This is a genomic window from Streptomyces sp. NPDC058401 (genome assembly GCF_042722885.1).
In the GTDB taxonomy this organism is placed as follows: domain Bacteria; phylum Actinomycetota; class Actinomycetes; order Streptomycetales; family Streptomycetaceae; genus Streptomyces.
Map to the genome: position 1 here is coordinate 1 of NZ_JBHXKA010000051.1, position 54,172 is coordinate 54,172.

Annotated in this window: 55 protein-coding genes and 1 tRNA gene; 36 read left to right on the plus strand and 20 right to left on the minus strand. The window is 69.9% G+C overall.

The genetic code is table 11. From position 1 onward, the window contains the following. Both ACFWNV_RS20045 and ACFWNV_RS20050 read left to right on the plus strand, forming a co-directional pair. A partial coding sequence (locus ACFWNV_RS20045) for an RDD family protein (protein ID WP_383948549.1) occupies nucleotides 1–576 on the plus strand: 576 nt, incomplete at its 5' end. A gap of 88 nt (nucleotides 577–664) precedes the next feature. Continuing rightward, nucleotides 665–1,438 (plus strand): RDD family protein, encoded by a 774-nt coding sequence (locus ACFWNV_RS20050; RefSeq protein ID WP_383948551.1) that lies wholly within the window; start codon nucleotides 665–667, stop codon nucleotides 1,436–1,438. A gap of 118 nt (nucleotides 1,439–1,556) precedes the next feature. Here the strand turns inward: ACFWNV_RS20050 and ACFWNV_RS20055 are convergent, their stop codons facing one another. Next, nucleotides 1,557–1,862: a hypothetical protein gene (locus ACFWNV_RS20055; RefSeq protein ID WP_383948554.1), complete on the minus strand. Its 306-nt coding sequence runs from the start codon at nucleotides 1,860–1,862 to the stop codon at nucleotides 1,557–1,559. A gap of 416 nt (nucleotides 1,863–2,278) precedes the next feature. Here ACFWNV_RS20055 and ACFWNV_RS20060 point away from each other — a divergent pair, with 416 nt between their 5' ends. After that, nucleotides 2,279–4,684 (plus strand): immune inhibitor A domain-containing protein, encoded by a 2,406-nt coding sequence (locus tag ACFWNV_RS20060; RefSeq protein WP_383948557.1) that lies wholly within the window; start codon nucleotides 2,279–2,281, stop codon nucleotides 4,682–4,684. A 111-nt stretch (nucleotides 4,685–4,795) separates the two neighbouring features. Beyond that, complete coding sequence (locus ACFWNV_RS20065) at nucleotides 4,796–5,143, plus strand: hypothetical protein (protein ID WP_383948560.1); 348 nt, start codon at nucleotides 4,796–4,798, stop codon at nucleotides 5,141–5,143. Here ACFWNV_RS20065 and ACFWNV_RS20070 read toward each other — a convergent pair. Both ACFWNV_RS20070 and ACFWNV_RS20075 read right to left on the minus strand, forming a co-directional pair. Further along, the gene (locus ACFWNV_RS20070) at nucleotides 5,124–5,732 is read right to left on the minus strand and encodes an isochorismatase family protein (protein ID WP_383948563.1); all 609 of its coding nucleotides are present in this window, start codon (nucleotides 5,730–5,732) and stop codon (nucleotides 5,124–5,126) included. The two genes, ACFWNV_RS20065 and ACFWNV_RS20070, sit on opposite strands and share 20 nt — an antisense overlap. A gap of 187 nt (nucleotides 5,733–5,919) precedes the next feature. After that, entirely contained in the window at nucleotides 5,920–7,248 is a 1,329-nt protein-coding gene (locus ACFWNV_RS20075) for a nicotinate phosphoribosyltransferase (protein WP_383948566.1), read from the minus strand. A gap of 81 nt (nucleotides 7,249–7,329) precedes the next feature. Here ACFWNV_RS20075 and clpS point away from each other — a divergent pair, with 81 nt between their 5' ends. From clpS to ACFWNV_RS20110, 7 genes are all read left to right on the plus strand, one after another. Then, on the plus strand, nucleotides 7,330–7,644 hold the full coding sequence (gene clpS / locus ACFWNV_RS20080) for an ATP-dependent Clp protease adapter ClpS (protein WP_243337276.1): 315 nt from the start codon (nucleotides 7,330–7,332) through the stop codon (nucleotides 7,642–7,644). Continuing rightward, on the plus strand, nucleotides 7,644–8,288 hold the full coding sequence (locus tag ACFWNV_RS20085; RefSeq protein ID WP_383948569.1) for a DUF2017 domain-containing protein: 645 nt from the start codon (nucleotides 7,644–7,646) through the stop codon (nucleotides 8,286–8,288). The genes clpS and ACFWNV_RS20085 overlap by 1 nt, the downstream gene beginning before the upstream one ends. A 330-nt stretch (nucleotides 8,289–8,618) precedes the next feature. Then, entirely contained in the window at nucleotides 8,619–10,040 is a 1,422-nt protein-coding gene (locus tag ACFWNV_RS20090) for an amino acid permease (protein ID WP_383948572.1), read from the plus strand. Between the two features lie 85 nt (nucleotides 10,041–10,125). After that, nucleotides 10,126–10,548, plus strand: coding sequence for a Mov34/MPN/PAD-1 family protein (locus tag ACFWNV_RS20095; protein ID WP_383948574.1), 423 nt, complete (start codon nucleotides 10,126–10,128; stop codon nucleotides 10,546–10,548). Between the two features lie 98 nt (nucleotides 10,549–10,646). Further along, nucleotides 10,647–10,754, plus strand: coding sequence for a putative leader peptide (locus ACFWNV_RS20100; protein WP_323182362.1), 108 nt, complete (start codon nucleotides 10,647–10,649; stop codon nucleotides 10,752–10,754). A gap of 86 nt (nucleotides 10,755–10,840) precedes the next feature. Continuing rightward, a complete protein-coding gene (locus tag ACFWNV_RS20105) occupies nucleotides 10,841–11,128 on the plus strand; it encodes a MoaD/ThiS family protein (protein ID WP_254383264.1) in 288 nt (95 codons plus the stop codon). Continuing rightward, on the plus strand, nucleotides 11,128–12,078 hold the full coding sequence (locus tag ACFWNV_RS20110; RefSeq protein ID WP_383948577.1) for a PLP-dependent cysteine synthase family protein: 951 nt from the start codon (nucleotides 11,128–11,130) through the stop codon (nucleotides 12,076–12,078). The genes ACFWNV_RS20105 and ACFWNV_RS20110 overlap by 1 nt, the downstream gene beginning before the upstream one ends. Before the next feature lie 506 nt (nucleotides 12,079–12,584). Here the strand turns inward: ACFWNV_RS20110 and ACFWNV_RS20115 are convergent. Together ACFWNV_RS20115 and ACFWNV_RS20120 are read right to left on the minus strand one after the other, a co-directional pair. Further along, entirely contained in the window at nucleotides 12,585–12,980 is a 396-nt protein-coding gene (locus ACFWNV_RS20115) for a DUF488 domain-containing protein (protein ID WP_383948580.1), read from the minus strand. Next, a complete protein-coding gene (locus tag ACFWNV_RS20120) occupies nucleotides 12,917–13,354 on the minus strand; it encodes a hypothetical protein (protein WP_383948582.1) in 438 nt (145 codons plus the stop codon). Before ACFWNV_RS20120 ends, ACFWNV_RS20115 begins: the two co-directional genes overlap by 64 nt. A 195-nt stretch (nucleotides 13,355–13,549) precedes the next feature. Here ACFWNV_RS20120 and ACFWNV_RS20125 point away from each other — a divergent pair, with 195 nt between their 5' ends. Beyond that, a complete protein-coding gene (locus ACFWNV_RS20125; RefSeq protein ID WP_383948585.1) occupies nucleotides 13,550–14,302 on the plus strand; it encodes an MBL fold metallo-hydrolase in 753 nt (250 codons plus the stop codon). 95 nt (nucleotides 14,303–14,397) lie between these two features. Here the strand turns inward: ACFWNV_RS20125 and ACFWNV_RS20130 are convergent, their stop codons facing one another. Next, nucleotides 14,398–15,663: a PTS transporter subunit EIIC gene (locus ACFWNV_RS20130; protein WP_383948588.1), complete on the minus strand. Its 1,266-nt coding sequence runs from the start codon at nucleotides 15,661–15,663 to the stop codon at nucleotides 14,398–14,400. Nucleotides 15,664–16,069: 406 nt separating this feature from the next. Next, nucleotides 16,070–17,371: a PTS transporter subunit EIIC gene (locus tag ACFWNV_RS20135; protein WP_383948591.1), complete on the minus strand. Its 1,302-nt coding sequence runs from the start codon at nucleotides 17,369–17,371 to the stop codon at nucleotides 16,070–16,072. Between the two features lie 218 nt (nucleotides 17,372–17,589). On the opposite strand from ACFWNV_RS20135, the gene ACFWNV_RS20140 reads away from it, so the two are divergent. The 4 genes from ACFWNV_RS20140 (at nucleotide 17,590) to rdgB (ending at nucleotide 19,923) form a co-directional block, all read left to right on the plus strand. After that, on the plus strand, nucleotides 17,590–17,886 hold the full coding sequence (locus ACFWNV_RS20140; RefSeq protein ID WP_383948594.1) for a glucose PTS transporter subunit EIIB: 297 nt from the start codon (nucleotides 17,590–17,592) through the stop codon (nucleotides 17,884–17,886). Nucleotides 17,887–18,016: 130 nt separating this feature from the next. Further along, nucleotides 18,017–18,748 carry a ribonuclease PH gene (gene rph, locus ACFWNV_RS20145; RefSeq protein WP_383948597.1) on the plus strand — a complete coding sequence of 244 codons (732 nt, stop codon included), beginning with the start codon at nucleotides 18,017–18,019 and terminating at the stop codon, nucleotides 18,746–18,748. 120 nt (nucleotides 18,749–18,868) lie between these two features. Beyond that, complete coding sequence (locus ACFWNV_RS20150) at nucleotides 18,869–19,255, plus strand: hypothetical protein (protein WP_250741142.1); 387 nt, start codon at nucleotides 18,869–18,871, stop codon at nucleotides 19,253–19,255. 41 nt (nucleotides 19,256–19,296) lie between these two features. Beyond that, complete coding sequence (gene rdgB / locus ACFWNV_RS20155) at nucleotides 19,297–19,923, plus strand: RdgB/HAM1 family non-canonical purine NTP pyrophosphatase (protein ID WP_383948600.1); 627 nt, start codon at nucleotides 19,297–19,299, stop codon at nucleotides 19,921–19,923. Between the two features lie 59 nt (nucleotides 19,924–19,982). On the opposite strand, the gene ACFWNV_RS20160 is transcribed toward rdgB, so the two are convergent. The 3 genes from ACFWNV_RS20160 to bcp form a co-directional block, all read right to left on the minus strand. After that, nucleotides 19,983–20,066: transfer RNA gene (locus ACFWNV_RS20160), tRNA-Leu, on the minus strand. 42 nt (nucleotides 20,067–20,108) lie between these two features. Then, nucleotides 20,109–21,140 (minus strand): HNH endonuclease, encoded by a 1,032-nt coding sequence (locus ACFWNV_RS20165; protein ID WP_383948602.1) that lies wholly within the window; start codon nucleotides 21,138–21,140, stop codon nucleotides 20,109–20,111. Between the two features lie 144 nt (nucleotides 21,141–21,284). Then, nucleotides 21,285–21,752, minus strand: a complete 468-nt coding sequence (bcp, locus tag ACFWNV_RS20170) for a thioredoxin-dependent thiol peroxidase (protein WP_250741149.1) — start codon at nucleotides 21,750–21,752, stop codon at nucleotides 21,285–21,287. A 115-nt stretch (nucleotides 21,753–21,867) separates the two neighbouring features. On the opposite strand from bcp, the gene ACFWNV_RS20175 reads away from it, so the two are divergent. The 3 genes from ACFWNV_RS20175 to ACFWNV_RS20185 all read left to right on the plus strand — a co-directional run bounded on the left by ACFWNV_RS20175 (nucleotide 21,868) and on the right by ACFWNV_RS20185 (nucleotide 23,079). Beyond that, nucleotides 21,868–22,185: a DUF3618 domain-containing protein gene (locus ACFWNV_RS20175; protein WP_383948605.1), complete on the plus strand. Its 318-nt coding sequence runs from the start codon at nucleotides 21,868–21,870 to the stop codon at nucleotides 22,183–22,185. Between the two features lie 46 nt (nucleotides 22,186–22,231). Beyond that, nucleotides 22,232–22,576, plus strand: coding sequence for a co-chaperone GroES (locus tag ACFWNV_RS20180; RefSeq protein ID WP_243337241.1), 345 nt, complete (start codon nucleotides 22,232–22,234; stop codon nucleotides 22,574–22,576). Between the two features lie 182 nt (nucleotides 22,577–22,758). After that, entirely contained in the window at nucleotides 22,759–23,079 is a 321-nt protein-coding gene (locus ACFWNV_RS20185; protein WP_354382544.1) for a multidrug efflux SMR transporter, read from the plus strand. 25 nt (nucleotides 23,080–23,104) lie between these two features. Here the strand turns inward: ACFWNV_RS20185 and ACFWNV_RS20190 are convergent, their stop codons facing one another. Continuing rightward, nucleotides 23,105–25,597 carry a transglycosylase domain-containing protein gene (locus ACFWNV_RS20190; protein WP_383948608.1) on the minus strand — a complete coding sequence of 831 codons (2,493 nt, stop codon included), beginning with the start codon at nucleotides 25,595–25,597 and terminating at the stop codon, nucleotides 23,105–23,107. Between the two features lie 201 nt (nucleotides 25,598–25,798). Between ACFWNV_RS20190 and ACFWNV_RS20195 the strand changes: the two genes are divergently transcribed. The 5 genes from ACFWNV_RS20195 (at nucleotide 25,799) to ACFWNV_RS20215 (ending at nucleotide 30,989) form a co-directional block, all read left to right on the plus strand. Continuing rightward, nucleotides 25,799–26,611, plus strand: a complete 813-nt coding sequence (locus ACFWNV_RS20195) for an ABC transporter permease (protein ID WP_383948667.1) — start codon at nucleotides 25,799–25,801, stop codon at nucleotides 26,609–26,611. Further along, nucleotides 26,604–27,497: an ABC transporter permease gene (locus ACFWNV_RS20200; protein WP_383948611.1), complete on the plus strand. Its 894-nt coding sequence runs from the start codon at nucleotides 26,604–26,606 to the stop codon at nucleotides 27,495–27,497. Before ACFWNV_RS20195 ends, ACFWNV_RS20200 begins: the two co-directional genes overlap by 8 nt. Before the next feature lie 6 nt (nucleotides 27,498–27,503). Next, complete coding sequence (locus ACFWNV_RS20205) at nucleotides 27,504–28,481, plus strand: ATP-binding cassette domain-containing protein (protein WP_383948614.1); 978 nt, start codon at nucleotides 27,504–27,506, stop codon at nucleotides 28,479–28,481. 129 nt (nucleotides 28,482–28,610) lie between these two features. Next, on the plus strand, nucleotides 28,611–29,444 hold the full coding sequence (locus tag ACFWNV_RS20210; protein ID WP_383948617.1) for a DUF1707 domain-containing protein: 834 nt from the start codon (nucleotides 28,611–28,613) through the stop codon (nucleotides 29,442–29,444). Between the two features lie 288 nt (nucleotides 29,445–29,732). Further along, nucleotides 29,733–30,989, plus strand: coding sequence for a DUF445 domain-containing protein (locus tag ACFWNV_RS20215; protein ID WP_383948670.1), 1,257 nt, complete (start codon nucleotides 29,733–29,735; stop codon nucleotides 30,987–30,989). Between the two features lie 71 nt (nucleotides 30,990–31,060). Here the strand turns inward: ACFWNV_RS20215 and ACFWNV_RS20220 are convergent, their stop codons facing one another. The 3 genes from ACFWNV_RS20220 to ACFWNV_RS20230 form a co-directional block, all read right to left on the minus strand. After that, complete coding sequence (locus ACFWNV_RS20220; RefSeq protein ID WP_383948619.1) at nucleotides 31,061–31,843, minus strand: class I SAM-dependent methyltransferase; 783 nt, start codon at nucleotides 31,841–31,843, stop codon at nucleotides 31,061–31,063. Between the two features lie 119 nt (nucleotides 31,844–31,962). Further along, entirely contained in the window at nucleotides 31,963–32,262 is a 300-nt protein-coding gene (locus ACFWNV_RS20225; RefSeq protein ID WP_375949072.1) for a hypothetical protein, read from the minus strand. Between the two features lie 110 nt (nucleotides 32,263–32,372). Next, the gene (locus ACFWNV_RS20230; RefSeq protein ID WP_383948622.1) at nucleotides 32,373–32,549 is read right to left on the minus strand and encodes a hypothetical protein; all 177 of its coding nucleotides are present in this window, start codon (nucleotides 32,547–32,549) and stop codon (nucleotides 32,373–32,375) included. A gap of 193 nt (nucleotides 32,550–32,742) precedes the next feature. On the opposite strand from ACFWNV_RS20230, the gene ACFWNV_RS20235 reads away from it, so the two are divergent. The 6 genes from ACFWNV_RS20235 (at nucleotide 32,743) to ACFWNV_RS20260 (ending at nucleotide 40,126) form a co-directional block, all read left to right on the plus strand. Continuing rightward, a complete protein-coding gene (locus tag ACFWNV_RS20235; protein ID WP_383948625.1) occupies nucleotides 32,743–33,285 on the plus strand; it encodes a GNAT family N-acetyltransferase in 543 nt (180 codons plus the stop codon). A 1,094-nt stretch (nucleotides 33,286–34,379) separates the two neighbouring features. After that, on the plus strand, nucleotides 34,380–35,537 hold the full coding sequence (locus ACFWNV_RS20240) for a hypothetical protein (protein ID WP_383948628.1): 1,158 nt from the start codon (nucleotides 34,380–34,382) through the stop codon (nucleotides 35,535–35,537). Nucleotides 35,538–35,541: 4 nt separating this feature from the next. Beyond that, a complete protein-coding gene (locus ACFWNV_RS20245; protein WP_383948630.1) occupies nucleotides 35,542–36,027 on the plus strand; it encodes a very short patch repair endonuclease in 486 nt (161 codons plus the stop codon). An 81-nt stretch (nucleotides 36,028–36,108) separates the two neighbouring features. Further along, a complete protein-coding gene (locus tag ACFWNV_RS20250; protein WP_383948633.1) occupies nucleotides 36,109–38,202 on the plus strand; it encodes a helix-turn-helix domain-containing protein in 2,094 nt (697 codons plus the stop codon). Then, entirely contained in the window at nucleotides 38,199–39,182 is a 984-nt protein-coding gene (locus tag ACFWNV_RS20255; RefSeq protein WP_383948635.1) for a hypothetical protein, read from the plus strand. The genes ACFWNV_RS20250 and ACFWNV_RS20255 overlap by 4 nt, the downstream gene beginning before the upstream one ends. Before the next feature lie 5 nt (nucleotides 39,183–39,187). Further along, entirely contained in the window at nucleotides 39,188–40,126 is a 939-nt protein-coding gene (locus tag ACFWNV_RS20260; protein ID WP_383948638.1) for a DUF6339 family protein, read from the plus strand. A 20-nt stretch (nucleotides 40,127–40,146) separates the two neighbouring features. Here the strand turns inward: ACFWNV_RS20260 and ACFWNV_RS20265 are convergent, their stop codons facing one another. The 6 genes from ACFWNV_RS20265 to ACFWNV_RS20290 all read right to left on the minus strand — a co-directional run bounded on the left by ACFWNV_RS20265 (nucleotide 40,147) and on the right by ACFWNV_RS20290 (nucleotide 49,055). After that, entirely contained in the window at nucleotides 40,147–41,418 is a 1,272-nt protein-coding gene (locus ACFWNV_RS20265; protein ID WP_383948641.1) for a DNA cytosine methyltransferase, read from the minus strand. Nucleotides 41,419–41,471: 53 nt separating this feature from the next. After that, the gene (locus tag ACFWNV_RS20270) at nucleotides 41,472–42,452 is read right to left on the minus strand and encodes a DNA cytosine methyltransferase (RefSeq protein ID WP_383948644.1); all 981 of its coding nucleotides are present in this window, start codon (nucleotides 42,450–42,452) and stop codon (nucleotides 41,472–41,474) included. A gap of 24 nt (nucleotides 42,453–42,476) precedes the next feature. Next, complete coding sequence (locus ACFWNV_RS20275; RefSeq protein ID WP_383948647.1) at nucleotides 42,477–45,434, minus strand: Z1 domain-containing protein; 2,958 nt, start codon at nucleotides 45,432–45,434, stop codon at nucleotides 42,477–42,479. Between the two features lie 16 nt (nucleotides 45,435–45,450). Continuing rightward, the gene (locus ACFWNV_RS20280) at nucleotides 45,451–46,431 is read right to left on the minus strand and encodes a PD-(D/E)XK motif protein (RefSeq protein ID WP_383948649.1); all 981 of its coding nucleotides are present in this window, start codon (nucleotides 46,429–46,431) and stop codon (nucleotides 45,451–45,453) included. After that, on the minus strand, nucleotides 46,424–47,956 hold the full coding sequence (locus tag ACFWNV_RS20285; RefSeq protein WP_383948652.1) for an ATP-binding protein: 1,533 nt from the start codon (nucleotides 47,954–47,956) through the stop codon (nucleotides 46,424–46,426). Before ACFWNV_RS20285 ends, ACFWNV_RS20280 begins: the two co-directional genes overlap by 8 nt. Before the next feature lie 97 nt (nucleotides 47,957–48,053). Beyond that, the gene (locus tag ACFWNV_RS20290; protein ID WP_383948654.1) at nucleotides 48,054–49,055 is read right to left on the minus strand and encodes an SEC-C metal-binding domain-containing protein; all 1,002 of its coding nucleotides are present in this window, start codon (nucleotides 49,053–49,055) and stop codon (nucleotides 48,054–48,056) included. 56 nt (nucleotides 49,056–49,111) lie between these two features. Between ACFWNV_RS20290 and ACFWNV_RS20295 the strand changes: the two genes are divergently transcribed. From ACFWNV_RS20295 to ACFWNV_RS20320, 6 genes are all read left to right on the plus strand, one after another. Next, complete coding sequence (locus ACFWNV_RS20295; protein WP_383948657.1) at nucleotides 49,112–49,930, plus strand: class E sortase; 819 nt, start codon at nucleotides 49,112–49,114, stop codon at nucleotides 49,928–49,930. 84 nt (nucleotides 49,931–50,014) lie between these two features. After that, nucleotides 50,015–50,179 carry a DUF3311 domain-containing protein gene (locus ACFWNV_RS20300; RefSeq protein ID WP_383948673.1) on the plus strand — a complete coding sequence of 55 codons (165 nt, stop codon included), beginning with the start codon at nucleotides 50,015–50,017 and terminating at the stop codon, nucleotides 50,177–50,179. Nucleotides 50,180–50,217: 38 nt separating this feature from the next. Further along, nucleotides 50,218–51,741: a sodium:solute symporter gene (locus ACFWNV_RS20305; protein WP_383948676.1), complete on the plus strand. Its 1,524-nt coding sequence runs from the start codon at nucleotides 50,218–50,220 to the stop codon at nucleotides 51,739–51,741. Between the two features lie 123 nt (nucleotides 51,742–51,864). Beyond that, nucleotides 51,865–52,179 carry a DUF6412 domain-containing protein gene (locus ACFWNV_RS20310; RefSeq protein ID WP_383948659.1) on the plus strand — a complete coding sequence of 105 codons (315 nt, stop codon included), beginning with the start codon at nucleotides 51,865–51,867 and terminating at the stop codon, nucleotides 52,177–52,179. 118 nt (nucleotides 52,180–52,297) lie between these two features. After that, nucleotides 52,298–53,131 (plus strand): hypothetical protein, encoded by an 834-nt coding sequence (locus ACFWNV_RS20315; protein ID WP_383948661.1) that lies wholly within the window; start codon nucleotides 52,298–52,300, stop codon nucleotides 53,129–53,131. 122 nt (nucleotides 53,132–53,253) lie between these two features. Further along, on the plus strand, nucleotides 53,254–54,111 hold the full coding sequence (locus ACFWNV_RS20320) for a fumarylacetoacetate hydrolase family protein (protein WP_383948664.1): 858 nt from the start codon (nucleotides 53,254–53,256) through the stop codon (nucleotides 54,109–54,111). Nucleotides 54,112–54,172: the final 61 nt, after the last annotated feature.

Genomic DNA, 54,172 nt, shown 5'->3' on the forward strand with positions numbered 1-54,172 from the left:
GCCCCCGTAGCGGCGGCCGACCGTGCGGAGCGGGCCGGGGCCGCCGTGCCCGCGGCCCCACGTCCCGAGCGGACCGGCCGCGCGGTGTTCGAGCGGATGGCGGAGCGGGCCGTGCGCCCCGCCGGGCTCGTGCGCCGCGCGACGGCCCGGCTGCTGGACTCCCTCGTGTACGCCGCCGTCGCGACCGGGGTGGCGCTGCCCCTCCTGCCCGGGGCGACCGCGCACCTCCAGGCCAAGGTGGACGCCGCCCGCGCGGGCGGCCGGACCACCACCGTGTGGCTGCTCGACGGGACCATCGCGGGCTCGCTGGGCCTCGTCCTGGGCGCCGTCCTCCTCTTCGGCGTCTTCTACGAAGCCCTGCCCACGGCCCGTTGGGGACGCACCCCGGGCAAGAAGCTGCTCGGCGTACGGGTCCTGGCCACCGCCACGCTGCGCCCGCCCGGCTTCGGCGCGGCACTGCGCCGCTGGCTCGTGTACGCCCTCCTGGGCCTCCCGGGGGCCCTGTGGGCCCTCGCGGACCGTTCGCGCCGCCGGACCCTCCACGACCGCGCCGCACGCACGTACGTGGCCCGGTAGCGCCCCTGAGGGCCCTCCGTGACGCCCGCGTCCCCCGAATGGACGCGTCCCCGTTGCGGGCCGCTCCGGGGCGGGTTCGACTCGGGCCATGAGCACCGACCAGCCGCCGCCGGGCCCGCCGCCCGAGGACGACCCGTTCCTCAAGAAGCCCCAGGAACCGACGCCTCCGCCGTCGGGTGGTTCGCCGTACGGCTCACCGCCCGCAGGCGCCGGCGGAGGCTTCCCGCCGCCCCCGCCCGGCGGCGGAGGGGGTTACCCGCCGCCTCCCCCGCCCGGGGGAGGGGGCTACCCGCCTCCGCCGCCCCCGTACAACGGAGGCCCGGGCGGCGGCGACCCGTACGGCGGTGGTGGCGGCTACGGCATGCCCGACCCGCTCGCCGGGATGCCGCCGCTCGCCGATTTCGGCAAGCGGCTCGCCGCCCGCGTCATCGACCTGCTGATCATCGCCGTCCCGCTGTTCGTCATCCAGCTCCTCGCCGGTGACCGCAACCGCTACACGGTGAAGACGAACGAGGGCGAGGACGTCACCGAGGTCATCACCAAGTCCTACAGCGGCAGCGGTCTGGTCATGACCCTGATCTCGATCGTCGCGTACGTGGGCTACGACTGGTGGTTCGTCAAGAAGAACGGCCAGACCCTCGGCAAGAAGTGGTTGGGCCTGCGCGTCGCGATGCTCAACGACGGCAGCGTTCCGCAGTCCAACGCCGCCCTCTCCCGTGCCGCCGTGCTCTGGCTGCCGACGCTGATCTGCTGCTTCTGCCTGTGGCCGATCGCGCTCGTCATCTCGATGCTGGTCGACAAGCCCTACAAGCAGGGTCTGCACGACAAGGTGGCCAAGACCGTGGTGGTCCAGGCGACCTAGCGGTAGCGGTACCCGGTCCGGCGCGCGGGCGGTCTCCCCACGGGGGAGGCCGCCCGCGCCGCGCTGTGCGCGGCGGCAGCGGTGGTGGCGGTGGTGGCGTCGGCGGTGCCCGGCGGCGTCAGTGGTGCACTGGGTGTTCGACCGGGGCCTGGGCCGGGGCGGCGGCCGGGGCGCCCGCCGGCACGTCCTGCGGGACGGTGTCGGGCACGGGGGAGGCGGTCCTCGTACGGGACGCCGCGTGCCGCCCGCGCCGGCGGGGCAGCGGGACGGTGACCGCGACGAGGAGCCCGAGGGCGAGGGCGGCGGCGGAGATGACCGCGACGCCGAGTCCCGTGCTCGTCTGCGAGAGCAGCAGCATGGCGATCGTCGACACGATGACGGTGGCGGACCCGTAGGCGAGCTGTGCGGCAGTCGGACGCGGCATGGCGATATCCGTCCTCGAAGCGGGAGGGGGAGTCGGCTCGACCAGGTCTGGCGACGAGTGACTCTACGACGGTGGATGCCCGAGCGGAACTGTCGGTAAGCGCGACCTCACTCATGCGGGGGGAGGCAGCGGAGCACAGGGGGCGCACGGGGAGCACCCCTGGGGTCCGGGAGGGGTGGGAGGAGGGTGCGGCCGGTGGGGCGGGAAGTCCCCTTCATCCCCTATGGCCGCGGAACGTCCGTATAGCGGAACTCGGTGACCGCATAGTGCAGTTGTAAGGAACAAGTCAAGGTCTGTCTTTTCTCGCGACTCTCCGGTCAAATGTCGTCACTTGAGACGCGCGCCGCACGGAACCCCCCACTCCTACGGAGAAGTTCCGCACCACCTTCGCGGCCGCGGGAGGGGAACGACATCAAGTGACCAGCAACTCGGCCAGAAGACGAGCGCTGCGCGCCGCCGCAATCGGCGTGACCCTGGCAGCGACGGCGGCCACCGGCGCCGCTTTCACGATGGCCACGGCAGACCCGGGTGCGAGGGTGTCTGCCGCGGACCGCCAGGACCCGACCGCTCCTTCCAAGGAGCAGGTCAAGCACAACCTCGAGGGCCCGTACAGCAAGCAGCAGGAGCAGGCCCGCAAGGCTGCCCTGGAGCAGGTGCTGAGCGGCAAGAAGGACGTCGAGCAGCGGGGCGCCTCGAAGGTCGTCAAGCTCGACGACAAGAAGTACGTCGAGCTCGGCCGCGAGAAGACCGACAAGATCTTCACGATCCTCGTCGACTTCGGCGACCAGGTGGACAACACCACCACGTTCGACCCGGACGGCCCCGGCCCCAAGCCGCCGGTGCCCAAGTACGGCGGCACCCCGGGCCCGCTGCACAACCAGATCGCCCAGCCCGACCGCGCGACGAACAACAGCACGGCCTGGCGCAAGGACTTCAACCGCGCGTACTTCCAGGACCTGTACTTCGGTACCGGCACCGGCAAGAACTCGCTGAAGACCTACTACGAGAAGACCTCCTCCGGCCGTTACTCGGTCGAGGGCGAGGTGGCCGACTGGGTCAAGATCCCGTACAACGAGGCCCGTTACGGCTCGAACTACTGCGGTCAGACCAACTGCGCCAACGTCTGGGACACGGTCAAGGACGGCGTGACCGCCTGGGCCGCGGCCCAGAAGAAGGCCGGGAAGACCGACGCCCAGATCAAGGCGCAGCTGGCCCAGTACGACCAGTGGGACCGCTACGACTTCGACGGCGACGGCAACTTCAACGAGCCCGACGGCTACATCGACCACTTCCAGATCGTCCACGCGGGCGAGGACGAGTCGGCCGGCGGCGGCGTGCAGGGCACCAACGCCCTGTGGGCCCACCGCTGGTACGCCTACGGCACCGAGGCCGGCAAGAGCGGCCCGGCCAACAACAAGGCCGGCGGCACCCAGATCGGCAACACCGGCATCTGGGTCGGCGACTACACGATGCAGCCCGAGAACGGCGGCCTCGGCGTCTTCGCGCACGAGTACGGCCACGACCTGGGCCTGCCGGACCTCTACGACACCTCCGGTGGCGGCGAGAACTCGGTCGGTTTCTGGTCCCTGATGTCGGCCGGCTCCTGGCTCGGCAACGGCAAGGACTCCATAGGCGACCTCCCGGGCGACATGACCGCCTGGGACAAGTTCCAGCTGGGCTGGCTGAACTACGACAAGGCCAAGGCCGCGACGAAGTCCACCCACAAGCTGGGCGTCTCGGAGTACAACACCAAGGACAAGCAGGCGCTCGTCGTCGACCTTCCGAAGAAGAAGGTCACCACCGAGATCGTCGCTCCCGCCGAGGGCGCGTCGCAGTGGTGGAGCAACATGGGTGACGACCTCAAGAACACCCTCACCCGCTCGGTCGACCTGACCGGCAAGTCCTCCGCGGCCCTGTCCCTCAAGGGCTGGTGGGACATCGAGGCGGAGTACGACTTCCTGTACACCGAGGTCTCCACCGACGGTGGCGCCACCTGGACCGCGCTCGCCGGCACCGCCGACGGCGTGGCCATCCCGGTCGACGCCTCCAACAGCCCGTCGCTCACCGGCGCCTCGGGTGCCTGGAAGAACCTGAACTACTCGCTGAACGCCTACGCGGGCAAGAAGGTCGACCTCCGCTTCCGCTACCAGACGGACGGCGGCGCGGGCGGCAAGGGCTTCACGGGCGACGCGCTCAGCATCACGGCGGACGGCGCCACGGTGTTCACCGACGGTGCCGAGAACGGCGACAACGGCTGGACCGGCAAGGGCTTCTCCCGCGTCGGCTCCGGTTTCACCAAGGAGTACGCCCAGTACTACCTGGCCGAGAACCGCCGCTACGTCTCGTACGACAAGACCCTCAAGGTCGGTCCGTACAACTTCGGCTTCGCCAACACGAAGCCGAACTGGGTCGAGCACTACGCCTACCAGGACGGTCTCCTGATCTGGCAGTGGGACACCTCCCAGAAGGACAACAACACCAGCCAGCACCCCGGCTCCGGTCTGATCCTTCCGATCGACGCCAACGCCAAGCCGATGAAGTGGTCGGACGGCACCCTGCTGCGCAACAAGATCCAGCCGTACGACGCCGCCTTCAGCGCGTACAAGACGGATGCGATCACCCTGCACAAGAACGGCGCGGAGCTCTTCCTGAAGCCGAAGCCGGCCCAGCTGGTCTTCGACGACCACAAGGGCAAGTACTACTACGACGAGAACCCGACCGGTTCGGTGAAGACCACTGACACCAACACCAAGATCAAGATCGTGAAGGAGACCTACGACGGTCTCGTCATGACGGTCGAGGTCGGCCCCTCCGTTAAGTAATTCGGTAAAACCGCAGGTCAAAACATGATCGGCCGTCGCCCCCTAGCGGGCGGCGGCCGATCGCGTTTAGATGCGTGGGCTGAGTTTCTTATTGACGGGGGAGATGAAGACATGCCCGGTGGAGGTTTCGTCCGATTGCCAGGCGGCAGCGTGGTCGTCGCGCTCACGCTGCCCAGACCGACCGCGGAGGGTGCCGTCAAGGGCGGTATCGCCCGTGGTTTCGCAGGCGGCATCGAAGGTGGAAACGTGCGCGTGCTGGTGCACGCGGTGAACCGGGCCCGCGCCCTGACCAGGCTGCGGAACCTCGGACTGCGCGCCGTCTACCTGCGCGGAAACGCCGAGCCGCCCACCCCGGACGAGATCACCGCCGTCCTGCACCACCCCGACGGCCTGCTGTGGCGCTCCGCACCCGACCGGGCGGCGGAGCTGTGGCACCCGATCAGGGCCCTGCTGGGGTGACCACGGGGGTCCCGCTCAGCTCCACCCCGGCGTCCCGGAGCTCGGCCAGCGCACGGGCCGTGGTGTGCGGGGCCACTCCGGCCGTCAGGTCCAGCAGCACGTGCGTACGGAACCCCGCGCGGGCCGCGTCCAGGGCGGTGGCCCTGACGCAGTGGTCCGTGGCGATGCCGACCACGTCGACCTCGGTGACCTGCCGGTCGCGCAGCCACTGCGCGAGCCCGAGGCCGTTCTCGTCCGCGCCCTCGAAACCGCTGTACGCGGCCTCGTACGCCCCCTTGTCGAAGACGGCCGCGACGGCCCCCGAGGCGACCGCGGGAGCGAAGTTCGGGTGGAAGCCCACGCCCTCCGTCCCGGCGACGCAGTGCACCGGCCAGGAGGTCTCGTAGTCCGGCTGGGCCGGCGGGTGCGCGAAGTGGGACCCGGGGTCGACGTGGTGGTCGCGGGTGGCGACCACGTGCCGGTAGCCGGCGGTGGCCTGGCCGACGAGCTCGGTGATGGCGGCGGCGATGTCGGCTCCGCCGGTGACCGCGAGGCTGCCGCCCTCGCAGAAGTCGTTCTGTACGTCGACGACGATCAGTGCGCGGTGCATGTCCGGTGCCCTTCGGCTTGATGTGTGGTGGGCGGGGACCCCGCGGGGGCTCTTCCCCCACCCCGCCCCTTCCCGAAACCGGGGGCTCCGCCGGATCCAGCCCCGCCGGCGTTCGAGGCGCGGGGTCCGGGGCGGAGCCCCAGGGGCCCCGGCTGCGCCGGGCTCGCGGCCCGGCCCCGCCCCGGCGCTACGCGTACTCGGTCGGGATCACGGCCTCGCCGCGCGAGAGCTGGCTCGCGGACAGCGGCAGCCCCGCCAGCGCCTCGCGGTGGCGGTCGCGGGCCGTCTCCAGGGACTCGCGGGCCACGACCTCGCCCGCCTTGACCAGCTGGACCAGGAGCTGCGTGTCGGCCAGCGCGGCCGGCACCGGCCCGGTCCCGAGGACCTCCGCCTCCGCGACCCCCTCGGCGTCCACCCGGCGGGCCGCCCACTTGCGCCCCCCGACGGAGGTCTTGCCGCCGGAGGACTTCTTCGCCACCGAGACGAGCGGGGCCTTCACGTCCGCCGACGCGGCCCGCGCCACCAGCTTGTAGACCATCGAGCACGTCGGGTGCCCGCTGCCCGTCACCAGTTGGGTGCCGACCCCGTACGCGTCCACCGGAGCGGCCGCCAGCGAGGCGATCGCGTACTCGTCCAGGTCCGAGGTCACCACGATCTTCGTCGCGGTGGCCCCCAGCTCGTCGAGCTGCTGCCGCACCCGGTGCGCGACCAGCAGCAGGTCCCCGGAGTCGATCCGGACGGCGCCCAGGTCCGTCCCGGCCACCTCCACGGCCGTCCGGACCGCCTCCGCCACGTCGTAGGTGTCCACCAGCAGCGTGGTGGAGCTGCCCAGGGAGGCGACCTGGGCGGTGAAGGCGTCGCGCTCGCTGTCGTGCAGGAGGGTGAAGGCGTGTGCGCTCGTACCGACCGTCGGGATCCCGTACCGGAATCCGGCCGCCAGGTCCGAGGTCGAGGTGAAACCGCCGACGTACGCGGCGCGCGCCGAGGCGACGGCGGCCAGTTCGTGCGTGCGCCGGGCGCCCATCTCGATCAGCGGCCGGCCGCCGGCGGCCGAGGACATCCGGGAGGCGGCCGCGGCGATCGCGGAGTCGTGGTTGAGGATCGACAGGATCACGGTCTCCAGCAGCACGCACTCGGCGAAGCTGCCCTCGACGCGCAGGACCGGCGAGCCCGGGAAGTAGACCTCGCCCTCCGGGTAGCCCCAGATGTCGCCGGAGAAGCGGTAGGAGGCGAGCCAGTCGAGGGTGCGGGCGTCGACGACGTCCCGCTCGCGCAGGAACTCCAGTACGGCGCCGTCGAAGCGGAAGTTCTCCACCGCGTCGAGCACCCGGCCGGTCCCCGCGATCACCCCGTAGCGGCGCCCCTCGGGGAGCCGCCGGGTGAACACCTCGAAGACCGAGCGTCGGTCGGCCGTGCCGTTGGCCAGCGCGGCCTGCAGCATCGTGAGCTCGTAATGGTCCGTGAAGAGCGCTGTCGACGGCACGTCCACCGGCAGGCCCAGGTCCGCAGGGTTCATACGACGGATGCTAGCGCACATCTCGTCAAAGTGACGAGATGTAGGGGCCCGTTTGTGCGACGGGCCCCCGTCAGTGGCAGCATGGGACAAGTGAGTGTTGCTCCCATTGAGATCGAACGCACCGAATCGGCCGAAGAGACCTTCGCGGTCCCCGAACCCGACGTCCCGTGGGTGACCCTGGTGCACAACGACCCGGTCAACCTCATGAGCTACGTGACGTACGTGTTCCAGGCGTACTTCGGCTATTCCAAGGACAAGGCGAACAAGCTGATGATGGACGTCCACCACAAGGGTCGGGCGGTCGTCTCCAGCGGCAGCCGCGAGGAGATGGAACGGGACGTGCAGGCCATGCACGGCTACGGCCTCTGGGCGACGATGTCCCAGGACCGCAACTGATGGGCGGCGTCTTCGAACCCCTGAAGGGCGGCGGGGCCGCCATCGCGCTGGACGGGATCGAGATCTCGATCCTGCGCTCCCTGGCCGTGCAGCTGCTGGAGCTCATCGGCCCCGGCGAACCGGAGCCCGATCCGGACGCCGACCCCCTCGCCGCGCTGTTCGCGGCCTCCGACGGCCCGACGGAGCCCCCCTCGGACCCGGCCCTCGCCCGGCTCTTCCCCGACGCCTACGGCGGCCCCGAGACCCCCGCGAACGCCGACACGGAGGAGCTGCGGGCCCACTCGTCCGAATTCCGCCGCTTCACCGAGAACGACCTGCGCACCCGCAAGCGGGAGGACGCGCTGGCCGTCGTACGCAGCCTGGACGGGCTCGGTCCGGTCGGCGACGGCCCGGCCGGCGATGGTCCGGCCGGCGATGGCGCGGCCGTCCTGGAGGTCGGCGGGGAGCTGCGGCTGCGCTGGCTGGGCGCCCTGAACGACCTGCGGCTCACCATCGCGGCCCGCCTCGACATCACGGAGGACGACGAGAGCGCGGTGCTGTTCCGGCTGCCGGACGACGATCCGCGCAAGCCGATGGTGATGGCGTACCTCTGGCTCGGCGGTCTCCAGGAGACCCTCATCGAGACGCTGGGCGACACCCTCTAGCGACACCCTCTGGAGATGCTCAAGTAGCTCCGCCGTTCGCTCAGCGGACGCTCAAATCCGGATAACGATCAGGTCACCACGATGTGGTGACCTGACCTGTTTCAGGACTTATGTCCCGAATTTTTTGCGGCCTGCGTCACATTTTCCGCCCTCATGCACCCGTAAGCACGTGATAAATCTTCACGACCGCCGCGGGGCGCCACCCATGTCCCCCGGCCTGCTTGAACCGGCTGACCGCCGGCGTGCAACTCCATCCGTATCCGGGGGGATCGAGGACCCGATCCGCTGCCTTCGTGGCGCGGGTCGGCGTGGAGAAAGGCGCACCAAGACATGACCTCCGTACAGGTCGACGAGCAGCAGCACGACACGACCGAAGGCGACGGCTACCACCGCGCACTCGGCGCCCGCCAGATCCAGATGATCGCGATCGGCGGCGCCATCGGCACCGGCCTCTTCCTGGGTGCGGGCAAGGCCATCTCCAAGGCCGGCCCCAGCCTGATCCTGGCCTACGCCATCGCGGGCCTGGTCATCTTCTTCATCATGCGGGCCCTGGGCGAACTCCTCATGTACCGCCCGGTGTCCGGCTCCTTCTCGGACTACGCCCGGGAGTTCCTCGGCCCCTTCTGGGGGTACGTGACCGGCTGGACCTACTGGCTCTTCTGGGTGGTCACCGGCATCACCGAAGTCACCGCCGCGGCGCAGTACATGTCGTACTGGACCCATGACAGCTTCCCGCAATGGGCGTACGCGCTGATCTTCACCGTCATCCTCTACGGCGCCAACCTGATCTCCGTGAAGCTCTTCGGCGAGCTGGAGTTCTGGTTCTCCATGGTCAAGGTCACCGCCATCGTCGGCATGATCCTGATCTGCGCCGGCATCCTCACCATCGGCTTCTCCGACGCCGCGGACACCGCCACCGTCTCCAACCTGTGGAACGACGGCGGCTTCTTCCCCAAGGGCATCGGCGGCACGCTGATGACCCTGCAGATCGTGATGTTCGCCTTCCTCGCCGTCGAACTGGTCGGCGTCACCGCCGGCGAGTCCAAGGACCCCGAGAAGACCCTGCCCAAGGCCATCAACACCGTGCCGTGGCGCATCGCCGTCTTCTACGTCGGCGCCCTCATCATGATCCTGTCGGTCGTCCCGTGGCACGAGTTCCAGCCCGGCGTCAGCCCCTTCGTCGCCGCCTTCGAGAAGATGGGCCTCGGCGTCGGCGCCGCGATCGTCAACTTCGTCGTCCTGACCGCGGCCCTGTCCTCCTGCAACTCGGGCATGTACTCCACCGGCCGCATGCTGCGCGACCTCGCCCTCAACGGCCAGGGCCCGAAGTTCTTCACCAAGCTCACCAAGAGCGGCACCCCGCTGGTCGGCACCACCTTCTCGGCGGCGCTCATGCTCGTCGGCGTCTGGATCAACTACGTCGCCCCCGGCAAGGCCTTCGACTACGTCGTCTCCTTCGCCACCATCTCCGGCATGTGGGCCTGGATCATGATCCTGGTCTGCCAGATCCGCTACCGCGCCGCCTCCGACCGCGGAGACCTGCCCGCGTCCCCGTTCCGCGCCCCCGGAGCCCCGTACACGAGCTACTTCGCCCTGGCCTTCATCGGCATGGTCATCGTGATGATGGGCATCGACAAGGACGCCCGGGTCTCGCTCTACTGCGCCCCGCTCTGGGGTCTGCTGCTGGGCGTCTCCTACCTGGTGATGAAGTCCCGCGACCCGCGCGGCGCCGCCTTCACCAAGGTTTCCTGAGGCGCCGTAAGGCCTCTGTCCACCATTCGGGCCCTCCCGTACCACTCCTCGGTACGGGAGGGCCCGTCTGCTTATCCTGTCGCTCATGCTGACCATCACCCAGGACCTGTACGACCGGATCGTCGCGCACGCCCGTCAGGACCACCCCGACGAGGCCTGCGGCGTGGTGGCCGGCCCGGCGGGCACGGACCGCCCGGAGCGCTTCGTACCGATGCTGAACGCGGCCCGGTCGCCCACGTTCTACGAGTTCGACTCGAAGGACCTGCTGAAGCTCTACCGGGAGCTGGACGACCGGGACGAAGAGCCCGTCATCGTCTACCACTCGCACACCGCGACCGAGGCCTACCCCTCGCGCACGGACGTCACGTACGCGAACGAGCCCGGGGCGCACTACGTGCTGGTCTCCACGGCGGACGAGGACGGCCTCGGGGAGTTCCAGTTCCGGTCGTACAAGATCATCGAAGGCGTGATCAGCGAGGAAGAAGTGCAGGTCGTAGCGGCCTACTGAGGCTCCGCGCGGGGCTACTTCTCAGTATGTGAGAGATATCCGTCCACGATGCGGAATCACACTCCAAACCAGGCACCGGGAATCGTTAACATGACCGCATGGTTTCCCACGACGTGAGCATCGAGACGCCCGGCAGGCTGCTGCTTGTGGCGCGGCTGCACGTCGACCTGTGCCGCCTCGCAAGCGCCATCTGTACAGCCGCCTGAGCCCCGGCGGCCCCCTCGCGGGCCGCGCGGCTCACGCCTGCTCCGCTTCGCCCGCCTTCCCTTCACCATCCTGACTGGAGCCTGCCATGGCCATCGAGGTCCGCATCCCCACCATCCTCCGCACCTACACCAACGGCGAGAAGGCCGTCACGGGCGCGGGCGCGACGCTCTCCGAGCTGTTCTCCGACCTGGAGACCCGCCACAAGGGCATCCAGGAGCGCATCATCGACGAGGCCAAGGGCGGCGAGCTGCGCCGCTTCGTCAACGTCTACCTCAACGACGAGGACGTCCGCTTCCTCGACGGCATCTCCACCGCCCTCAAGGACGGCGACAACGTCACCATCCTCCCGGCCGTAGCCGGCGGATCGAAGTAATGCGCTACGACTCCCCGCTGGCCGCGGTCGGCAACACGCCGCTGGTACGCCTGCCCCGGCTCTCGCCCTCGGACGACGTCCGCATCTGGGCGAAGCTCGAGGACCGCAACCCGACCGGCTCGATCAAGGACCGCCCCGCGCTCCACATGGTCGAGCAGGCCGAGAAGGACGGCCGGCTGTACCCCGGCTGCACGATCCTGGAGCCCACCTCCGGCAACACGGGGATCTCCCTCGCCATGGCCGCGAAGCTCAAGGGCTACAACATCGTGTGCGTCATGCCCGAGAACACCTCTCAGGAGCGGCGCGACCTGCTGGCCATGTGGGGAGCCGAGATCATCCCGTCGCCGGCGGCGGGCGGCTCGAACACGGCCGTCCGCGTCGCGAAGGAACTGGCCGAGCAGAACCCCTCCTGGGTGATGCTCTACCAGTACGGAAACCCCGACAACGCGGGCGCCCACTACGCCACGACCGGCCCGGAGATCCTCGCGGACCTCCCCTCCATCACCCACTTCGTGGCCGGCCTCGGCACCACGGGCACGCTCATGGGCGTGGGCCGCTACCTGCGCGAACACGTCCCCGGCGTCAAGATCGTCGCGGCCGAGCCGCGCTACGACGACCTCGTCTACGGGCTGCGCAACCTCGACGAGGGCTTCGTCCCCGAGCTGTACGACGCCTCGGTGCTGACGACCCGCTTCTCGGTGGGCTCGGCGGACGCCGTCACCCGCACCCGCGAGCTCCTCCAGCAGGAGGGCATCTTCGCCGGCGTCTCCACGGGCGCGGCCCTGCACGCGGCGATCGGCGTCGGCCGCAAGGCCGTGGCGGCGGGCGAGCCGGCCGACATCGTCTTCGTCGTCGCCGACGGCGGCTGGAAGTACCTCTCGACGGGCGTCTACACCGCGGCCACCACGGAAGAAGCCATCGAAGTCCTCCAGGGCCAACTCTGGGCGTAGCCCGCCTCCTTTTTTGACGCGTCGCTCGCACCGCTGCGCGGGCTTCGCGGCGCTGCGCCGGACTCCGTCCGGCGGCGGCCCGGTCGGGGCTGCGGCCACGGCCGCCTGTGGCGGGGCTGGTGGGCGGGTGCGGCTGGTTCGACCCTGCGGGGCCGTCCCCTACCCGCCCTTCGCCCGTTCCCCGGGGCTGCGCCCCGGACCCCTTCTGGGGCTCCGCCCCAGACCCCGCTCCTCAAACGCCGGAGGGGCTGGATTTGGCCGGCCTCCGGCGTTCACGTGCGGGCCGACCTCGGCAAGACTCAGCCCCTCCGGCGTTTGAGGAGCGGGGGTCCGGGGGCTGGCCCCCGGGAACGGCGCCGCGCGCGGCAACGGGTCCGGGGCGAAGCCCCGGGGAACGGTGGAAGGGCGGGTAGGGGACAGCCCCGCGCAGCGGCACCCCGACGGGCACCCGCAGCCGCACCCCGACGGGCACCCGCAGCCGCGCCCCGGCGAGCAGCCCAGACGGGTCAGGCCAACAGCGCGGCCAGCACCCCCGCGTGACTCGCCCCCGGCTCCTTGACGGCAGTCAGCAGCGTGACGGGACCACCCGCAGCCAGCCCCCGCAGCCGCGCCAGCTCCGCCACCGCCTCCTCCGAGCGGAGCTCCACCGCGTACCGTTCCCGGAACTCCGCCACCGACCCACCCGCGTGGAACCACTTCCGCAGCTCCCCCGACGGGGCAACCGCCTTCGCCCACTCGTCGACCCCCGCCGCCTCCTTCGACACCCCGCGCGGCCACAGCCGGTCCACCAGCACCCGGACCCCGTCCAGCTCCGGCTCCGCGGGATCGTAGATCCGCTTCAGCCGGACGACCCGGACGACCCGGGTCCGCCGAGCCCCCCGAGCCCCTTCACCTCGTCCCACACCGCCGGATCCACCGTCCCCAGCAGCCGCGCCCTCGCGAACTCCCATACCGACACCTCCCGCACCCGGTCCGCCTCCAGGAACCCGCCCCGTGAGCCCACCACCCCCGGCGGCAGCGGGATCACCCCGGCGCGCCGGTCGTCGTACTTCCCGGTGATCCGTGCGATCCGCGCCCGGTGGCCCCGTACGCCCAGCACCAGGACGGGCCGCCCGTCGGCCATGGACCACAGCTCACCGGCCGCCGGCCGCGGCAGCGGTCCGGGTCCGTGCGGCGGGTCCGCGGCCGTCCGCTGCCGCCGTGCCCGCCGGGGGAGGAGTACCAGCAGGATCACGACCACCACAGCGGCGACCGCCGGCCACCAGGACGTGTCCATACTTCGACCGTAGCCCTGCCCGACGCCCCCGGCACGGCAACCCGGGTCCGCCCCGTCGCTCCCCCGGGTGACAGCTCAGGTGATTCGCCCCACAACGGCCTGCCGCGGAGGAGCGACCGGACGTTTCGCGCCTTACGCTCGACCCACGCACGGCCCGCATTCCGTCCACGGACCGTCCACGGAGGTTCACGCTCCATGAAGCTCACCGTCGTCGGCTGTTCGGGCTCGTTCCCGTCCGCGGAATCGGCCTGTTCGAGCTATCTCGTCGAGGCCGACGGCTTCCGGCTGCTCCTCGACATGGGCAACGGTTCCCTCGGAGAGCTCCAGCGGCACATCGGGCTCTACGATCTCGACGCGATCTTCCTCAGCCACCTGCACGCCGATCACTGCATCGACATGTGCGCGTACTTCGTCGCCCGCTTCTACCGCCACGAGGGCGGCCGCTGCGGCACCATCCCCGTCTACGGCCCCGAGGGCACCGAGAAGCGGCTGTCCACCGCCTACGAGGACGTCCCCGACGAGCGTTCCATGAGCGAGGTCTTCGACTTCCGGACCCTGAAGCCGGGCACCTTCGAGATCGGCCCGTTCCAGGTCCGCACCGAGAAGGTCTGCCACCCGGTCGAGTCCTACGGGATCCGCGTCGAGCACGGCGGCCGCTCGCTGACGTACTCCGGCGACACCGGCGTCTGCCCCGAGCTCGGCCTGCTCACGGAGGAAACCGACCTGTTCCTGTGCGAGGCCTCCTTCACGCACGGCAAGGAGGACATCCCCGACCTCCACCTCAACGGCCGCGAGGCCGGCGAGTTCGCCCGGGCCGGCCGCGCCGGCCGGCTCGTCCTGACCCACATCCCGCCGTGGACGGACGCCGAACGCAACCTGGCCGACGCCCGCGCGGTCTACGACGGCCCGGTCGAGCTGGCGTACACGGGCGCGGTGTACGAGGTCTGACCGCCCGGCCGCTCCGACGGGCTCGTGGACACGCGAAAGCCCCCGCCCTCCCTTCCGGGAGAGCGGGGGCTTTCGCGTGGTGTGGGGCGGAAGACCTACTTGGCCTCGGCCTTTTCCATCTCGGCGAGCTCCTCGTCGGACTCACGGCCCGGCGTCGGAAGGTTGAACTTGGTGATCGCGAAGCGGAAGCCGAAGTAGTAGATCGCCGCGAAGACCAGGCCGATCGGCAGGATCAGCCAGGGGGAAGTGGCCTTGTTCCAGCCGAGGCCCAGGTCGATCAGGCCGGCGGAGAAGGTGAAGCCGGCGTGGACCCCGAGCGCCCAGGTGACGGCCATGGACACGGCGGTGAGGACCGCGTGGATGGCGTACAGGACCGGTGCGATGAACATGAAGGAGAACTCGATCGGCTCCGTGACACCCGTGACGAACGAGGTGAGGGCGAGCGAGACCATCATGCCGGTGACCGCCTTGCGGCGCTCCGGACGGGCGCTGTGGGCGATGGCCAGGGCGGCGGCCGGGAGGCCGAACATCATGATCGGGAAGAAGCCGGTCATGAACATGCCCGCGTCCGGGTCGCCGGCGAAGAAGCGGGTGAGGTCACCGTGGACGACCGCGCCGGTGGCGTCGGTGAAGTCGCCGATCTGGAACCATGCGACAGCGTTGACGAACTGGTGCATGCCGATCGGGATCAGCGCGCGGTTGATGAGGCCGAAGATGCCCGCACCGACGGAGCCGAGGCCGGTCATCCACTCGCCGAAGTTGGTGATGACCTCACCGATCGGCTCCCAGGCCAGGCCGAAGAACACGCCGACGAGGACGCCGACGAAGGCCATGATGATCGGGACCAGACGGCGCCCGTTGAAGAAGCCGAGCCAGTCCACCAGCTTCGTGCGGTGGAAGCGCTGCCACAGGACCGCGGCGAGCAGACCCATGATGATGCCGCCGAGGACGCCGGGGTTGTTGTACGTCGCGGCGACGTCCACACCCTTGTTCTCGGTGGTGTTGACGATGGCCTCGGTCACCGGGAAGGCGGTGAGGACGTTCTTGTAGACCAGGAACCCGACCAGCGCCGCGAGGGCGGTGGAGCCGTCGGCCTTCTTGGCGAAGCCGATCGCGACACCGATGCAGAAGAGCAGCGGCAGGTTGGCGAAGACGGCGTCGCCGGCGGTGGCGAACACCGTGGCGACCTTGCCCCAGCCGAGGCCGTCCTTGCCGAAGACGTCGGGCTGGCCGAGGCGCAGCAGGATACCCGCGGCCGGCAGGACGGCGATCGGCAGCTGAAGGCTGCGGCCGACCTTCTGCAGACCCTGGATCAGGCCGGAGCCCCGCTTCTTGGCGGGAGCGGCGGTGGCCGTACTCATCAACTTCCTCCAGTGGACAAGACGCTGCCTGGGGGCATGGCAAAAGGGGGGATGGCGGCGTCTCAGGAAAGGGGAGGACCCCGGGCCGAAAGGCCTACGTGGTCTACACCACTCAGTGGTGTAGACCAGTTGTAGCACGGTGAGGTCCGCGTAAGGAACCCACCAATTCCGTGGTGGAAGACACACTGGTACATACACGGCAAAGGCCTCCGGACCCTGTGGGTCCGGAGGCCTTCGTCTCGTATGTCGCTGTTCTGGCCAGGGCTTACGGCATCGCGCGGGAGGGCTTTCGGCGGCCCCCGCAAGGGGCTGTCGGCAGGCCCTGGCGGGGCCTTCGCCGGGAACCGGGGGTGCTTCGGACCCCTGCCGGCCCGCGGATCGCACGGGCCGGAAGTCCCGGCGGGGCTCACGCCTTGGTGTTCTCCCCCTCCATCGCCTCGATCTCCTCGTCGGACTCCCGGCCGGGCGTCTTGATGTCCCACTTGGTGATCGCGAACCGGAAGATGACGTAGTAGACGACCGCGAAGCACAGGCCGATCGGAATGATCATCCATGGCTTGGTCGCCAGGCCCCAGTTGATGACGTAGTCGATCAGGCCCGCGGAGAAGGTGAAGCCGTCCTTCACTCCGAACGCCCAGGTCACCGCCATGGACACACCGGTCAGCACCGCGTGTACCGCGTACAGCACCGGGGCCAGGAAGAGGAACGAGTACTCCAGCGGCTCGGTGATGCCGGTGATGAAGGAGGTCAGGCCGACCGACAGCATCAGGCCGCCGACCTCCTTGCGCCGTGCCGGCTTCGCGCAGTGCGTGATCGCCAGCGCCGCCGCGGGCAGCGCGAACATCATGATCGGGAAGAAGCCGGTGGTGAACTGCCCGGCGTTCGGGTCGCCCGCCAGGAACATCGGGATGTCACCGTGGACCGTCTGCCCGTCCGGCTTGGTGAAACTGCCGAACTGGAACCACACCGGCACGTTGAGGAACTGGTGCAGGCCGATCACCAGCAGGGCGCGGTTCGCGAGACCGAAGATGCCCGCGCCCACCGACCCCAGACCCACCAGCCAGTCCGAGAAGCTCTCCAGCGCATCGCCGATCGGCGGCCAGATCCACAGGCACACCACGGCGAACACGATGGCCACGAAGGTCATGATGATCGGGACCAGCCGGCGGCCGTTGAAGAAGCCGAGCCAGTCGACCAGCTTGACCCGGTGGTAGCGCATCCAGAACCAGGCGGCCAGCCAGCCCATGACGATGCCGCCGAACACCCCGGGGTTCTGGTACGTGTACTCGACGAAGGCGTCGCCCGCGCCCAGGCAGGCGCCCCTGATGTCCTTGGTCCCCTCCGGGCAGGACTTGGGGAAGGCGTGCAGCACGGCCCGGTAGACGAGGAAGCCGACCACCGCGGCGAGGGCGGTCGAGCCGTCCGCCTTCTTGGCCAGGCCGATCGCGACGCCGATGCAGAAGAGCAGCGGCAGGCCGATGTCCGCGTTGAGCAGGGCCCCGCCCGCGGCCGCCATCACCTTGGCGACGTCCGTCCAGCCCAGGCCGTCCTTGCCGAACACGTCGTCCTGGCCGAGCCGGTTCAGGATGCCCGCCGCCGGCAGCACGGCGATCGGCAGCTGGAGGCTCCGCCCCATCTTCTGCAGCCCTTGGAACAAGCCGTTCCACCACTTCTGCTGTGGCACTGCTGCGGCGCTGCTCGCGCTCATCCGCGTCCTCCCTGACCGGCCCGTTTTTGGCAGTCGCGACACTTGCGGCACACTGGTGTAGACCACTTGTGTTGCGGTCGCATTTCACCCGCCCTGAGGGCAGGTTGGTGCTGATCATCATCATTCGGCAGAGACCGGGCATGTGCCCGCGTAGCTGGGCCAATCGTGGGTTACCGTGACGAAGCGGACCATCTTGGTTGGTCGGTCGGGCGACGGGCGTGCAGACGCCGGCCGCCGGATGTCAGTCGGACTCGTTCTTCGTAGAACTCAGGGAGAAACACATGGCCACCAAGGCTGAGAAGATCGTCGCCGGGCTCGGCGGCATCGACAACATCGAAGAGGTCGAGGGCTGCATCACCCGCCTGCGCACCGAGGTCAAGGACCCCAGCCTGGTCGACGAGGTCGCACTGAAGGCCGCCGGCGCCCACGGCGTCGTCAAGATGGGCACCGCGATCCAGGTCGTCATCGGCACCGACGCCGACCCGATCGCCGCCGACATCGAAGACATGATGTGAGCTGAGCCCACCGGCTCACCCGCGCCCCCGGGCGCACCCGTACGTACGACAGGACCCCGACCGGACGCACCCGGACGGGGTCTTCTCGCAGCGACATAGGCTGGGGCGCGCACCGGCTAGGCTCGGTGCCATGTCTCGCATCGACGGCCGTACGCCCGAACAGCTCCGCCCGGTCACCATCGAACGCGGATGGAGCAAGCACGCAGAGGGCTCCGTCCTCGTCTCCTTCGGAGACACCAAGGTCTTCTGCACCGCCTCCTTCAGCGAAGGCGTCCCGCGCTGGCGCAAGGGCAGCGGCGAAGGCTGGGTCACCTCCGAGTACTCGATGCTGCCCCGCGCCACGAACACCCGCGGCGACCGCGAATCCGTACGCGGCAAGATCGGCGGCCGCACCCACGAGATCTCCCGCCTGATCGGCCGCTCGCTGCGCGCCGTCATCGACTACAAGGCCCTCGGCGAGAACACCATCGTCCTGGACTGCGACGTCCTCCAGGCCGACGGCGGCACCCGCACCGCCGCCATCACCGGCGCCTACGTGGCCCTGGCCGACGCCATCTCCTGGGGCCAGGGCAAGAAGCTCATCAAGGCCGGCCGCAAGCCCCTCACCGGCACCGTCGCCGCCGTCAGCGTGGGCATCGTCGACGGCGTCCCGCTCCTCGACCTCTGCTACGAGGAGGACGTGCGCGCCGAGACCGACATGAACGTGGTCTGCACCGGCGACGGCCGCTTCGTCGAGGTCCAGGGCACCGCCGAGGGCGAGCCCTTCGACCGCAAGGAGCTCAACGCCCTCCTCGACCTGGCCGCCGGCGGCTGCGCCGACCTGGAGGCCCTGCAGCTGAGCGCGCTGGAACTCACCCTCTGACACGGGTGGCAACCGCGCGGCCCGTCCGCGCGTCTCTTGGCATACGGGTGCACGGCGTCGAAGCCGTGCACCCGTCCACGTCCACGTACCTGCATCTGTTGCATTCTCCTGGGGGCCGAAGTGAAGCCGAAGTACCGCCTGGCAGCCGTCGCCCTGACGGCAGCGCTCGCCATACCCGCGATCACCTCCTGCGACGCGATCTCGACCGCGATGGACTGCGCGAGCACGGCGGTCGCCATCACGGACGGCGCGAACGACCTCCAGCAGGCGGTCTCGCAGGCCGGCAACAGCCCGCAGGACGCCCAGAACGCGCTCAACGCGATCGAGGCCAACCTCAAGAAGGTCGGCGACCAGACGGACAACGCCGACCTGAGCAAGGCCATTTCCTCGATGAACACGGCCGTCCAGAACGTCCGCACCTCCATCGAGAGCGGCACCACGACCCCCGACGTCACCCCGGTCGCCGACGCGGCGAAGGAGATCTCGAAGGTCTGCACCCCGGGCTGATCCGGCTCCGAGCCCCCGGGGCGGCCCGGGATAATGGCGCCATGACGACGCCCCCGCCCAGCTCCCCGAGCCGCCTGATCCTCGCCACGCGCAACGCGGGCAAGGTCACCGAACTCCGCGCCATCCTGTCCGCCGCCGGCCTGCCGCACGAGCTGGTCGGCGCGGACGCGTACCCGGAGATCCCGGACGTCAAGGAGACCGGCGTCACCTTCGCCGAGAACGCCCTCCTCAAGGCCCACGCCCTGGCCCAGGCGACGGGCCTCCCCGCGGTCGCGGACGACTCGGGCCTCTGCGTGGACGTCCTGAACGGCGCTCCGGGCATCTTCTCGGCCCGCTGGGCCGGCACCCACGGCGACGACGCGGCGAACCTGGCGCTCCTGCTGTCCCAACTCGGCGACATCGACGACGCCCACCGCGGCGCCCACTTCTTCTGCGCGGCCGCCCTCGCCCTCCCGGACGGCACGGAACGCGTGGTCGAAGGCCGCCTCCTGGGCACCCTGCGCCACACCCCGTCGGGCACGGGCGGCTTCGGCTACGACCCGATCCTCCAGCCCCTCGGCGAGTCCCGCACCTGCGCGGAACTCACCCCGGCAGAAAAGAACGCCATCTCCCACCGAGGCCAGGCCTTCCGCGCCCTGGTCCCGGCGGTGCGGGAGCTGCTGGGCTGAGCCGCCCCGGCACACGCCGAAGGCCCCCTACGCAACTGCGTAGGGGGCCTTCGTGTAGGTGCGGTCGGAGGGACTCGAACCCTCAAGGGATTTCTCCCACAACTACCTAAAAGTTGCGTGTAGGCCAATTCCACCACGACCGCGACTAACCGGTCAATTCGGACATTAGGCTTGGCCGGCTGCGGCTAGTGTACGACTGCCCGGCTCCGAGAGGCGACACCAATACGGCCGCGACCTCTGCGTCCTCCGCGGCACCAGGTGTCGGTCAGTGCATGGCAGTTGGGGCACAGGTAGCGGAGGTTTTCGCGCCGGTTGTCGAGCCAGTCGCCATTGATGTGGTCGATGTGGAGTGTGATCGGCCGGCCCATCCATTCGCCGGGGTTCCCGCAGTGCGCGCAGGCGCATGCAACTCCGACCTCCTGGAGCGCGCGGTGGAGCCGGGGTCGGGTGGGTCGGGCGGACCCCTCGGGGAGGACGATGAGGGTGTCGGGTGCGACGGCCTTCGGTGTCGCCGATGCGCCGGATGCCCAGGGGCGCCGCTTGAAGTGCTCGACGTCGAGACCGAGTTGGGTGACGCGTCGGCGCACCCTGCGGTGATTGACGTCGTTGACCTCTAGGCCGAGGGCGCGCATGAGGTCCGCGTAGCTGTTCGCCTTCGGCGTGGCGGAGCGCAGGAGTTCCTCGGGGATGGTCAGCCGGGAATTGCGGAAGTGTCCGGTGTCGATGCCGTAGGTCCGGAGCATCTGCGCGAGGGTGGATCGGGACCGGCTGTCGTCGGCCATGCCCAGTGCGCGAGCCGTGCCGCGGATGCTGTCGGCGCAGGCTGCCGCTTCGGCAAGCTCTGCCGAGGTGAACGGCAGCTCGATCGCCTCACGTCCCATGCCCGGGAAGTGGCTCGTGTCGATGCCCGCTGCGGTCATTCGCCGGACGATGTGCGACAGGGCACCGGTGGCAGGGCGTATGCCGAGCTTGAGGGCCACCTCGCGCAGCGTGCTCGATGACGCGGCGGCCGCCGCTATGGCCTCGTCCGGGTACTTGCGCCACGGGCTGCGCTTCGCGAAGTGACTGCTGTCGATCCCGAAGAGGGCGGCCTTCTCCTGGAGCACACGGCGCTGCCCGCCGCTCTCCTTGAGATGAAGGCGCCGCATCAGGTCTGCCCAACCCTTCGAGGCGGCGACGGCGGCTGACAACGTGGCTCGGTCGTACGGGTCGGTCATGGGTTCCTCCGGATCGGCCGCGCGTGCGGCCCTCGTACGGAGTAACGGACCGATAGTCGGACAGTTACGGGCGGTTTCGTCCGACAGGCAGAACGGCCCGCACCGGGTGGGTGCGGGCCGCTGTGTAAGGTGCAGGGGCAGGGGTCAGATGCCCAGGTCCTTGATGATCTTGGCTACGTGGCCCGTGGCCTTGACGTTGTAGAGGGCGCGTTCGACCTTGCCCTCCTCGTCGACGATCACCGTGGAGCGGATGACGCCGGTGACGGTCTTGCCGTAGAGCTTCTTCTCGCCGAAGGCCCCGTACGCCGTCAGGACCTCCTTCGAGGGGTCGCCGACCAGGGTGACCTTCAGGTGCTCCTGCTCGCGGAACTTCGCCAGCTTCTCCGGCTTGTCGGGGGAGACGCCGATGACGTCGTAGCCGGCGGTGGCCAGGACCGCGAGGTTGTCCGTGAAGTCGCAGGCCTGCTTCGTGCAGCCGGGCGTCAGCGCGGCCGGGTAGAAGTAGACGATGACCTTGCGGCCCTTGTGGTCGGCGAGCGAGATCTCGTTGCCGTCCGCGTCGGGCAGGGTGAAGGCGGGGGCGATGTCGCCCGGCTCAAGTCGCTCGCTCATGCTCAACAGTCTCCTCAAGAGGGGATCGGTACGGTGTCGAGACTAAGCTGCTGACTGACTGTTCATGGTGGGCTACGCCCGCCATGGGACCGACCACGACGACGGAGGCAGCGCGGTGCCGGAAGCCAGGACCCCCGCACAGATCGAGGCGGACATCGTCCGCCGCCGCGAGCAGCTCGCCGAGGCGCTCGACGAGATCGGGGTGCGCCTGCACCCCAAGACGATCGTCGGGGACGCCAAGGCGAAGGTGGTCGGCAACATCGACCACGTCGTCGGCCGCGCGGTGGCGACGGTGAACCGCCTCGTCACCGATGCCAGTGACGGACTGCGGCACGAGGACGGCGCCCCGCGCGTCGAGCGGATCGTGCCGGTCGCGCTGCTCGCGGTGGGCGTCGTGGGCCTGCTGGTGATGTCGGCGCGACGCAAGCGCTGATGACCCTGCGAGGTGCGGGGCGGGTGCGGGCGGGTAGGTTCGCCCCGTGAGCGAGAACACCACCACCCACGACAAGCTGCCCATCCGCATGCTCCACGACCGCGTGCTCGTGAAGTCCGATTCGCCGGAGGGCGAGCGCCGCTCGGGCGGCGGCATCCTGATCCCGGCGACGGCCGCGGTGGGCAAGCGGCTGGCCTGGGCCGAGGTGGTCGCGGTCGGGCAGAACGTACGGACGGTCGAGCCGGGGGACCGGGTGCTCTACGACCCCGAGGAACGGGCCGAGGTGGAGGTGCGCGGGGCGACGTACCTGCTGATGCGGGAGCGCGACCTGCACGCCGTGGCTGCCGAGCGGCTGGAGGGGTCGGAAGACTCCACGGGGCTGTACCTGTAGCCCCCGCGCAGAGCTGGATGAGGGCCGGTGACCATCGTCACCGGCCCTTTTCGTCGGGTTTTGCTACGGTAGGAAGGAACCCCCGACGAGACGCGCCGTACCGGGTGGCTGTCGCGCTGTTGCCGATGGCTGCATGACAAGACGACGCACCCCGTTCCGCTCTCGTCCCGGAGGTGCCTGTCATGGCCTGGATCCTGCTTCTTCTCGCCGGTCTGCTCGAAGTCGGCTGGTCGATCGGCATGAAGTTCACCGAAGGGTTCACGCGGCTGTGGCCGAGCGTGTTCACGGGTGCCGGCATCGTGGCGAGCATGGTGCTGCTGTCGTACGCCGCCAAGACCCTGCCGATCGGTACGGCCTACGGCGTATGGGTCGGTATCGGCGCGGCCGGGGCGGCGGTGCTCGGCATGGTGGTGCTGGGTGAGCCCGTCACCGCCGCCCGGATCTTCTTCATCTGCCTGCTGCTGGTCGCCGTCGTGGGGCTGAAGGCGACCTCCGGTCACTGAGCCGCCGATTCACCCTTTCAAGGGGCTATTCCAGTAGGTCCGCCGGTGGGCGCAGGCCTTCGGTGGTGCCGCCCTGGGTGCCCGTCGTGGCTCCGTTCGTGGCTCCGTTCGTCTGGCCTCCGTCGGTCTGGCCGCCGGTGGTCTGGCCGCCGGTCGTCTGACCTCCGGTGGTTTGACCGCCGTCGGTCCGGCCTCCGGTGGTCTGACCGCCGTCCGTCCGGCCTCCGGTGGTCTGGCCGCCGTCCGTCCGGCCGCCGTTCGTCTGTCCGCCCGTCGACGGGCTCCGTGTCGGGCGGCTCGGCCGGCCCGAGGGGCGGTCTCCCGGGGTCTCCTCCTGGGACTGGCTCGGGTTCGGGTCCACGGGCGGGGGCGGCGGGGGCCGGTTCGCGCCCGGCATGAGCTCCAGGTCGAAGTCGACGGGGTCGCTGTCGGCCAGGGCCGTCTTCGTGTACTGGGCCCAGATCCGGGCCGGGTAGCCGCCGCCGCCGATACGGGCCTCGCCCAGGGCCCCGTAGAGGGATTCCAGGGAGCCGGTGTCCGGGTCCTGGCCCATCATCGAGACGACCGTGACCAGGTTCGGGGTGTACGCCGCGAACCAGGCCGAGCGGTCCAGTTCGCCGGTCCCCGTCTTGCCGGCGGCCGGGTGGCCGGCGGCCAGGGCGGCCGTACCGGTGCCGTTGTCCACGACGCTGACCAGCATGGACGTGGTGGTGTCGGCGGCTTCGCGGCTGACGGCCTGGGCCGGGTCGCGCGGCGGGAGCGGGACGGTGTCCCCGGCCTTGGTGATCTTCTCCACGAAGGTGTGCGGGACGTGGCGGCCGTGGTCGGCCAGGGTCGCGTAGGCCTGGGTCATGTCCAGGACGCTGGCCTGCATCGTGCCCAGGGCCATGGCCGGTCCCGGGTCGAAGTTCGGGGTGTTCTCGGGGATGCCGAGGGCGATGGCGGTCTGCTTGACCTTGTCGGTGCCGACGTCGACGACCATTTGGGCGAAGACGGTGTTGACGGAGAGGTCGGTTGCGGTGTTGACGGTGATGTTGCCGTAGCTGACCTGCCCCTCGTTCTCCGGTGCGTAGGGGATGCGGGTGCCGACCACGCGCCGCTTGTTGTCGCCGTTGTAGATCGTGTACGGGGTGATCGTGCGGCCGTCCTGGGTGCGGGAGTCGTTCTGCACGGCGGAGGCGAAGACGAACGGCTTGAAGGTGGAGGCCACTTGGTAGTCGTGCCGGGTGGCGTTGTTGACGTACTGCTTGGTGTAGTCGATGCCCCCGTACAGGGCGACGACCTTGCCGGTGCCCGGGTCGATGGAGACGGCTCCGGTGCGCACGAAGCGGTCCGCCTTGCGCTTGTCCGGTTCGAGCTTGCTGACCATCTTGTCGTTGACGGCGTCGACCATGGCGGTCTGGCGGGTCTTGTCGATGGTCGTGGTGATGCGGTAGCCCCCCTCGGCGAGGGTCTTGTCGTCGAGGATCTTGTTGTCGACGATGTAGTCCTTGATGGCCTCGACGAGGTAGCCGCGCTGCCCGGAGAGGCCGGCGGCCGGGCGGATCTTGCCGGGCTCGGGGAACTGGGTGGTGGCGCGTTCGGCGGGCGTCATCCAGCCCTTCTTGACCATGCCGTCGAGCACGTAGTTCCAGCGGGCGGTGGCGCGGCCGCGGCCCTGGGGGTGGGCGATCACGTCGAAGGCGCTGGGGGAGTTGAGGAGGGTGGCGAGGTAAGCACCCTCGGCCGTGGTGAGTTTGCCGACGTCCTTGCCGTAATAGGCCTGCGCGGCGGCCTGGATGCCGTAGGCGTTGCGGCCGAAGTAGCTGGTGTTCAGGTACCCCTCCAGGATGTAGTTCTTCGACTTCTCACGACCGAGCTTGATCGCGATGAAGAACTCCTTCACCTTCCGCTTGATCGTCTGTTCCTGGCCCAGGTAGTAGTTCTTGACGTACTGCTGGGTGATGGTCGATCCGGACTGGGTGCCCTTGCCGGTCGCGGTGTTCCACGCGGCGCGCAGCATCGCGGCCGGGTCCACGGCCCGTTCGGAGTGGAAGTCGCGGTCCTCGGCGGCCAGTACGGCCTCCTGGACGGTGAGGGGGATCTGGGAGAGCGGCACGTTGACCCGGTTGACCTCGCCGTCGCGGGCGAGCTGGGTGCCGTCGGTGTAGAGGTAGACGTTGGACTGCGCCGTGGCGGCCGCGTTGGCGGGCGGGATGTGGACGAGCAGGTAGCCGGCCACGAGGGCGCCGCAGACGAGCAGGACGCACAGCAGGAACGCGCCCAGGACCATGCGCCAGGTCGGGAGGAGCCGGCGCCAGCCGGTGCGCTTGCGCTTGGCCTTCTTCGCCGCCTTGGCCCGCTGTCTCTCCGCCTTCTTCGCGCCCTTGGCACCCTTGGCACCCTTGGCGCCCTTCGCGTTCCCGGGGGGTACCTGCTCTCCGGATGGCGGGGGCGCGTCGGCGCCCGGAGCCTGCTGCCCGTCGGGGGTGTCGGGATCGCGAGGCGTCCAGCCGGGCGGTGGTGACGGGTCGCTCATCTCCGGGACTCCTCGGCGCCGTACGAAATATCCACATCTGTACCTCATGCTGTCTACCCGATGGCCGCCGGTTCCGCTCCGGACGGGCGTAATTCGTTCGCGTGGATCGCCCCTCCGCACTAAGCTCGCGCGCTTTGGCCGACGTAGGAACGACGCAGCAACGACCTGGGAAACGGAGGGGATGAGGTGCGCCAGCCGGTGGTGGGACGAGCCGGGCTCTACGGGGCGGTCGCGGCCGGGGGCTTTCGCAGGTACGCCACCTACGGGACCGCCACCGCGGCCGGGGTGTTCACCAACACCGTGTTCGGTTTCATCCTGGCCTACACGTACATCGCGCTCTGGGACGAGCGGCCCGGACTCGGCGGCTACGACCAGTCCGAAGCCCTCACGTTCATGTGGGTCAGTCAGGCACTGCTCGCCGCCGGGGCGCTGATCGGCGGCGGCTTCCAGGAGGAGTTCCAGGAACGCGTCCGTACGGGTGACATCGCCGTCGACCTGTACCGTCCGGCCGATCTCCAGGCGTGGTGGCTCGCGGGTGATCTGGGCCGGGCGGCGTTTCAACTCCTGGGCCGCGGCGTAGTACCGCTGGTGATCGGCGGGCTCGCCTTCCCGCTGGCGCTGCCCACCGCCCCGCTGCGCTGGCTGCTCTTCCTGGTCTCCGTGCTCCTCGGGCTCGTCGTCAGCTTCGCGCTGCGCTACCTGCTGGGGCTGGCGGCCTTCTGGCTGATGGACGGGGCCGGGATCAACATGATGGCCACGGTCGTCTCCATCTTCTGCTCCGGGATGCTGCTGCCGCTGACCGTGTTCCCGGGCGGCTTCGGGGAGTTCGTCCGCGTCCTGCCCTGGGCGGCGATGCTCCAGGTGCCGGTGGACGTCCTGCTCGGCGGGGGCGCGGGGGCCGCGCGCACGGCGGGGGCGCTCGGCTTCCAGGCCGCGTGGGCCGTGGCGCTGCTCGGGCTGGGCCGGCTGGTGCAGTCGGCCGCGACGCGGAAGGTGGTGGTCCAGGGTGGCTGAGCGGGTGGCGGAGGGCGGGGTCGGGAGGCCCGTGCGGGCGGACGCGGAGCCGGAGTTCGTCCTCCCGCAGCGGAGCCGGGTCCTGGAGGGGCTGCGCGGCTACCGGCTGATCGCCGCGATGTGGATCCGGTCGACGATGACGTACCGCACGTCCTTCCTCCTCTCCACCTTCGGCAATGCGGCGATCACGCTCCTGGACTTCGTCGCGATCATGATCATGTTCTCGCACGTGGACGAGCTGGGCGGCTTCACGCTCCCGGAGATCGCCCTGCTGTACGGGTCCTGCTCGGCCTCCCTGGGCCTGGCCGACCTGCTGCTCGGCAACACCGACCGGATCGGCACGCGGATCCGCGACGGCTCCCTCGACACCATGCTGGTCCGCCCGGTCCCGGTGCTCGCCCAGGTGGCGGCCGACCGCTTCGCGCTGCGCCGGCTCGGGCGGATCGGGCAGGGGCTCGCCGTGCTGGGGTGGGCCGTCTCGGAGCTGGACCAGCTGCACTGGACGGCCGGGAAGGTGCTGATGGTGCCCGTGATGATCACCGCCGGGGCGGCGATCTTCGGCGCGGTGATGGTGGGCGGCGCGGCCTTCCAGTTCCTCGCCGGGGACGCCGCGGAGGTGCAGAACAGCTTCACCTACGGCGGCTGCACCATGCTCCAGTACCCGCCGACCGTCTTCGCGAAGGACCTGCTGCGCGGGGTCACCTTCATCGTGCCGCTCGCCTTCGTCAACTGGCTGCCCGCGCTGTACGTGCTGGGCCGGCCCGATCCGCTGGGGCTGCCGGGGTGGGTGGCGTACGCGAGCCCGCTGGTGGCCTTCGTGGTGTTCCTCCCCGCGTCGCTGGCCTGGCGCGCCGGGGTCCGTTCGTACCGCAGTACGGGGAGCTGAGCAGGCGTGCCGGATGCGCTGATTTCACTGCACGAGGTCGAGAAAGTCTTCGACGTACGGCGCCGGGTGGGCCTGGTGCGCCGGGAGAAACGGCAGGTCAGGGCCGTGGACGGGATCACCTTCGAGGTGGCCCGGGGGGAGATGGTCGGCTACATCGGGCCCAACGGCGCGGGCAAGTCGACCACCATCAAGATGCTGACCGGCATCCTCACCCCCAGCGGCGGCCGGCTGCGGGTCGCCGGCATCGACCCGGCGCGGGAGCGGCTGCGCCTCGCGCACCGGATCGGCGTGGTGTTCGGGCAGCGCACGACGCTGTGGTGGGACCTTCCGCTGAAGGACTCGTACGCGCTGATGCGGCGGATGTACCGGATCCCGGCGGCGCGGTTCGCGGAGAACATGGAGCGCTGCGTGGACCGGCTCGACCTCGCCGCGCTGCTCGACGTACCCGTACGGCAGCTGTCGCTGGGGCAGCGGATGCGCGGGGACATCGCGGCGGCGCTGCTGCACGACCCCGACGTGCTGTACCTGGACGAGCCGACGATCGGGCTGGACGTGGTCAGCAAGGCGAGCGTACGGGGCTTCCTGCGGCAGCTGAACGAGGAGCTCGGCACCACGGTGCTGCTGACCACGCACGACCTCCAGGACATCGAGCAGCTGTGCGAGCGGGTGATGGTGATCGACCACGGGCGCCTGGTGTACGACGGCTCGCTGGGCGGACTGCACACGGCCGGAGCCGCGGACGGCGCGGCGGCGAGCGAGCGCACGCTGGTGGTGGACCTGGAGCGGGAGCTCCCGCCCATCGAGGTGGCGGGGGCCCGGGTGGTGAAGGTGGAGGGCGCCCGCCAGTGGCTGGCGTTCCCCGCGCGTGCTTCGGCGGCTCCGCTGGTGGCGGCGGTGGCGGCGGAGTATCCGCTGCTGGACCTGTCGGTGCGGGAGCCGGACATCGAGGACGTGATCGCGCGGATGTACGCGGGGCGGGGTTGAAGGGGGCGGGGTTGAAGGGGCGGGTTGAAGGGGCGGGTTGAAGGGGCGGGGTTAAATCAGGGACAACCCTGACCCGGAAGGGGGTTCGGGCCATACAACTCTTCGGGGTGACTGCATAGGCTGGTCCGTATGAGTGACGAGCGGCCTGAGAAGCCGTTGCCCGAGAAGGCGTTGTCCGAGAATGCGTTGCCCGAGAAGGCGCAGTCGGAGAAGGCGCAGTCGGAGACGGCGTTGCACGGAGGGCCGGCCCCTGTACCCGTCCCCGTCCCGGCCCCGCTGCCGGAGCTGAGGGCCTCGGACGCCGACCGGGAGCGGGTGGTGGACCGGCTGCGGGACGCCGTCGCCGAGGGCCGGCTCGACATGGACGAGTTCGAGGAGCGGCTGGACGCGGCCTACCGGTCCCGTACCTACGCGGAGCTCGAACCGCTGACGCGCGATCTGCCCGCGCTCGGCGCGACGGCTCCGATCGCGGCCTCCCCGGTGACCCCGGGGGCTCCGGTCGGGCTGACGAAGGCGGTGCCGGGGGGTTCGGGGGCCGCCTGGCCGGACCGGATCGTGGGCGGCGGAGGAGCGGCGGGCGGTCCGGCCATGGCCGTGGCGGTCATGTCGGGCTTCCAGCGCAAGGGAAACTGGACCGTGCCCGCCCGGTTCCACGCGGTGGCGTTCTGGGGCGGCGGTGACATCGACCTGCGCGAGGCGAACTTCGCGGAGCGGGAGGTCGTGATCAACTGCGTCGCCGTCATGGGCGGCATCCAGATCACCGTGCCGCCGGGCGTGGAGGTCGACGTACGGGGCATCGGCGTGATGGGCGGCTTCGACCAGAGCAACAACCCCGGCCCGGTGGAACCGGGAGCTCCGCGGGTGGTCGTGACGGGCCTCGCCTTCTGGGGCGGGGTCGACGTGAAGGTGAAACCGCCGAAGCAGCGGTCGGTGCCGAAGCAGAAGCCGCGCAAGGAGCTGTAGGGCCGTAGGGATGTAGGGCTGCCGGGCTGGGGCCGGGCGGTCTGCGGGAGGGACCGCGGTCCACGGACGGGGACCAGTACGGGGGACCAGTACGGCGCGCCGGGAACTCCCCGGGCGCCCCGGGAGTCGGATGCTAGAGAGTCGGCCGCTTTGCGGACGAAACCGTCGCCCGGGGGAAGGCAGGAGCACGTGGAGCAGGGCAGCACGACGGCTACGGCGGAGGAGGCCGCGTCTTCGACGTCGACCTCGTCGACCTCGTCGACCGGGGCCACCGGACGCGGCGGGTTCGTGTTCAGCGAGGCGGACGAGGAGCGCCGGCACGGCGTCCGCCGGATGAAGCGGACCGCCACTGGCCTGCTCGGCCTGGTCGCGCTGATCTACGTGGCCGCGAAGTGGGCGGAACACGCGGGCGCGGGCGGCTGGGCCGGGTACGTCGCGGCCGGGGCCGAGGCGGGCATGGTCGGCGCGCTCGCGGACTGGTTCGCCGTCACCGCCCTGTTCCGGCGGCCGCTCGGCCTGCCCATCCCGCACACCGCGATCATCCCGACGAAGAAGGACCAGCTCGGGGTCTCGCTCGGGGAGTTCGTCGGGGAGAACTTCCTCTCCGCCGACGTGGTGCGCACGAGGCTGCACGCGCTGGGCATCGGCGGCCGGCTCGGCGCCTGGCTGGCCGAGCCCGCACACGCCGACCGGGTCACGGCCGAGCTGGCCACGGCCCTGCGCGGGGCGCTGACGGTCCTGCGGGACTCCGATGTGCAGGCCGTCGTGGGGGAGGCGATCACGCGGCGGGCCGAGACGGCGGAGATCGCGCCGGGGATCGGCAAGACGCTGGAGAAGGTCGTCGCGGACGGCGGCCACCGCCGGGTCGTGGACCTGGTGTGCGCGCGGGCGTACGACTGGCTGGTCACCCACGCCGAGTCGGTGGAGGCGGCGGTGCAGGGCGGGGCTCCGGGCTGGACCCCGAGGTTCGTGGACCGCAAGATCGGCGACCGCGTCTACAAGGAACTGCTCCGCTTCGTCCAGGAGATGCGCGACATGCCGGAGCACCCGGCGCGCGGGGCGGTGGACCGTTTCCTCGCGGACTTCGCCGCCGACCTCCAGTCGGACACGGAGACGCGGGCGCGGGTGGAGCGCCTGAAGTCGGAGATCCTCCAGCGGGAGGAGATCCAGGACGTGATCGCCTCCACCTGGACGGCGGTCCGCTCGATGATCATCTCGGCGGCGGAGGACGAGCAGAGCGCGCTGCGCCTGCGGGTCCGTTCCTCGCTGATGTCCCTGGGCGCCCGGCTGGCCACGGACGGCCGCCTCCAAGCCAAGGTGGAGGGCTGGATCGAGGGCGCGATGGTGTACGTGGTCACCACGTACCGCGCGGAGATCACCTCCCTCATCACGGACACCGTGGCGGGCTGGGACGCGGAGCACACCTCGCGCAAGATCGAGGCCCATATCGGCCGCGACCTCCAGTTCATCCGCATCAACGGCACGGTCGTCGGCGCCCTGGCGGGCCTCTTGATCTACACGGTGTCGCGGGCGCTGGGGGCGTAGCGGGGCGGCTGCGGGGGCTGCTGCACGGTGCTCGGCGGTCCTCGACGGTGCTCGGCGGTCCTCGACGGGGGCTACGGCTCGTGGCGCCGCCGCCGCGCGAGGTGGACGGTGATGTCGGCGGCGATCTCGACCCGCCCCGGCAGGGCCTGCGCGATCCGGCGGAACACCCGCTCCCTCACCAAGGGCGGCAGGACGAGATAGGCCGAGACGGTGGACAGGTGGCCGAGGTAGTCGCCGGCGCTCATCGTCAGGCGGCGTTCGATCACCGCCTGCCGCACATCGGCGAACAGGGCGGACCGCCGGAGCTCCGTACCCGGCCACTGCATGTCGTGGCCGGGCGGCGTCCCGTCCGGGGAGGGGATCTCGTCGCTCTCCAGGAACGGAGCCCGTGCCGTGCGTACGGCTTCCTCGACGGCCGGGTCGGCCAGTTGGACCGGTCCGCCGCACGAGGCGAAGACGCCCCCGGGCTCCAGCAGGGAGGCCACCCGCGCCCACCGGCCCGCCGGGACGGTCCAGTGCAGCGCGGCCGCCGCATAGACCAGCCCGTACCGCTGCCCGTACCGGCGGCCCGGGCGCAGGTCCTCGAAGGCGGCCCGCACCGTCCTGACGCTCGCCGGTACCTGCTTGCGCAGCTCGGCGAGCATGGCCGCGTCGGGCTCGGTCGCGGTGACCGTGACCCCCTGCCGGGCGAAGAGGCGGGTTGCCTTGCCCGTCCCGGCACCGATTTCGAGGGCGGTCACCAGCGGACGGCCCGCGTACTCCCTCACCAGGTCGAAGAGCTCCACGGGATACCCCGGGCGGAACCGTTCGTAGGCTTCCGCGATCGCTCCGAAGCTCCGCGCGCGCTCAGGCATACCGGCGATCCTGGCACGATCCGGCGGGGTGGGGGCTCGTACGCGGCCCGCGGGCCTTGGCCTGCGGCCCGGTTACCGGTTCCGGGCGGCTTCGTACGCGGCCCGTGCCGCCCAGGGGGTCAGCCGCGGTCGGCGACGGCCCAGGATGCGGCGGCGACCACGCCCGCGGCGCCGATGACCGCCGGCCAGGCGCCGACCTTCTTCGCCAGCGGGTGCGCACCGGCGAACCCGGCGAGGTACAGCGCGCCGAGCCCGGCCGCCGCGGGGGCGCCCCCGCGCTTGTGCCACTCCCGCCCGGCGACGATGCCCGCGGCGCCGAGTACGACACCGCCGAGCGGCCGCTTCTTGGTCCACCGCGCGACGGCGTACCCGCCGACCAGACCGGCGGCCGCCACTGCAGAGCTCGGTACCCGTGCCATGCTGTCCAACTCCCTCACCTCATCGGATGATCGGTTCATCCGCGCACACTTACTCGCCCTACTCGCCCTACTCGCCCTACTCGCCCTACTCGCCCTACTCGCCCCCGAGGCTAACCCGACCCCTTGACCACCCGTCGGGCCCCCACCGCACCCAACACCAGTACGGCCCCGCCGATCACCGGATCCGGCATGACGTCCCGTACACCGCGCGGCAGCACCGCCACCACGCCCAACACGAGCAGAAACGCGAGCCCGGCCCCGCCGGCGGCCCGAATCAGTCTGTCCACGCGCTGCTCAACGCGGCCGCCCGGCCGCCCGACACGGACCGCACCGAGGGGATTTGTCGCACACTCGCCGGATCCGCGCGATGTCTGCCCAGGGAACCCGATGGGCATAAATTCAATCTCCCACCCAAAGGGGCAAACCACCTCGCCCCCTCCCGCCTCATCCCTCCCCACCCACATCAGGAGCCAGGACATCGTGATCTGCTACGGACAGGCCGTCCTCGACCTCGCGGACGAACTGGTCGACGCCTACGCCGACGTCTTCTCCGCCCCGCCGTGGAACGAAGACGAAGAAACCATTCGCCAGTTCGCCGCCCGCCTCCCGGCCGACGCCCGGCGCCGTGGATTCCGTACGGCCTTCATCCAGTCCGCCACCGGCATCGACGGCTTCGCGACGGGCTGGGTCACCCCGGTGGCCTTCCCGAAGAACCGCGCGTACGCGCAGGTCGCCGCGCAGCTCGGCTCGGCCCGGGTGAAGGAACTCCTCACCGGGGCACTGGAGATAGACGAACTCGCGGTACGCCCCTACGCGCGCGGCCGCGGCGCCGCCCGGGACCTCCTCACCGAGATCACCACCGACGCCCCGGACCGCCGCGCCTGGCTGCTGACCAGCCGACTGGCGAAGAACACGGTGGCCACGTACCGCCGCCTGGGCTGGCACGAGGTAACCCCCCTCCCCGGCACGGAGACGGGCGTCATCGTCTTCCTCTCCCCGGACCACCCGAACCGGGCGGCATAACCGGGCCGCCCTTCCCCGGACCCTGCCCGGACGCCCCGGCCCGGCTCGTCCCACCCGAAACGGCACCGGCCTCCGGCCGCGGCTTGCTGGGAGCCGGCCTCGCCTTCGGCGGTGCGCCGCCCGGAATGGCACCGGCATCCGCCCACCGCCTGCTGGGAGCGGCCCTCGCCTCGGGTGGAGCACCGTCCAGAATGGCACCGGCCGCAGGCCGTGTCCCGCTGGGAGCGGCCCTCGCCTTCAGCGGAGCGTCGCCCGGAACGGCACCGGTATCCGCCCGCGGCTTGCTGGGAGCGGCCCTCACCCTCGGCGGTGCGCCTTCCGTAACGGCACGGGCCTCCGGCCGCAGCCTGCCGGGAGCGGCCCGCGCCTTCGGCGGTGCGCCGCCCGGAATGGCACCGGCATCCGCCCACCGCCTGCTGGGAGCTGTCCCGCCTTCGGCGGAACGCCGTCCGCAATGGCCTGGCCTCCGGCACCGGCCTGCCGAGAGCTGACCTGTCCTCTGCGGAGCGCGGTCGGGAATGGCACGGCCTCAGGCCGCGGCCCGCTGGGAGCGGCCCTCGCCTTCGGCGGAGCGCTGTCCGTAACGGCCCCGGCCTCCGGCCGCGGCCTGTCGAGAGCCGACCTGTCCTCTGCGGAGCGCGGTCGGGAATGGCACGGCCTCCGGCCACGGCCCGCCGGGAGCTGCCCCCGTCCTCCGTGGAGCGCCCGGAACGGCACCAGCGTGCGCCCGCCGCCGCTGCCTCCGAGAGCCGCCCCCGTCCTCTGCGGAGTGCCCGCGTCCGTCCGGAGGGGGCATGCCACGTGCTGCCGTTCCTGCTCCTGCCAGCCCGGCGGACCGGGAAGACGAGCCCCTCGGCCGTGCCCCCGGCGGTACCGAGCCCGGCAGACTTCGTCATGCCATGCGATACATGCGATGCCATGCGACACAGGCCATGCGATGCCATGCGACACAGGCCATGCGATGCCATGCGACACAGGCCATGCGACGCGCCACTGAACGGCCCGGCACGCACCCCGCCCAGGCGCCCGGCCGGGAGCTTCGAAAGATCGCCCGGCGAGGCGTCCGATCCACTCGGGCGGGGCATACCGCGCCCATGAACCCCACCACGCGCCCCACCCACCCCACCCACGCGACGACGGCCACGCACCCGGCCCACCCACAACGTTCCAGGCCCGCCACCCGACCGGGGACGCCCTCCCGGGCCACCCCCACCGCCCCTCCCAAGCGCAGCCGCACCCGCACCCCCAATCCGACGCCCACCTCCACCTCACCGGCCCGCCGCCAGCTCAACCTCGCCACGCGCCACCAACTCACCACCACCGCCGGTATCCCGCCCGGCACGATCACCTCCCGCACCCGCCCCGGCGGGCCCTGGCAGCGCCTGCTGCCCCGGGTCTACCTCCTCCAGACCGGCCCCCCGGACCAGCGCCAACGCGCCCTGGCCGCCGTCCTCTACGCCGCCGAACCCGGCTCCGACCCGCTCTCCGGCGACACCGCCGCCCTCACCGGCGGCGCGGCCCTCGCGCTGCTCGGGATCCGCGAAGCCCCGTACACGCCGGCCGACGTCCTGATCCGAGCCCCGCGCAAGCTCGCGGGCTCACCAGAGGTACGGCCGTTCCCCACCACCCGCTGGCCCCGCACCATCACCGTCTCCGGCATTCCGAGCACCCGCCCGGTGCGCGCGGCCGCCGACTTCGCGGCCCGGACCGGGGAGCCGGCGGACCGGATCCGCTCGGTCCTCGCCCAGGTCGTCCAGTCCGGCTGGTGCCACCCGCAGGACCTGCACGCCGAACTCCGTGCCGCCCGCCTCCTGACCCGTCCCGCGATCCGCGCCGCGGCCGCGGAACTCCTCGCCGGCGTCCGCTCGGTCGCCGAGGCCCAGGCCCGCGACACCCTCTCCGCCACGGACCTCCCGACCCCCCTGTGGAACGCCCGCCTCCACACCCCGGACGGCACGTTCCTGGCGAGCCCGGACGCCTACTGGCCGGACGAGGGCGTGGCCTTGGAGATCGACTCGGCGGAGTACCACTACACCCGCGACTCCTGGCACGCCACCCTCCACCGCCGCCTCCGCCTGGAGTCCCACGGCATCCTGGTGGTCAGCGCCACCCCCTCGATGATGCGAGACACCCCGACGGAGGTCATCGCAGCCCTCCGCACCCTCCTCACCCTGACCACCACCCGCCCCACCCCACCCACAGCCCTGGCCCGCGGCCACGTCCAACTGGAGCTTCCCGTGCCGGGACAATGACGAGGTGGAAGCCCTTGAGAGCACTGCAGGCGACCGTGCTCGTATGAGCCGGCAGAAGAGCAAGGACACCGGGATCGAAATGGCCCTGAGGCGGGCCTTGCACGCGGCGGGCTTGCGCTACCGAGTCCATCGTCGACCGGCGAAGGGAGTGCGACGCGAAGCCGACATCGTGTTCGGTCCCGCGAAGGTCGCCGTCTTCGTCGACGGCTGCTTCTGGCACGGATGTCCCGAGCACGTGACGTGGCCCCGACGAAATGCCGAGTTCTGGCGATCCAAGATCGAGGGCAACCGGGCGCGGGACCGCGATACCGACGCGCGCCTCGCCGAGTCCGGCTGGCTCTCGCTCCGAGTGTGGGAACACGAGAGTCCGAATCAAGCCGCCGTTCGCATTGCACGAGCGGTCGAGGAACGGCGAGCCGCCCGCGCGTCCGCCGGGCGGTCACGGGCTGCCGCGGCCCCTGGGCGAGCCCACACCGTCACCGCTATTTGACATCGCCTGACTCGTCAAAACTCCGCTGTTAGGGTGATCGTGACCTACGCAATCGCGTGCCTGACCAGCGGAGGAAGACGTATGGAGCAGCCGGGCGAGGAGTTCGGTCCGTGGCTCTCGCGTCAGTTGAGCCGCATGGACATGACGCAATCCGATCTTGGTGATCGGCTGGGGCTGACTCGGGCGGTGCTCTCCGCGTGGGTCAATGGACGGGGTGGGCCGCGAGACGAGACCAAACGCGCTCTCGCCGAGTTGTTCGGCACCGATGCCGCATCGGTGCCCAGTCGAACCACCGCCGTCCTACCCGAACACCCCCGGCGCTGGCACCATCGTCCGGCCCACGCCGACGGAGGCCGTGAATACGGAAACGCCGCCACCTTTGCCTTCGATGCAGACATGTCGGTGCTCGCCCGGGAAGCGACCCAGAACTCCCTCGACGAGCGCCACGACCCGAGTGTTCCCGTGCGCATGCACTACACCCTGCACGAACTGAGCGGAGAGTTCCTGACGGACTTCCTTGCTGCTCTGCGCTGGGAGGATCTGCGACCGCACTACGACCAAGCGGCGTCGGCCGAGCAAAAGGTGTCGAGGAGCCTGCGGGCGGCGCTGGACGAGTTGGAGACGCGGCAGTCCCTTCTCCTGCTCCGCGTCGACGACTACAACGCCAACGGCCTCACCGGCCCCGAGTATCAGGACGGCCGCTTCGCAGCCGTGGTCAGGCGTCAGCTCGACAGCCACAAGGGGGCCGGTGGTCGGGCGGGCGGGTCGTACGGTCTGGGGAAGGCCACGCTGTGGGCCGCGAGTCGGTTCGGCCTCGTGTTGATCAACTCCACCCTCTCCGAGCCCCACGAAGGGCGTACGGAGCGACGTGTCATCGGACGGTTGGATCTTCCTTGGAGGCAGGTGGGAGGTGAGGCCTTCGCGGGTCCGGCGTGGTTCGGCGAGCCCGACTCCGAACCCGCCCACAAGGACGTGTCGCGCTCCTGGTGGGCAAGCGAGGACGTGGTCCGCAGCCTCCATCTCGAAAGGAGGGACGGGGCTCCTGGCACGTCCTTCCTCGTGGTGGGCGCGCATGACGCCTCGGGAGACGCGGAAGAGCTTCAGGACCTCCACGAGAAGTTGGTCCGCTCACTCGCCGACGGGTTCTGGGCAGCCATGATCGGAGGACGCGACGCGGGACCGCTGTTGGACGTCCGGGTGAGCGCCCTGCGCAACGGCCGCGTGGTCATCGGGGAAGAGAGAGTCGACCCGCATTCCCGACATCCGGCCCTGAGTCGAGCGTTGCAGTGCCACCTCGACGGCAAGGTGGTGGACGAGCTCACATCAGCCGACCAGGTGGCCCGTGTCGAGGTCCCCCTGATCGTGACGCCCCGAAAAGGTCACGGACGGGCGCGAGACAAGGGCAGGGAGCACCGCGCGGTCCTCTTGCTCACCCCGGCGGCCGACACGGATGAGAGGCACAGCCGTGTCGTCTGCATGCGTGGCAACCGCATGACCATCACGGAACACAGGCCGCGCGAGTTGCCGCTCGGCACCACGCCGTTCCAGGCAGTCCTCCTTGCCGGGTACGCGACGGATCGTACGGGTGAGGACGTGGACCTCGCCGAGGCGTTCCTGCGGGCTTCGGAGCCGCCCGAGCACGACCGTTGGGACCGCACGGAGGAACTGACGTCCCTCTACGAGCGTGGTGCCGTCAGCCGGCTCAAGGAGTTTCGCGGTGACGTGGACAAGGCGGTACGCGGCCTCGTGGGGAGGCGGGACGTCAACCGAGCGGGGGGCCCTGCGGTGTTGAGGGACCTCCTGAAGCTGGGTGTGCCCGCAGCGGCGCAACGGAGGATGCAGAGCTTTCCCGTGGTCCGGAGCGTCGATGCGCGCGTCGATGATGCCGGGGCTTGGAACATGACCGTGGAAATCAAGCTGCCCGATGCGGAGGACCCCTGGCTGCTGACACCGGTGGCGAAGTTCGACGTGCGCTCCGGTGGCAGGCCGGTGGTCGACTGGGCCGAGCTCGTCGCGTCCTTGGACTGTCGTGTGGAGGCGGGTGACCTGGTGGTCGCCCCCGGGGTGCGCACGGCCGTGTTCCATGGTGTGACCGATCCGCGCACCCACCCGGTGCACGGTGGGTTCGCCCGCCTCGTGGTGGAGGTCCAGAAGGCGCGCGGGGGTGTGAAGTGACCGCGGTGTTTCCCTATCCGACGATCTTCGGAGACATCGACCTGAAGGTCGTCTCCGTCTCCGTCGATGGTGCGGAGCTTCCGTACGACATGATCTCCGCTGCGGACCGGGCAGTGGCCCTGCACCGGTCCGGGCGGGGCGAATGGGACCGCGCCAGGCTCCGGGTCGTCGTCACGGCTCCGAACGAGGAACTGGTCTCGGGGCCGTGGTCGGATGTTGCTTTTCTCGCGGTCCTGTCGGAGAAGGCCACCAATAGACGCTCCACGACGGTTCTTCTGCGGGGAGCGGACGGGACCATGCAGGGAACGGTCGAGCTGGACCGAGCATGCCACGTCAGTCGTGTGACGCTGAGCGTCGTCGTGGTGGCGACCGTCGGCGGTGTTCCGGGCCGCCTGGTCGGTGTCGCCACGGAGGACTGGGCCGTCGACCTCAAGGCTTCCGTGCCCGTGCGCCAGCGAGAGATCGACATCGTTGAAGTGGACTTCAAGGAAGGCCCGCACGAGTGGCTGCGGCCGTACAAGGAGTCCGCGTGGATCGTCGAGACCGCAGGGGAGATCCCCACTGTCTACCTCAACACGGGCGCCGTGGAAGGACTGATCGAGGCGCTCTCCGGCACCGGGGGAAGTGCTGCGGTAAGGACCCTGCGTGAGCTCAGTGCGAGTCAGATCGCCCAGGACGTCTGGACGGCGATGTTCCACACCGCGATCAGTGACCTGGATGTCGACGAGGACGGGACCCCGTTGATGCCCACCGGTTGGCGAGAGGCGGTTCTCCGCGTGATGCTTCCCGACGTGCTGCCCGGTCGACAGCTCACCGACGCCCTCTACGAGCTCACCGAACGGCGTACGAAGGGCCACGGTTGGGCGGAGATCCAGACGGGTGTGCAGTTCGCGGTGGGACGGCGGAGTCGCACGACGAGGAATCTGACCAACGCGGTGCGCTCTGTGCACGGCGAGGAAGGTAACGGTGTCTCCAGGTGAGCGGCGTGAACCGTGAGGATCTTCCCTCGATGCTGGGCTTCCTGTCCGATGCCGCGGTGGCCAAACACCTGAGCCGCGCGGTGCAGACCGGTCAGGCGACACCGCCCCAAGTAGCCCTGCGCAAAGCATCCGAGGAACTCGCACATGCCTCCCGATGGCGTACGGCGCCGGTACGCGATCTCGTGGAGCAGGCAATGATCAGGCACGACGGCAACCGGGCGGCGGCGGACGGGTGGCTGGCGCCGCGCCTGCACGCGACGCTGCGCATGACACGTGCCGAGGCCGCGGACAACCGGTTGTGGAACCACCTGGCCATGGTCGTGGCCCCGGACTACGTCGCGTGGAGGCATCGCCGGTCGGACACGGATGCGGGGCAGGGCGCGGCGACCGTCACGCGCTTCTCGGGCCCGCACTACACGCAGGCCTTCTCGCGGCTGTGGTGGGCGGCCGAGCTCTTTCGGGACGGATCGGACTACCGTCCGGTGGAGGTCGCCTGCAGGCTGCAGGACGTGCTCCAGACGACCATGCGTCTCGACGTCATCGATCATCGTCCGACGGCACAGGCGATCGTGAAGATTCTCGGCAGGCGGCTAGCTGCGGGAGAACGGCGTATGGGAGATCGGGTCAACGCTCTATCGGCTGCGGTGAACGCGGCCGGCAGCACCTTGGTGTACGAGGTGCTCGCTCCCGACGGAGGACCGGAGATCGATGCGCTTCGCGACTGGATCGACGAGTCGGAGCACGCGGCGGCGGTCCCTTGGGAGCGGTTGCCGGAGGGCCCCGACGACGGAACAGTGCGACAGGCCTCTGTCGATGCCTTGGTTCCGATCTTCGACCGGCTCCTGGCCGAGGCGCCACTGCGCGACAGGGGGACGAGGAGGCAGGGCCTCGCGGAGCCCGTCTCGGCCGGCGTGAGCCTCGTCAAGCCGTCGGACCGTGCGTGAAACGCCGGTATCGGCCGGTGTCACATGCGCGGTGCCAGGTAGGTGTGGATGGCCTCGGCCAGGGTGGAGCCGAGGCCGACGGGTACGGCATTGCCGATCTGGCGGGCGATCTGAACCTTCGTCCCGAACCACTTGAATTTTGACGGGAACCCTTGAATGAGGGCCGCCTCGTAGTGGGTAATGGGGCGATCTGCCGTGGGGTGGAGGTAGCGCCCCTTTTCCGGCTTGTAGAACTCCGTGCGAATGGTGACGGAGGGCGTGTGCATCCGGAGACGCCCCATCACGTCTCCGGACCCGGAATTGTGCTTGTCCCAGCTCGGCGTCGAGAGGGGGATCTCTTGTCCCTCGATCTCCGCGTACCCGGCATCCGTGGAGAGGTGGATATCGCCTGCCGCATCCATGCGGTAGGAAACACCGCGCAGGTCGTTGCGGTTTCCGTTCTTCTTGATCGCCATGTACCTCGCGCGGGAAAGAGGCTCGGGGTTGCGGCGGAAATGGAGATCCGTCGTGAGGTAGTGACCCGGCACGCTGTCGACGAGTGCGCTCCCGCCCCGAGGTTCGGGCATCTCCTCTAGGAGCGGGCGCTTGGCGGACGTACCGAAAACCTTTGAAACGGGCTCCCAGCGAGGCCTGATCGCGGACCCGTCGAAGAGCGATTCCTGTGCGGGATCGGCATCGATCACGGGCCCGTTCTTCGCGTGCGTCGGCTCGGGGTGCCGGAGCGGGGATCCGAAATCCTTGTGCGTGCAGATCACGATCACGCGACGCCGAGCCTGCGGGACCCCGTAGTCGGCAGCGTTCATCATCGCCGGCACCACGGTGTAGTCGTACAGAGGGTGACCCGGCGTTTCGGAGGCAGTTCGGAGATCGTCGAACTGGGGAGACCTCAGGAAGCGGTCCACGTTCTCGATCACGAACAGTTTGGGGTGGACCTTGGCCACCACCTTGACGTACTCCTGCCACAGCTCGTTCCGGGGGTCGTCCGGGTCCTGCTTGCCGAGCCCGGAGAAGCCCTGGCACGGAGGCCCACCCATGATCACGTCGACCTGGCCCTTGTAGGGGGTTGCGTCGAAGTGCGCGATGTCACCCGGGTATACGTGTGAACCACCGAAGTTGGCCGCGTAGGTGGAGGCCGCCGCTGCGTCGAACTCCACTGCCGCGACCGACCTGAAGGGGCTCACGCCGCTCGGCTTGTATCCGGCGAAACCAGCGGAAAAGCCGCCAGCCCCCGCAAACAGGTCCATGACCCGGATCTGTCCGGGCTGAGACGACTGGGGCTGGTTCTTGCTCATGAGGGTCAAGTGTAGTCACCGGTGTCGGTCGTATTGCAGGGGTTCGATGAGGGTCAGGCGCGCAGCGCGGAGGCGATGGCAGCACCGAGGGCACGGCCCACGGGAGGCGGTGAGGCGTGGCCGATCTGGCGATATCGAGCCGTCTTGCGACCGGCGATGCGCCACTCGGGTGGAAAACCCTGCAACAGGGCCGCCTGGTCTACGGTCAACGGCATCATTCCGGGTCGGCCGAGCGCCGGATCCCAGCAGAAAGCCTCGTCGGGTACGTCGTCGGCGACGGTCCCTCCATCCACGCCCATGCGGGCCCACGCCCCCTTCGAACCCGTCGGACCCAAATCGGCGCCTCCCCGAGCCCAGGACCCGCCTACAAGGGTCGGGGCTGGGTCGAGCGCCTGTGCCGCCCAGCGGGCGGCATCGGGCCAGCCCCGCCGGGACATGGATTCGACCAGGGCCTCACCCACCGACAGGTGGCTGTTCACAGTCGCGAGCGGTTCGACGAACGCGTCGAGACCATCGCCTTTGAACGCGACCAGGATGCCTTGACGTCGCGTCTGGGGGACGCCGTAGTCGGCGGCGTTGATCACGAGCCACCTGTGCCGATAGCCGAGGTGGGAGAGTTCCGCGGCCACATAGCCGCGGATCGCCTCGTAGGCCGGCTTGATCGCCAGGTCCGGCACGTTCTCGACGAGCAGGGCCTTCGGCTGCACTCCGTGCATGAGCATCATGGTGGCGCGCAGCAGCTCGAGCTCGACGTCGCTGTCACGTCGACCTGCGGTGGCCGTGGCCTTCACACGGGGCAGACCCGCGGACAGCAGGTCGACGTCGTACGTCTGCTGGTGCTCGCAAGGGTCGAAGTCCAGGAGGTCCGTCTCAAGAACCTTCCAGTGGGGCCTGTTCCACCTGAGCGTCTCGACGGCCACGTCCCGATTGTCGAGAAGCAGCACGGGGTCGAATCCCGCCTGCTCCAGGCCCAGCGCGAGACCGCCGGCGCCCGAGCAGACGTCCAGGGATCGCATCCGTTCCACGACCGTCATGCGTACCGCCCCCCGGCTCCCGGATCAGCCCTTGTCGATCTCCGACCTGTCGATGATCGCACTCGCCACCGAAGAGACCGTCGTGAATTGGACAACCCGACCGTTGGCACTCTGCGCGGTTGCCGGGGCGACGAAGGCGAAAGCCATGACGACCTTGTCCGCGCCGATGCGACCCTCGGAGTCGATGGATGCGCGGTGATGCCGCTCGAGCACCGGATAGAGGACGAGCGCGCCGCGGCGCTCCCCAACGAGGCTCTCCGTTGCGGCGTCGCCGGAATCAGGGAGGGCGCCCGCGATCCGATGGGCGACTCCACGGTGCTTCCGGTCGCTGATGGCGCCGAACAGAGGATGCCGGTCCTTGCGGCGGTCGCGGGAGAACCAGGAGTAGCTGCGGCCCGAGCCGCCGAGCCTCAAGGTCTTGTTGTCGGAGGCCAGGTGCTGTGGGGCGAGGACGAGCCAGTCGTCGATCTTTCCGGGGGCGGCCCTGGTGATCTCCTCGAGGTAGCGGAGGTGAGGATCGAAGGGCTCGACGGTCTCCCAGTGCAATTGCTCGAACACCGAAAGCATCGCCTCGGCGGGCACGGTGCCGGTCAGCGCCGGGAAGCGGTGCGTGGTGCCCTCTTGCGGGAAGTGGTAGGCATACGTCGCGGGTACTTCGCCCAGGCTTTCCAAGATGGGCAACCACAGGGCCGTGTTGTTTTCCAGGCCCTTCTGGGGATAGGCGGTGGGCTCCTCCCAGCGGCCGGCCGATCGGACGAGTTCCAGCCGGGCGTTGTACATCTTGTTCGGACTCGTCGGCTTCAACCACGGCGCATGTTGTGAGACGAGCGGTGGGATCTGGTCGGGGGTGACCTGAGGGCGCCCGTCGACCATTTCGGAATAGCGTTCCAGTTCCGATCGGAATGCTTCCTCATCCCGACAGATGGCTTGGAAGCCGTCGTAAAGGTCGAATTCGGACCCTCCGATCGTTTCCTTTCGGCCGAGGTACAGGCGTACGAGGTCTCGATATCCCTTTCGGAAGCCGAACCAACGGCCCATCTGCATGAGGGTGGAAGCGTTCCCGGCCCGGCGTCGGAAGAAGGAGACGGTGAGCCCCTCGACCGTGAACCCACGGGCGAGTTTTTGGCCACCGATGAGGATCTTCCAGATCGCGCGCTTGTCGAAGTCGGCCTCGCCCGTCTCAAGGTCCTGGTCGCCGTTCACGACGATGATCGGTTGTTCGTCGCCGCCGATGCGGACGACCGCAGGTCCCACGTAGGGCAGGAGTTCGTTGTACGAGCCGGGGACGGCATGCCCGTCGGAACGTACGGCGGAGACGAGGGAGACGTCGGTGTCGAACAAGTGGCGCAATCGAGCGTGGCCCTGGGGTCCCGTGTAGCCGGATTCGTGCCACAACCCGAGAACCCGCTCGTGCAGGGACCGATGTACATGGGTTCGTACCGACTCGTGGATCAGCATCGTGTGGTGCTGGAAGAATCCGTCTCCGAGGCCCCCCAGGTCCTCTCGGTACAGCTTCATCGCCGCACTCAGGACGAACATGTCCATGGCTTGCTGCATGCAGGTGTCGTCGTCGGCATCGTCCACGATGTCGCGTACGTGTGCCTTCTCGTTGGAGTTGGCGAACGTGAGCTCACCGGCCTCCAACGCGGAGTCCAGATCGTGGAAGTCTCGCGCCCCCATGTACCCGTCGGGTCGGGGGAGGGAGATGATGAAGTCCTTGGGGAAGATGTCCTCGGTGTCGCTGGGGTCGACGAAGACGTTGGCGAAGGGTGTGGCGGTGTAGCCCACGTACTGGGCCCGGGGCAGCATCTTCAGGAGCTTGGAGATCTGCTCGTTGATGGCACTTCGCTGAGCCGCATCGGGCTTCGACGTGTTGACGGAGGCTTCGTCCGACTCGTCGTCGATGATCAGGACGGGGATCTCGGAGAGCGGTGTTCTGATCTTGCCGAGGTCCTTGACGAGCTTGGCCAATACGGTCTTGTTCTTCTTGACCACCATGAGGCTCGCGGATGAGCGGTGAAGGTTCTCCCGGTCGTACAGCGGGAGCGCCGGCTCTCGCTTCTCGAATTCCAGAGCCGTGATGCCTTGAAGGAGACTCTTGTAGTCGTTCTTCCGCGTCGTCATGCGGACGATATCGAAGGCCCCCAGCGCGGACGGCATGCCGCCGAAGGTGATGAACTTGCCGGCCTTCCAGGCCGGGTCGTCCGCGTAGTCCGACTCCATTTCGTCGGCGCCGCGCATGATGTTCTCCCGCCCCACGAGTTCCATGTCGAGGCGGCGTTGGGTCTGGGCTCGCAGCATGTTGAGCGTGCCCCCGAGGACGATCACCAGGCGGTATCCGGCATCGACGGCCTTGGCCACGACCCCGGTGAAGTTGGCGGTCTTCCCGGACTGGACGTACCCGACGACGAGGCCCTTCGATTGGTAGACCTCCTCGTCCGTGGGGTCGGCCAGCCGTTCGACGACCTGGTCCGTCGCGACATCGAGACCGGCGATGGCGTGCGGGGGCCATCCCTTGTCGGCGAGGAGTTTGCGGTACGCCGGCCAATAGTGAGGGCGGCTCCGTTGAGACTCCGGGGTGTACCACGGCTTGAACTTCTCGCTGATTACGAGGGGACCGGCGGTCTTGGGGACGGGGACGAGCTCGTCGAGCAGCTTGCAGGTGGCGTCTTCCAGCTTGAGCAGGCGGTAGATCTCGCTGCGGCGCTCATCCGTTCGCGCCACCGTATCCCCCCAGACGGGACGCTCCGCGTAGTCCCACTTGGCGAGCTGGCGGCGCCACAATTCGACCAGCTGGTCGGTGGCCCTGGCGTCCCGCAAGGCGGACTGGAAATCGCCCTCGGAAGCGAATGCCTCGGCATCGGGATCCATGTCTTCGGCTTGATAGACCAGAGCACGGGCCAAGTTCTTGGGCTTGCTGCCGTCGAGGTCGGCCAGCACGGCACCGTGCAATGCGAGCCTGAGGGTGTCGTTGCCTGTCATCGGGAATCCTCGTTCGTCACGGGAGACGGAAGTCTGTGAGATCGACCGGGGATCCCGGCACGGGGCACAGGTGGTTGACGTGAATGCAGTAGTCGATCGAGGAAACGTGCTCCCTGACCGAGGCGGGAAACATGTCCGTGGTCATCCTCGGTAGATCGTCGGCCGGAACGAGCAGCGGTTCCGTACGCAGGGTCCAACGCTCGTCGTCCCGTTCGTCGGAGGACCATCCCGCCGATGCGAGAGAGCCTTCTATGGACATTGCGGCGATGCGGTCGGCCGCGCGGGCGTCGCGGAGCACCGCGGCGGCCGAGTCCCCGAGGGAACGCCCCCCGATTCCGCCTCGTGTCAGCTGGATCGAGGCGAACCAGAGCGAACGTCCTTCTGACTCCTCGAGCTGTCGGATTCCGTGGACGGTGTGCCGGCGCTCTTCGGATGTCGTCGTCTTCACCTCGAGGTCCGTGGTTGCGAGTCCGAAATCGTGCTGTTCCCCACGAGGGCCCGTCCAGGACCGAGCCGCCGTCTCCCAGCCGTGCGACCGGGCAACTGCCTGCAGAACGGCGAGTTCCCCGTGGAGACCTATGCGCTTCTCCAGACCGAGTCCGCGAGGTCGACCGAGTAGTTCGCCCCAAGCGCGGATGGTTTCGTCGAGTGCTTCTTCCAGCGTGCGGTCGCCGGTGACGATTCGATCCGCCACAGCCATCAGGAGGTCGTGGAAGTCGCGCATGAGGGCCACCTGAGTGGTGCTGATCCGTGCCATGCGTGTGCCGTGATGGTTGATTTGGTCGATGGCCACGGCAGGCAGGGTGGAGCGAGGCGGCCTTTGGTGGCGGTCCAGTTCCACGGTGAGCGAGATGTCGCGCCCGCCGTGGCCGATCTCGTAGCGGACCGTACGCCGAGCCCCGGCATCGGAAAGTCGATAGCTCGTGGCTTGGCCCGCGCCCAAGAAGTGCTCGACCGTCGACCAGCCCAGTTCCGGGGCCGTGCCGCGGTCAGTCATCGTCGCCCATCCGTTCCAGCTCCACTCGTGCGGCGGCGATCAGAACGGACTGCCACAATTGCAGGTTGTCTTTTTCGCGACTGCCGCTGTACTCCTTCTCGAACACCTGGTGGAGGAGGAGATAAACGAGGGCCTTGACGGTCGGAGCATCGTTCAGTCCACCGCGACGTCCACCCAAGAGGGCCGTCCTGTAGTGCTGATTGAGAACGATGGTGCGCTCTTCGCGGTCGATCTCGAAGAAGATGCTGTTGTCCAATTTCTGCCAACGAACCGAGATGGGTTCCTCTCCCGGAATCAGGGGGAGCTCGTCCTCGATCGTTTCTCGCAGCGTGGGGTCGAATCCCTTGCCCGGTCCGATGACGGCTTTCCGAGTGGTGCTCGCACGCTTGCGTGAGTCCCGATAGACCGCATCGGCCTCGGCCACATATCCGGGGAACCGTCGACCCTCGGAGTCCACGGCTCCGTCAAGGGCCGAGATGAACTCGGGGGAGACTTCCACTCCCTCCTTCTTCACGGTGAGTCGAAAGACGTCCGCGGTATCGGACGGGAGATCGACGGCAACCCGTGCCAGTGCGAGGTGTTGTTCGGGCTGGCGGAAGTTGTTCCAGCCGCCTGCTTGAACCAGCCTGTTGTGGCGGTAGAAGTAGAATCCCTGCCGGTCGAGCCCGGTGCCGACGGCTTTGAAGCCGTCCAGAGTGGATTTGGCCGGCCAGATGTGGGCCTCGAGGGACATTCGGGGGATCGACGGGCAGTCGACGGTGAATCGGCGGGGGTGGTCCGGGTGACCGGACACCGGATACGCGAAGGGGTCGAGTGGCTCGACGCCGAAATTCATGTATTCGGTTCCGGTATTCACGTCCTCGACGGCAATGGTGATGTTGAAGTCGTCGCGGGCCAGGAAACGATGGAGGTACAAGCCGAGCTGGAGCCCGAGACGGTTGATGGTGCGCAGTAGATAGCGATTTGTCTGCCCGCCCCCTCCGTGGCGCGGGAAGTCCTTCACGCCGTCCCAGCGGATGACCGTTCCCTGCCAAGTGATCGGCCGCCCGGAGTAGCGGTCGATCAGGGACTGGGCGTAGTCGCCCGCGACGATGTCGCACTGGTACCCGCTGACGGCCCGCTCCATGAGCCAGCGCCGCCCGACGGCCCTCGTCCGTCGCGTCTTGCTCACCACGGTCACTGCTCCGGCATGACTCAAGGAGGCCGACTTGAGCCCTGTCCCGAACATTCCCAGAGACTGGGGGTCGTATCCGCGACGGCCGCCGACGGTCATCGCGACGTCGAGATCCTCCTCGGTCATGCCCTTGCCGTCGTCGATGACCAAGAGGCTGACCAGCCGGTCCTCGTCACGCAGGAAGTGGATGACGACGTCGCGTGCCCCGGCGTCGATGGAATTGTCGACGAGGTCGGCGATGGCGGTTTCGAACCCGTAGCCCTGGCTGCTGAGCGCTTCCATGTACCGGGAGTCCGGTGGGAGGTGCTTGGTTCCGGTCGTGGGTACGTCGAACTGCCAGTCGTCGGTCATTTCCTGCCTTGGAGACTCGCCATACGGAGTGACTAAGGGTAACGGCGGTCGCGATCCATGGACAGGGCCCTATGTCCCCATGGCCGGGGCGAGCAGGTCAGCCCGCCCCGTGGCACTGCCCGTAAGGCCGGCCCGAGGTGCACCAGCAGGGGGTGGCTGGGGTGGGGGGCCAGGGGGTGGCTTTGCCTCGGGCGGCCAGGGTGGTGGCGTATTCCGCCAGGAGGGACGGGGAGGAGGGGGAGGTTTTCTCCGAGGCGGCGAAGGCTTCGTACGAGGGGACGCTGGCCGTGACGATGCCGAGGTTCGTGGTGCCCGAGGCGGCCAGGGTGCGGAGGGAGGATTCCACCTGGGCGAGGTGGGCGTCGTGGGAGGGGTACTCCGCCGAGAGGGTGGGGTACGAGGTGAGGAGTTCTGCGAGCTCGCGTGCCGGCCAGTGGAGGATGGCCACCGGGAAGGGGCGGGAGAGCGCGGCGCGGCGGTCGCCGAGTTCGGCGCGCAGGCGGGCGATCTCGGCGCGGAGTTCGGCGGGGTCGTCGGAGCCGAGGGCCCAGATGCGCTTGGGGTCGTGGAGTTCGTCCAGCGGGATCGGGCCGATGTGGCGGGTGTCCGCGACCATGTCCCAGTCGTCGTGGGGGAGCCCGAGGAGGCGGCGTACGCGGTGGCGGCCGGTGAGGAGCGCGGTTGTGGCCGGGGTCAGGGGGGTGTTGTCCGGGGCCAGGAGGGTGGCCGCCTCGGTGAAGCACTCGTGGGAGGCTTCGAGTTCGTCGTGGGCTTCGAGGGCCTCGGCGATGACCTCCCAGGGGGCCGGGTCCGAGGGGGCCGCCGCGCGGATGCCCTGGATGAGGGCGCGGGCCTCCGGCTCGTGGCCGTACTCCCAGAGGTTGGCCGCCTGGAGGGCCTTGACGAGGGACGGGTCGTCCGTCGAGTCCGCGGCCAGGAGTTGGTCGTAGAGGGCGCTCGCCCGCTCGCGTTCGTCGGCCAGTTCGAGGTGGGCCGCGGCCTGGAGGAGCAACGGCTCCTGGTCCTCGGGGTAGCGGGCTGCCGTGCGGATGAGGCGCTCGGCTTCGGCGATGTGCTCGGCAGGCGTGTCGGGGCGCATGGTTTGCAGCGTACTGCCGCTGGTCAGTTGAGGGGGGAGGACTTAGGGTGCCGCCCGTGCGAGATCGCGTGCGGGTCGTGGTGCAGGGCAAGGGCCGGCGGTCGCGCCGGGCCGGTTTCGCGGGGGCGCTGTGGGCGGCCGGTGAACTGGCCGTCACCGTGGGCGTGGTGGTGATGTTGCTGGTGGTGCACCAGGTGTGGTGGACCAACCGGCAGGCACTGAGCGCCGCGCACGCGATGGTGAGGGAGCTGGAGGAGGCCGCCCCGCCGGAGGAGGGGGAGGAGGGGGCGGAGGAAGATCCTGCTGTCGGCGCTTCCCCGGACGGGTCGGACGGGTCGGACGAGCCGGACGAGTCGGACGGGTCCGGCGGGTCCGACGGGTCCTCGGGCGATGCGCCCGCGAACCCCGGGCCGCGCACCGCCAAGCCGCCGCCGCGGGAGTCCGCGTACGGGATCCTGCGCATTCCGCGCCTCGGCGTCGCCGTGCCCGTCGCGCAGGGCGTGGACAAGCGGTCCGTGCTCGACAAGGGGTACGCCGGGCATTACGCGGGGACCGCGCAGCCCGGGGCCGAGGGGAACTTCGCGGTCGCCGGGCACCGCAACACGCACGGGGAGCCCTTCCGTTACATCAACCGGCTCAGGGCCGGGGACGAGCTGATCGTGGACGTGCGGGGGAAGCGGTACGTGTACCTGGTCGGGCAGACGCTGGCGCAGACGACCGAGCACGACACCGGGGTGATCGCGCCCGTCCCGCGCAGCACCGTCACGCCGGGGGCCGGGTACGGCGAGCCCGGTGCGTACATCACGCTGACCACCTGTACGCCGGAGTACACCTCGAAGTACCGGCTCGTGGTGTGGGGCACCCTCAAGCGCTGACGTGCGGACGGGCGGACGTGCGGACGGGCGGCTGGACCGTAGGGTGGTGCGGTGCGTCAGAAAAGGGTGAAACGTCCTCAGTTGGTGTGGCTCGCCGTGCCGTTCGTCCTGTTCCTGGGAGCGCTGCCGCTCGCGAACCGGGTGGAGCCGGCACTGGGCGGCGTACCGTTCCTGCTCCTCTGGTTCATCGGCGCGACGCTGCTGACCCCGCTCGCGGTCTGGCTGACCTGGCGCGGTGATCACCGGTGAGCCAGGCGGCCGTGGCGACGAGCGTCTTCGGCGTGTTCATGGTGGCCACCGTCGCGCTCGGGCTGCTCGCGGTGCGCGGGCGCGGCGGGGGCGGCGGTGGGCTCGCCGAATGGTCGGTGGGCGGGCGCTCGCTCGGCACCGTGTTCATCTGGGTCCTGATGGCGGGCGAGGGGTACACGAGCTTCAGCTACCTCGGCGCGGCCGGCTGGGGCTACAACTACGGCGCCCCCGTGATGTACGTGGTCGCGTACATGTCCTGCGGCTACGCGGTCGGTTACGTCGTCGGGCCCGTGCTGTGGGACTACGCGCGCCGCCACAACCTCGTCGGCATCACCGACATGGTGAGCCACCGGTACGGGCGCCCCTGGCTCGGCGCCGCGGTCGCGGTGCTCGCGACCGTCTTCCTGCTCCCCTACATCCAGCTCCAGATCACCGGCATGGGCGTGGTGGTCTCGACGGTCACCTACGGGGCGGTGTCCCTGGAATGGGCCTACTTCACCGCCTTCGCCGTCACCACCGCCTTCGTCGTGGTGAGCGGCCTGCGCGGCAGCGCATGGGTGTCCGTGCTGAAGGACGTGCTGGTCATCGGCACCCTGGGGTTCCTCGCCGTCTACGTCCCCCTGCACTACTTCGGCGGCTACGGGGAGCTCTTCGACCGGCTCACCGCCGAACACCCGCAGTGGCTGACGCTCCCCGGCGCCGGGAGCGGGGCGGGCGGCCGGGGCGAGCTGGGGATGGGGTGGTTCGCCTCCACCACCGTGCTGAACGCGCTGACCGTGGTCATCTTTCCGACCACGGTCGCGGGGTACCTGGGCGCGCGCTCCGCCGACGCGCTCCGCCGCAACGCCATCCTGCTGCCCGCGTACAACGTGCTGCTCTTCGTGCCGATGCTGCTGGGCATGGCGGCGCTGTTCGTCGTACCGGGGCTGACGGGCGCGGAGTCCAACCTCGCGCTGTTCAAGCTGGTCGTGGACTCCCTGCCGGCGTGGGCGGTCGGGGTGATCGGGGTGGCGGCGGCGCTGTCGTCGATCGTGCCGATGGCGGTGTTCATGCTGGTCATCGGCACGATGTGGGGGCGCAGCGTGCTCTCGCTGCTGCCGCGCTGGAGCTCGGGCGCGCGGCAGAAGCTCGCCTCGCAGGTGGTCGTGGTGGCGGCCGGGACGATCGCGCTGGTGATGACGTACACGGCGCCGAACACGCTGGTCAGGCTCTCGCTCGTGTCCTACGAGGGCATGGCGCAACTGGTGCCGATGCTGCTGCTGGGTCTGGTGTGGCGCAGGCTCACGACGGCCGCCGCGGTGTGCGGGCTGGCCGCGGGGGTTGCGGTGGTCTGCGGGCTGGTGTTCACGGGCAACGACCCGGTGTGGGGCGTGAACGCGGGCATGGTCGCCCTCGCGGTGAACCTGGCGGTCGCGCTGACGGTGGCCTGGCTCGGCCTGCGGGAGGGGGCGGGGAGCGGGGCGGGGGACCCCCGGCCGGACGAGGAGGTGCTGGCGCGCGATCCGCTGCCCGGGACCGGGGATGAAAACGAAGCCCCGTCCGTTGTCAGTGCACGCGGTTAGTATCGATCGCGAGTACGAGTACGAGTACGCGCGCGAGTTGTCGGTGCGCGTACGAGTAACGGGTGGGCGTGGCGGGTCTCTTACGGGGGTCCGTGCGCGGGAGCGGGAAGGGGGGCGGTTCGTATGACAGAGCACAGCGGGCTTCGCCCCGGGCGGCTGCTGGCGCTGCTGGTCTCCCTCCTGGTGCTCGGCGGCTTCCTCGGGCTGTTCGCCGGGGAGGGCGGGCTCGGCGCGGTCGTGGTGGTCCTCGCGGCCACCGTCGCGGTGGGCACCTCGGCCCTGGCCGCCCGGCTGGTCCGGCCGGTGCCCCCGCACCGAATACGTACCGCGATCCGTGATCGCGAGCAGCGCACGGCGTTCCTGCCGCAGCGCGATCCCGACGCTTCCGGCCGGTCACGGCCCAGGGCGCCCGGCCGTTCCCTTCCGACGGCCGCGTAGGGGCGCGCAGCTCCTTCCTCCTGATCACTTCTGATCGCCACACCTTGCCGCCCCTCGCGGGTCGTCACGCCGAAACGCATCTCTTTCGACGTTCGACGCATCCCTTCGGAGGGCCCACGTGTCCGTATTCATCGATCTCGTTTCCGTGCTGGGCCGGCTGCTCGAGCCGGTGCTGGCCGAGTCCGCGACCGCTGCCGCGATCGTGCTGTTCACCGTGCTCGTGCGGCTCGCGCTGCACCCGCTGAGCCGGGCCGCCTTCCGCGGGGCGACCCCGGTGGCGGGGATCCTGCCGGTGCTGCTCCAGCTGCCGGTGTTCTTCCTGATGTACCGGGCGTTCTCCTCGGCGGAGATCGGCGGGGCCGCCAACGAGCTGCTCGGCCACCGGCTGTTCGCCGCGCCGCTCGGGGACCGGTGGGGTGAGGCGCTGGGGGAGGGCGGCCCCTTCGGCGAGCAGGGGCTCGTGTTCCTCGGGCTGTTCGCGGTCGTCGCGGTGGTGGCCGCGTGGAGTGCGGTGCGCGGACGCAAGACCGCAGCGCTGATGGCGGCGACCGCTGCTGCCTCGGCCACCGCGGCCGCCGCGACCGGCACCGCCGGGACGAAGGCCGGTAAGGCCGGCCACGCAGCCAAGACCGGCAAGGCAGCGAAGGCGGCCAAGGCAGCCAACGCCGGCAAGGCCGGCAAGGCCTCGGGGGCCGGTGGAGGCCGTGGGGTCAGTCCGGCCGCCGTGGTGACGGCCGAGCAGCAGGAGCTCATGCGCAAGCTGGGCGGCGTACTGCCCCTGCTGTCCTTCGGGACGCTGATCACGGCTGCCCTGGTGCCGCTGGCGGCCGGGCTGTACCTGGTCACGACCACCGCGTGGTCGGTCGCCGAGCGCGCCTGGCTCCAGTACCGGAAGGACCGGGCGGAGCGTGCGGAGCCGGCGCTCAGCGGAGCTGAGCGTTCCGCCATGTGAACAGGGTCTTGCGGATGAGGCCGACATCTTGGAGGATCGACCAATCCTCCGATGGCCGCAACCCATCGTCCGGCCCGGGGCATGCCCATGGGCCGACCACCCTCGACCACGGGAGAATGCCCATGAAGCTGCTGCGTGTAGGACCCGTCGGGTCGGAGCGCCCCGCGCTGCTCGACCAGGACGGGACCCTGCGGGACCTGTCCGGCCTGATCACGGATGTGGACGGCGCACTGCTCGCCGACGACTCCGTGCTGTCCCGAGTACGGGACGCGGCCGGATCCGGTGAGCTCCCGGTGCTGGACGCCGAGGGTCTGCGGATCGGGTCCGCCGTCGGCCGCATAGGCAAGGTCGTGGGCATCGGCCTGAACTACCACGGGCACGCGGCCGAGGTGGGTGCCGAGGCGCCGGCCGAGCCGATCGTTTTCCTCAAGGCCCCGGACACCGTGGTCGGTCCCGACGACACCGTGCTGATCCCGCGCACCAGCGTCAAGACCGACTGGGAAGCCGAGCTCGGCGTCGTCATCGGTGCCACCGCCCGCTACCTGGCCTCCCCCGAGGAGGGCCTCGCGCACGTCGGCGGCTACGTCCTGGTCAACGACGTGACCGAGCGCGCCTTCCAGACCGAGCGCGGCGGCACCTGGGACAAGGGCAAGAACTGCGAGACCTTCACCCCGATCGGCCCCTGGCTGGTCACCGCGGACGAGATCCCGGACCCGCAGGCGCTCGACGTCAAGCTGTGGGTCAACGGTGAGCTCAAGCAGGACGGCCACACCTCCGACCAGATCTTCCCGGTCGGCGAGGTCGTGCGGTACGTGAGCCAGTTCATGACCCTGTACCCGGGCGACGTCATCGTCACCGGCACCCCGGCCGGTGTGGCCGCGGGCCAGCCGGAGCCGAAGCCGTTCCTGCGGGCGGGCGACGTGGTGGAGCTGGAGATCGACGGCCTCGGCCGTCAGCGCCAGGAGTTCAAGGACGCGTAGCAGCGCCTGGCAGCGCCCAGTGGCGCGCGGATCGAGGGGAAGGGGCGGCGCCGTCGACGAC

Bases quoted from the DNA above. Each gene is read 5' to 3' on its own strand.
- ACFWNV_RS20050 (WP_383948551.1), top strand. From the start codon at position 665: ATGAGCACCGACCAGCCGCCGCCGGGCCCGCCGCCCGAGGACGACCCG.
- ACFWNV_RS20055 (WP_383948554.1), bottom strand. From the start codon at position 1,862: ATGCCGCGTCCGACTGCCGCACAGCTCGCCTACGGGTCCGCCACCGTC.
- ACFWNV_RS20065 (WP_383948560.1), top strand. From the start codon at position 4,796: ATGCCCGGTGGAGGTTTCGTCCGATTGCCAGGCGGCAGCGTGGTCGTC.
- ACFWNV_RS20070 (WP_383948563.1), bottom strand. From the start codon at position 5,732: ATGCACCGCGCACTGATCGTCGTCGACGTACAGAACGACTTCTGCGAG.
- ACFWNV_RS20075 (WP_383948566.1), bottom strand. From the start codon at position 7,248: ATGAACCCTGCGGACCTGGGCCTGCCGGTGGACGTGCCGTCGACAGCG.
- clpS (WP_243337276.1), top strand. From the start codon at position 7,330: ATGGGACAAGTGAGTGTTGCTCCCATTGAGATCGAACGCACCGAATCG.
- ACFWNV_RS20085 (WP_383948569.1), top strand. From the start codon at position 7,644: ATGGGCGGCGTCTTCGAACCCCTGAAGGGCGGCGGGGCCGCCATCGCG.
- ACFWNV_RS20090 (WP_383948572.1), top strand. From the start codon at position 8,619: ATGACCTCCGTACAGGTCGACGAGCAGCAGCACGACACGACCGAAGGC.
- ACFWNV_RS20095 (WP_383948574.1), top strand. From the start codon at position 10,126: ATGCTGACCATCACCCAGGACCTGTACGACCGGATCGTCGCGCACGCC.
- ACFWNV_RS20100 (WP_323182362.1), top strand. From the start codon at position 10,647: ATGGTTTCCCACGACGTGAGCATCGAGACGCCCGGCAGGCTGCTGCTT.
- ACFWNV_RS20105 (WP_254383264.1), top strand. From the start codon at position 10,841: ATGGCCATCGAGGTCCGCATCCCCACCATCCTCCGCACCTACACCAAC.
- ACFWNV_RS20110 (WP_383948577.1), top strand. From the start codon at position 11,128: ATGCGCTACGACTCCCCGCTGGCCGCGGTCGGCAACACGCCGCTGGTA.
- ACFWNV_RS20120 (WP_383948582.1), bottom strand. From the start codon at position 13,354: ATGGACACGTCCTGGTGGCCGGCGGTCGCCGCTGTGGTGGTCGTGATC.
- ACFWNV_RS20125 (WP_383948585.1), top strand. From the start codon at position 13,550: ATGAAGCTCACCGTCGTCGGCTGTTCGGGCTCGTTCCCGTCCGCGGAA.
- ACFWNV_RS20130 (WP_383948588.1), bottom strand. From the start codon at position 15,663: ATGAGTACGGCCACCGCCGCTCCCGCCAAGAAGCGGGGCTCCGGCCTG.
- ACFWNV_RS20135 (WP_383948591.1), bottom strand. From the start codon at position 17,371: ATGAGCGCGAGCAGCGCCGCAGCAGTGCCACAGCAGAAGTGGTGGAAC.
- rph (WP_383948597.1), top strand. From the start codon at position 18,017: ATGTCTCGCATCGACGGCCGTACGCCCGAACAGCTCCGCCCGGTCACC.
- rdgB (WP_383948600.1), top strand. From the start codon at position 19,297: ATGACGACGCCCCCGCCCAGCTCCCCGAGCCGCCTGATCCTCGCCACG.
- ACFWNV_RS20165 (WP_383948602.1), bottom strand. From the start codon at position 21,140: ATGACCGACCCGTACGACCGAGCCACGTTGTCAGCCGCCGTCGCCGCC.
- bcp (WP_250741149.1), bottom strand. From the start codon at position 21,752: ATGAGCGAGCGACTTGAGCCGGGCGACATCGCCCCCGCCTTCACCCTG.
- ACFWNV_RS20185 (WP_354382544.1), top strand. From the start codon at position 22,759: ATGGCCTGGATCCTGCTTCTTCTCGCCGGTCTGCTCGAAGTCGGCTGG.
- ACFWNV_RS20190 (WP_383948608.1), bottom strand. From the start codon at position 25,597: ATGAGCGACCCGTCACCACCGCCCGGCTGGACGCCTCGCGATCCCGAC.
- ACFWNV_RS20210 (WP_383948617.1), top strand. From the start codon at position 28,611: ATGAGTGACGAGCGGCCTGAGAAGCCGTTGCCCGAGAAGGCGTTGTCC.
- ACFWNV_RS20220 (WP_383948619.1), bottom strand. From the start codon at position 31,843: ATGCCTGAGCGCGCGCGGAGCTTCGGAGCGATCGCGGAAGCCTACGAA.
- ACFWNV_RS20225 (WP_375949072.1), bottom strand. From the start codon at position 32,262: ATGGCACGGGTACCGAGCTCTGCAGTGGCGGCCGCCGGTCTGGTCGGC.
- ACFWNV_RS20240 (WP_383948628.1), top strand. From the start codon at position 34,380: ATGAACCCCACCACGCGCCCCACCCACCCCACCCACGCGACGACGGCC.
- ACFWNV_RS20250 (WP_383948633.1), top strand. From the start codon at position 36,109: ATGGAGCAGCCGGGCGAGGAGTTCGGTCCGTGGCTCTCGCGTCAGTTG.
- ACFWNV_RS20265 (WP_383948641.1), bottom strand. From the start codon at position 41,418: ATGAGCAAGAACCAGCCCCAGTCGTCTCAGCCCGGACAGATCCGGGTC.
- ACFWNV_RS20270 (WP_383948644.1), bottom strand. From the start codon at position 42,452: ATGACGGTCGTGGAACGGATGCGATCCCTGGACGTCTGCTCGGGCGCC.
- ACFWNV_RS20275 (WP_383948647.1), bottom strand. From the start codon at position 45,434: ATGACAGGCAACGACACCCTCAGGCTCGCATTGCACGGTGCCGTGCTG.
- ACFWNV_RS20280 (WP_383948649.1), bottom strand. From the start codon at position 46,431: ATGACTGACCGCGGCACGGCCCCGGAACTGGGCTGGTCGACGGTCGAG.
- ACFWNV_RS20285 (WP_383948652.1), bottom strand. From the start codon at position 47,956: ATGACCGACGACTGGCAGTTCGACGTACCCACGACCGGAACCAAGCAC.
- ACFWNV_RS20290 (WP_383948654.1), bottom strand. From the start codon at position 49,055: ATGCGCCCCGACACGCCTGCCGAGCACATCGCCGAAGCCGAGCGCCTC.
- ACFWNV_RS20305 (WP_383948676.1), top strand. From the start codon at position 50,218: ATGGTGGCCACCGTCGCGCTCGGGCTGCTCGCGGTGCGCGGGCGCGGC.
- ACFWNV_RS20310 (WP_383948659.1), top strand. From the start codon at position 51,865: ATGACAGAGCACAGCGGGCTTCGCCCCGGGCGGCTGCTGGCGCTGCTG.
- ACFWNV_RS20320 (WP_383948664.1), top strand. From the start codon at position 53,254: ATGAAGCTGCTGCGTGTAGGACCCGTCGGGTCGGAGCGCCCCGCGCTG.